Origin of the sequence: Pajaroellobacter abortibovis, from assembly GCF_001931505.1 — a bacterium.
Lineage (GTDB): Bacteria > Myxococcota_A > Polyangia > Polyangiales > Polyangiaceae > Pajaroellobacter > Pajaroellobacter abortibovis.
Genome location: NZ_CP016908.1, coordinates 856,738 through 914,408 on the forward strand (window position 1 = coordinate 856,738; position 57,671 = coordinate 914,408).

Annotated in this window: 51 protein-coding genes and 2 tRNA genes (2 of these 53 only partly in view); 33 read left to right on the top strand and 20 right to left on the bottom strand. The window is 44.2% G+C overall.

What is annotated here, in order from left to right; genetic code table 11:
* The 3 genes from nth to bamA all read right to left on the bottom strand — a co-directional run.
* Nucleotides 1-467, bottom strand: partial view of an endonuclease III gene (gene nth, locus BCY86_RS04345; protein ID WP_075276644.1) — the 5' portion only. It extends 223 nt beyond the left edge of the window; only the first 467 of its 690 coding nucleotides appear in the window; its start codon is at nt 465-467; the stop codon falls past the left edge of the window.
* Nucleotides 468-501: 34 nt separating this feature from the next.
* The gene (gyrA, locus tag BCY86_RS04350; RefSeq protein WP_245776267.1) at nt 502-3,063 is read right to left on the bottom strand and encodes a DNA gyrase subunit A; all 2,562 of its coding nucleotides are present in this window, start codon (nt 3,061-3,063) and stop codon (nt 502-504) included.
* Between the two features lie 102 nt (nt 3,064-3,165).
* Entirely contained in the window at nt 3,166-5,742 is a 2,577-nt protein-coding gene (bamA, locus tag BCY86_RS04355; protein ID WP_245776268.1) for an outer membrane protein assembly factor BamA, read from the bottom strand.
* A gap of 471 nt (nt 5,743-6,213) precedes the next feature.
* On the opposite strand from bamA, the gene BCY86_RS04360 reads away from it, so the two are divergent.
* The gene (locus BCY86_RS04360; protein ID WP_172824796.1) at nt 6,214-7,851 is read left to right on the top strand and encodes a DNA topoisomerase VI subunit B; all 1,638 of its coding nucleotides are present in this window, start codon (nt 6,214-6,216) and stop codon (nt 7,849-7,851) included.
* Entirely contained in the window at nt 7,838-8,977 is a 1,140-nt protein-coding gene (locus tag BCY86_RS04365; protein WP_075276647.1) for a DNA topoisomerase IV subunit A, read from the top strand. Before BCY86_RS04360 ends, BCY86_RS04365 begins: the two co-directional genes overlap by 14 nt.
* Nucleotides 8,978-9,058: 81 nt before the next feature.
* Here the strand turns inward: BCY86_RS04365 and BCY86_RS04370 are convergent, their stop codons facing one another.
* The 4 genes from BCY86_RS04370 to BCY86_RS04390 form a co-directional block, all read right to left on the bottom strand.
* A complete protein-coding gene (locus BCY86_RS04370; RefSeq protein ID WP_075276648.1) occupies nt 9,059-10,366 on the bottom strand; it encodes a M16 family metallopeptidase in 1,308 nt (435 codons plus the stop codon).
* The gene (locus BCY86_RS04375; RefSeq protein ID WP_075276649.1) at nt 10,366-11,730 is read right to left on the bottom strand and encodes a M16 family metallopeptidase; all 1,365 of its coding nucleotides are present in this window, start codon (nt 11,728-11,730) and stop codon (nt 10,366-10,368) included. The genes BCY86_RS04370 and BCY86_RS04375 overlap by 1 nt, the downstream gene beginning before the upstream one ends.
* A gap of 56 nt (nt 11,731-11,786) precedes the next feature.
* Nucleotides 11,787-12,809 carry a hypothetical protein gene (locus BCY86_RS04380; protein ID WP_156865073.1) on the bottom strand — a complete coding sequence of 341 codons (1,023 nt, stop codon included), beginning with the start codon at nt 12,807-12,809 and terminating at the stop codon, nt 11,787-11,789.
* 74 nt (nt 12,810-12,883) lie between these two features.
* Nucleotides 12,884-13,897 carry a hypothetical protein gene (locus tag BCY86_RS04390; protein WP_156865074.1) on the bottom strand — a complete coding sequence of 338 codons (1,014 nt, stop codon included), beginning with the start codon at nt 13,895-13,897 and terminating at the stop codon, nt 12,884-12,886.
* A gap of 59 nt (nt 13,898-13,956) precedes the next feature.
* Between BCY86_RS04390 and msrB the strand changes: the two genes are divergently transcribed.
* Nucleotides 13,957-14,349, top strand: a complete 393-nt coding sequence (gene msrB, locus BCY86_RS04400) for a peptide-methionine (R)-S-oxide reductase MsrB (protein WP_075276654.1) — start codon at nt 13,957-13,959, stop codon at nt 14,347-14,349.
* Nucleotides 14,350-14,392: 43 nt separating this feature from the next.
* Here the strand turns inward: msrB and pgi are convergent, their stop codons facing one another.
* Complete coding sequence (gene pgi / locus BCY86_RS04405) at nt 14,393-16,051, bottom strand: glucose-6-phosphate isomerase (protein ID WP_075276655.1); 1,659 nt, start codon at nt 16,049-16,051, stop codon at nt 14,393-14,395.
* A gap of 1,872 nt (nt 16,052-17,923) precedes the next feature.
* On the opposite strand from pgi, the gene BCY86_RS04415 reads away from it, so the two are divergent.
* The 5 genes from BCY86_RS04415 (at nt 17,924) to BCY86_RS04435 (ending at nt 21,250) form a co-directional block, all read left to right on the top strand.
* Complete coding sequence (locus BCY86_RS04415; protein WP_075276657.1) at nt 17,924-18,337, top strand: HAD family hydrolase; 414 nt, start codon at nt 17,924-17,926, stop codon at nt 18,335-18,337.
* A gap of 328 nt (nt 18,338-18,665) precedes the next feature.
* Nucleotides 18,666-19,067, top strand: coding sequence for a hypothetical protein (locus BCY86_RS04420; protein WP_075276658.1), 402 nt, complete (start codon nt 18,666-18,668; stop codon nt 19,065-19,067).
* 295 nt (nt 19,068-19,362) lie between these two features.
* Nucleotides 19,363-19,650: an SDR family oxidoreductase gene (locus tag BCY86_RS10740; protein ID WP_075276659.1), complete on the top strand. Its 288-nt coding sequence runs from the start codon at nt 19,363-19,365 to the stop codon at nt 19,648-19,650.
* Nucleotides 19,651-20,014: 364 nt separating this feature from the next.
* Complete coding sequence (locus tag BCY86_RS04430; protein ID WP_156865076.1) at nt 20,015-20,428, top strand: hypothetical protein; 414 nt, start codon at nt 20,015-20,017, stop codon at nt 20,426-20,428.
* A gap of 579 nt (nt 20,429-21,007) precedes the next feature.
* On the top strand, nt 21,008-21,250 hold the full coding sequence (locus BCY86_RS04435) for a hypothetical protein (RefSeq protein ID WP_075276661.1): 243 nt from the start codon (nt 21,008-21,010) through the stop codon (nt 21,248-21,250).
* A gap of 213 nt (nt 21,251-21,463) precedes the next feature.
* Here BCY86_RS04435 and BCY86_RS04440 read toward each other — a convergent pair whose 3' ends face one another.
* A complete protein-coding gene (locus BCY86_RS04440; RefSeq protein ID WP_075276662.1) occupies nt 21,464-23,302 on the bottom strand; it encodes a carbamoyltransferase family protein in 1,839 nt (612 codons plus the stop codon).
* A gap of 4 nt (nt 23,303-23,306) precedes the next feature.
* Complete coding sequence (locus BCY86_RS10745) at nt 23,307-23,588, bottom strand: DUF5989 family protein (protein ID WP_420814549.1); 282 nt, start codon at nt 23,586-23,588, stop codon at nt 23,307-23,309.
* Between the two features lie 110 nt (nt 23,589-23,698).
* Here BCY86_RS10745 and BCY86_RS04450 point away from each other — a divergent pair, with 110 nt between their 5' ends.
* The 6 genes from BCY86_RS04450 (at nt 23,699) to BCY86_RS04480 (ending at nt 27,343) form a co-directional block, all read left to right on the top strand.
* Complete coding sequence (locus BCY86_RS04450) at nt 23,699-23,899, top strand: hypothetical protein (protein ID WP_075276664.1); 201 nt, start codon at nt 23,699-23,701, stop codon at nt 23,897-23,899.
* Between the two features lie 98 nt (nt 23,900-23,997).
* Nucleotides 23,998-25,074: a lipoyl synthase gene (lipA, locus tag BCY86_RS04455; protein WP_083604333.1), complete on the top strand. Its 1,077-nt coding sequence runs from the start codon at nt 23,998-24,000 to the stop codon at nt 25,072-25,074.
* Nucleotides 25,075-25,153: 79 nt separating this feature from the next.
* Nucleotides 25,154-25,600 (top strand): hypothetical protein, encoded by a 447-nt coding sequence (locus BCY86_RS04460; RefSeq protein WP_075276666.1) that lies wholly within the window; start codon nt 25,154-25,156, stop codon nt 25,598-25,600.
* A gap of 542 nt (nt 25,601-26,142) precedes the next feature.
* On the top strand, nt 26,143-26,655 hold the full coding sequence (locus tag BCY86_RS04475) for a tetratricopeptide repeat protein (protein ID WP_075276669.1): 513 nt from the start codon (nt 26,143-26,145) through the stop codon (nt 26,653-26,655).
* A 160-nt stretch (nt 26,656-26,815) separates the two neighbouring features.
* Nucleotides 26,816-26,944 carry a hypothetical protein gene (locus BCY86_RS10915; RefSeq protein WP_275935845.1) on the top strand — a complete coding sequence of 43 codons (129 nt, stop codon included), beginning with the start codon at nt 26,816-26,818 and terminating at the stop codon, nt 26,942-26,944.
* Nucleotides 26,945-27,136: 192 nt separating this feature from the next.
* Nucleotides 27,137-27,343, top strand: a complete 207-nt coding sequence (locus tag BCY86_RS04480; RefSeq protein WP_075276670.1) for a cold-shock protein — start codon at nt 27,137-27,139, stop codon at nt 27,341-27,343.
* 111 nt (nt 27,344-27,454) lie between these two features.
* Here the strand turns inward: BCY86_RS04480 and BCY86_RS04485 are convergent, their stop codons facing one another.
* The 7 genes from BCY86_RS04485 to BCY86_RS04515 form a co-directional block, all read right to left on the bottom strand.
* Nucleotides 27,455-28,375: a metallophosphoesterase family protein gene (locus BCY86_RS04485; RefSeq protein ID WP_075276671.1), complete on the bottom strand. Its 921-nt coding sequence runs from the start codon at nt 28,373-28,375 to the stop codon at nt 27,455-27,457.
* Between the two features lie 45 nt (nt 28,376-28,420).
* Nucleotides 28,421-29,812, bottom strand: coding sequence for a pyruvate dehydrogenase complex dihydrolipoamide acetyltransferase (locus BCY86_RS04490; protein ID WP_075276672.1), 1,392 nt, complete (start codon nt 29,810-29,812; stop codon nt 28,421-28,423).
* 22 nt (nt 29,813-29,834) lie between these two features.
* A complete protein-coding gene (locus BCY86_RS04495) occupies nt 29,835-30,809 on the bottom strand; it encodes a pyruvate dehydrogenase complex E1 component subunit beta (RefSeq protein ID WP_075276673.1) in 975 nt (324 codons plus the stop codon).
* Between the two features lie 56 nt (nt 30,810-30,865).
* Complete coding sequence (gene pdhA, locus BCY86_RS04500; protein WP_075276674.1) at nt 30,866-31,846, bottom strand: pyruvate dehydrogenase (acetyl-transferring) E1 component subunit alpha; 981 nt, start codon at nt 31,844-31,846, stop codon at nt 30,866-30,868.
* Between the two features lie 86 nt (nt 31,847-31,932).
* Nucleotides 31,933-33,252 carry a serine/threonine-protein kinase gene (locus tag BCY86_RS04505; RefSeq protein WP_075276675.1) on the bottom strand — a complete coding sequence of 440 codons (1,320 nt, stop codon included), beginning with the start codon at nt 33,250-33,252 and terminating at the stop codon, nt 31,933-31,935.
* Nucleotides 33,252-34,343: an ABC transporter ATP-binding protein gene (locus tag BCY86_RS04510; RefSeq protein ID WP_172824797.1), complete on the bottom strand. Its 1,092-nt coding sequence runs from the start codon at nt 34,341-34,343 to the stop codon at nt 33,252-33,254. The genes BCY86_RS04505 and BCY86_RS04510 overlap by 1 nt, the downstream gene beginning before the upstream one ends.
* A complete protein-coding gene (locus BCY86_RS04515; RefSeq protein ID WP_075276676.1) occupies nt 34,340-35,335 on the bottom strand; it encodes an ABC transporter ATP-binding protein in 996 nt (331 codons plus the stop codon). The genes BCY86_RS04510 and BCY86_RS04515 overlap by 4 nt, the downstream gene beginning before the upstream one ends.
* Here BCY86_RS04515 and BCY86_RS04520 point away from each other — a divergent pair.
* The 3 genes from BCY86_RS04520 to BCY86_RS04530 all read left to right on the top strand — a co-directional run bounded on the left by BCY86_RS04520 (nt 35,330) and on the right by BCY86_RS04530 (nt 36,741).
* Complete coding sequence (locus BCY86_RS04520; protein ID WP_075276677.1) at nt 35,330-35,839, top strand: hypothetical protein; 510 nt, start codon at nt 35,330-35,332, stop codon at nt 35,837-35,839. The two genes, BCY86_RS04515 and BCY86_RS04520, sit on opposite strands and share 6 nt — an antisense overlap.
* Nucleotides 35,840-35,875: 36 nt before the next feature.
* Nucleotides 35,876-36,664 (top strand): TatD family hydrolase, encoded by a 789-nt coding sequence (locus BCY86_RS04525; protein WP_075276678.1) that lies wholly within the window; start codon nt 35,876-35,878, stop codon nt 36,662-36,664.
* A gap of 4 nt (nt 36,665-36,668) precedes the next feature.
* Nucleotides 36,669-36,741, top strand: a tRNA-Met gene (locus tag BCY86_RS04530).
* 140 nt (nt 36,742-36,881) lie between these two features.
* Here the strand turns inward: BCY86_RS04530 and BCY86_RS04535 are convergent.
* Nucleotides 36,882-37,124: a hypothetical protein gene (locus BCY86_RS04535; RefSeq protein WP_075276679.1), complete on the bottom strand. Its 243-nt coding sequence runs from the start codon at nt 37,122-37,124 to the stop codon at nt 36,882-36,884.
* Between the two features lie 447 nt (nt 37,125-37,571).
* Between BCY86_RS04535 and BCY86_RS04540 the strand changes: the two genes are divergently transcribed.
* Nucleotides 37,572-37,645, top strand: a tRNA-Pro gene (locus BCY86_RS04540).
* 68 nt (nt 37,646-37,713) lie between these two features.
* Here BCY86_RS04540 and BCY86_RS04545 read toward each other — a convergent pair.
* Nucleotides 37,714-39,204, bottom strand: coding sequence for a two-component system sensor histidine kinase NtrB (locus tag BCY86_RS04545; RefSeq protein ID WP_075276680.1), 1,491 nt, complete (start codon nt 39,202-39,204; stop codon nt 37,714-37,716).
* Between the two features lie 91 nt (nt 39,205-39,295).
* Nucleotides 39,296-40,195, bottom strand: a complete 900-nt coding sequence (locus BCY86_RS04550; RefSeq protein WP_075276681.1) for a hypothetical protein — start codon at nt 40,193-40,195, stop codon at nt 39,296-39,298.
* A 561-nt stretch (nt 40,196-40,756) separates the two neighbouring features.
* On the opposite strand from BCY86_RS04550, the gene gspC reads away from it, so the two are divergent.
* The 15 genes from gspC to lon form a co-directional block, all read left to right on the top strand.
* Complete coding sequence (gene gspC / locus BCY86_RS04555) at nt 40,757-41,728, top strand: type II secretion system protein GspC (protein ID WP_075276682.1); 972 nt, start codon at nt 40,757-40,759, stop codon at nt 41,726-41,728.
* Nucleotides 41,729-41,797: 69 nt separating this feature from the next.
* A complete protein-coding gene (gene gspD / locus BCY86_RS04560) occupies nt 41,798-44,251 on the top strand; it encodes a type II secretion system secretin GspD (RefSeq protein ID WP_075276683.1) in 2,454 nt (817 codons plus the stop codon).
* A gap of 11 nt (nt 44,252-44,262) precedes the next feature.
* The gene (locus BCY86_RS04565; protein WP_245776270.1) at nt 44,263-46,074 is read left to right on the top strand and encodes a GspE/PulE family protein; all 1,812 of its coding nucleotides are present in this window, start codon (nt 44,263-44,265) and stop codon (nt 46,072-46,074) included.
* Between the two features lie 3 nt (nt 46,075-46,077).
* Nucleotides 46,078-47,472, top strand: a complete 1,395-nt coding sequence (locus BCY86_RS04570; RefSeq protein ID WP_075276685.1) for a type II secretion system F family protein — start codon at nt 46,078-46,080, stop codon at nt 47,470-47,472.
* 17 nt (nt 47,473-47,489) lie between these two features.
* Nucleotides 47,490-47,876: a hypothetical protein gene (locus BCY86_RS04575; protein WP_075276686.1), complete on the top strand. Its 387-nt coding sequence runs from the start codon at nt 47,490-47,492 to the stop codon at nt 47,874-47,876.
* 41 nt (nt 47,877-47,917) lie between these two features.
* The gene (locus BCY86_RS04580; RefSeq protein WP_075276687.1) at nt 47,918-48,322 is read left to right on the top strand and encodes a type II secretion system protein; all 405 of its coding nucleotides are present in this window, start codon (nt 47,918-47,920) and stop codon (nt 48,320-48,322) included.
* A gap of 82 nt (nt 48,323-48,404) precedes the next feature.
* Nucleotides 48,405-49,079, top strand: coding sequence for a pilus assembly FimT family protein (locus BCY86_RS04585; protein WP_075277578.1), 675 nt, complete (start codon nt 48,405-48,407; stop codon nt 49,077-49,079).
* Between the two features lie 9 nt (nt 49,080-49,088).
* The gene (locus BCY86_RS04590) at nt 49,089-49,793 is read left to right on the top strand and encodes a type IV pilus modification PilV family protein (RefSeq protein ID WP_275935846.1); all 705 of its coding nucleotides are present in this window, start codon (nt 49,089-49,091) and stop codon (nt 49,791-49,793) included.
* Between the two features lie 9 nt (nt 49,794-49,802).
* Nucleotides 49,803-50,507, top strand: a complete 705-nt coding sequence (locus tag BCY86_RS04595; RefSeq protein ID WP_083604334.1) for a type II secretion system protein GspJ — start codon at nt 49,803-49,805, stop codon at nt 50,505-50,507.
* A gap of 35 nt (nt 50,508-50,542) precedes the next feature.
* Nucleotides 50,543-51,865 (top strand): type II secretion system minor pseudopilin, encoded by a 1,323-nt coding sequence (locus tag BCY86_RS04600; RefSeq protein WP_156865079.1) that lies wholly within the window; start codon nt 50,543-50,545, stop codon nt 51,863-51,865.
* A gap of 85 nt (nt 51,866-51,950) precedes the next feature.
* Nucleotides 51,951-53,555, top strand: coding sequence for a pilus assembly protein PilM (gene pilM / locus BCY86_RS04605; protein ID WP_075276691.1), 1,605 nt, complete (start codon nt 51,951-51,953; stop codon nt 53,553-53,555).
* Between the two features lies 1 nt (nt 53,556).
* Nucleotides 53,557-54,132, top strand: a complete 576-nt coding sequence (locus BCY86_RS04610; RefSeq protein ID WP_075277579.1) for a hypothetical protein — start codon at nt 53,557-53,559, stop codon at nt 54,130-54,132.
* Nucleotides 54,129-55,130: a type II secretion system protein GspN gene (gene gspN / locus BCY86_RS04615; protein WP_075276692.1), complete on the top strand. Its 1,002-nt coding sequence runs from the start codon at nt 54,129-54,131 to the stop codon at nt 55,128-55,130. The genes BCY86_RS04610 and gspN overlap by 4 nt, the downstream gene beginning before the upstream one ends.
* A complete protein-coding gene (purD, locus tag BCY86_RS04620) occupies nt 55,127-56,446 on the top strand; it encodes a phosphoribosylamine--glycine ligase (protein WP_245776196.1) in 1,320 nt (439 codons plus the stop codon). Before gspN ends, purD begins: the two co-directional genes overlap by 4 nt.
* Before the next feature lie 184 nt (nt 56,447-56,630).
* Nucleotides 56,631-57,671 carry the beginning of an endopeptidase La gene (gene lon, locus BCY86_RS04625; protein WP_083604192.1) on the top strand. It continues 1,395 nt past the right edge of the window, so only the first 1,041 of its 2,436 coding nucleotides appear in the window; its start codon is at nt 56,631-56,633; the stop codon falls past the right edge of the window.

Sequence of the window (57,671 nt, forward strand, 5' to 3'; positions counted from 1 at the left end):
CGTTGAGAGAGCCGTTGGACGTGGGTATCTACTGCAATCCCTTCTACTTTGCCGAATGCAACTCCTAGCACGACATTCGCTGTTTTCCGTCCAACTCCTGGTAATTGAATGAGATCATCCAACTGGTTAGGGACTTGTCCATGGTGGTGTTCCACTAATTTTGTTGCGAGCCCTAGGAGATGTTTGGCTTTTTGTCTGTACATCCCTATGGTTGCTATTAAGGTTTGGACGTGTTGCGGATCCGCTTTTGCTAATGTTTCAGCTGTAGGATAAGCTGCAAAAAGAGCTGAAGTAATCCGATTGACTGCCACGTCAGTTGTCTGGGCACTCAGGACTACTGCGCATAACAGCTCGAAGGAATTGCGGTAGTGAAGTGCACATTGGGCATTTGGATAGCTCTTTTTCAGCTCTTTAAAAACAGCTTGTGCTTGTCGAGCATGGGTAGAGGGGGGGAGAGATGTTTTCATGAGAGAAGCAAAACGAGAAATGGTAAATGAAAGTTTAGTCCTCCTCTATGCTTTCTTCATTGGTTTCCGCTTCGGGGAGTCGCTCAATTGCTACGATTCGTTCTCCGCTTTCCACACTCATCATTTTGATCCCCTGTGCATTGCGTCCAGTCTCTCTGATTTCATCAACACATGTGCGTAAGGTCTGGCCTCGATCCGTGATCATCATCACTTCGTCACCTGGCTTGACCAGCTGGAGCCCTACCACTGGACCGTTGCGCGTACTTGCATCGATCAGAATAATCCCCTTGCCTCCTCGATTTTGGGTGCGGAATTCCGCAAGCGCAGTCCGTTTACCGTATCCATTTTCGCATACGGCGAGCACCATGGACCGTTCTGGTTCGGTTGCAACAAAGCATACAACGAAGTCATCTGGGGCGAGATCAATCGCTTTTACTCCGATGGTTGCCCGTCCTGTGGGGCGCACCTGTTCCTCTGGGAAGCGAATGGACTGACCGAAGCGAGTTGCAATGAGCAGCTCTCTTGTCCCATCTGTTAAAATAGTGGAAAGGAGTTGATCTTCAGGCTCAATTTTAACTCCGATGATCCCTTTTTCTCGGAAGTTAATATATTCCTCGAGATCGGTTTTCTTGATTTGACCTTTCTTTGTGATGGTAAGCAGGTATTTCCCTTTTTCAATCTTAGGAACTTCGACGATCGCTGCGACCTTCTCATCTCCTTCTATGGATAAAAGATTGACAATCGCGCGTCCTTTTGAATTTCGTCCTGCTTGAGGGATTTCATATACTTTTTTGACAAAGGCCTTTCCGTGATCGGAAAAGAAAAAAACATAGGCGTGCGTAGAAGCCACAAATAGTTTATTGATCCAATCTTCTTCTCGGGCCTCCATTCCGATTTTCCCTTTTCCTCCTCGCTTTTGAGGGCGATAGATACTGGAGCTACTCCTTTTGATGTAGCCCGCATGGGAAATCGTTACCACCATATCTTCTTCTTGGATGAGATCCTCTTTATCAATTTGTGCAGTCGTACCTACGATTTCAGTGCGTCTGGGATCAGCATACTGATCGCGAATTTCTTCTAATTCGTGCACAATCAGATCGCGAAGAAGCTGCTCACTGTTTAGAATACTGCGGAAATACGATATCGCGTCCGATAGCTTAGCGTACTCCTGTGCGAGTTTTTCCTGTTCTAGCCCAGTGAGTCTGGATAAGCGCATTTCGAGGATCGCTTTTGCCTGCCGTTCAGAGAGAAGATATTGATCTCTCCTCCTCGCTTCTTTGATTTCTTCCTCTCCTCTTCCTGCTCTTTTTACGAAAACTTCGAGCCCTGAAAGGGGAAGGGCGAGCAGGCGCTGTAGCGCCGTTTCTGCATTCGATGATTGTCGAATCGTTTTGATGACGATATCGACTTCTGTGACAGCAACTCCTAAACCTTCTATAATTTCTCGCTGAGCTTCTGCCTGCCGCAATTCATATTGAGTGCGGCGTGTCACTACCTCTCGACGGTGAACGATGAAGCAATCCAGCGTTTCTTTGAGGTTGAGTACAGCGGGTCGTCCTTGGACGATGGCGAGGTTGATCACACCGAAGGTAGCTTGTAAATCAGTCATTTGATAAAGCTGATTGATCACCACTTGAGCGATCACGTCCTTTTTAAGCTCAATGACGATTCGAATCCCTTCTCGATTGGATTCATCTCGAGGTCTTTCGGAGATTCCTTCGATTAACTTTTCTCGCCATAGTTCACCAATCCGAGCGACCAAACGGGCTTTATTGACCTGATAAGGGATCTCAGTCACAACGATCTGTTCTCGATCTCCACTTCCTGGAGCTTTTTCCACATGCATACGTGCACGCATAATGATGCTTCCACGACCGGTCCGTTGTGCCATTTCGATCCCTGCACGGCCATAGATCAATCCAGAGGTGGGGAAGTCTGGCCCTGGGATGAGTTTCATTAAATCTTCAATGGGACAGTTTGGATTTCGTATCAGGTGGATTGTTGCATGGATCACTTCACCCAAGTTATGGGGGGGAATATTGGTGGCCATCCCTACTGCAATTCCTCCTGATCCATTGATCAAAAGGTTAGGGACACGAGCAGGGAGAACCTCCGGTTCAACCGATGAATCATCAAAATTAGGATGAAAATCGACGCACTCTTTATCGATGTCGTTTAGTAATTCGATAGCAATGCGAGCAAGACGCGCTTCTGTATATCGGTATGCAGCAGGGGGATCTCCGTCGATAGATCCAAAGTTTCCCTGTCCTTCGATGGGGGGATAGCGCATCGAAAAGTCTTGAGCTAACCGGACCATTGCGTCGTAGACGCTGCTATCCCCATGAGGATGAAACTTGGCTAGAACATCACCGACCACCTTGGCGCTTTTTCGGTGGGGTGATCCAGGCATCATCTTTTGTTCATACATAGAATATAAAATTCTCCGATGGACTGGCTTAAGGCCATCGCGGATGTCTGGTATCGCGCGTCCGATAATGACACTCATTGCGTAATCTAAATAGCTTGTTCTCAATTCGTCTTGAAGAGAAACAGCTATCGTATCTTGGTGGTGTGAGGTGTGCATATCAGAAGACATCTTTTCTAATTTTAACCTTGTGGAATTTTAAAGGAACGACCTAACGAAAAAGCAATCTGGTCTTGCCTTTCTTCGGGAGGGGCATCTCGATTTACAAAACAACTAGAAAAAGTTTCCTACCATAAACTCGAAGATAAAGGGATCTTCATAAGGCAAACGATTGATGGGGGCAGCCCATTCAAAGCGTAGGGGTCCCATCGGAGAGAACCAACGGAAGCCTACTCCTGGGCTCATTCCGAGATGCAATAGGCTCTCACTGTTAAAACATGGGCTTACCCTTTTATTAAATTGGGGGGCAGGGGTGGTAGAGCAGAAATGGCTTTCTGTATTCCATGCATTTCCCAGATCGAAAAATGCAACACCTCGGATCCCAACTTTATCTACGATCGGAAACTCAAATTCAATATTGGAGTAGGCCTCGAGATTCCCTCCTATGGTGAGTCCATTGGGGACAGGAGGCGAGTTGACATCCAGCGATTGATTGACTGGCAAGCGAGGACCAAGCGTGCGGAGACGATAGCCTCGTACATCCAGAATTCCACCCAAGAAGAAGCGAGCGTATACTGGAGCTCCTTCTGGATCGGGGCTTGTAATCAGGCCCAACTCATTGTTCATTTTAAACACGAATCCTGAGCCTGGTATGCCAGATGAACCCCCAAGGGGGTAATAAAATCTGGCAGTTAACCGGTGCTTAAGGAACTTGAGCTGGCTCCCTAGGATGGGACTAGCAAATTCTGTGGAAGCCTGTAGGAAAAGGCCTGAGGTGGGGAAAAGACGATTGTCTCGCGTGTCATAGGTAATCGCTGGCGTAATGGAAATCGTTCTTCCCGCACTGAATAAATTTGCGAGGGCTACCTGAGAGGAAATATAGTACAATTGATCGCTTCTTGCAGACCACCACGAATGTCCTAATCCTATTTCAGTACTATCGTGTCTAGCGGATGCTGTTAGGCTGAATTTAAGGGTGGGTTGAATGAGAGCGTACCCAAGTGTCAGTGAGGTCCCTAACGTATGACGTACGAAATCGGGGAAGACATACAGTTGTTTGAATAAATCTGTACTAAATTGCCAATCTGAATTAAAAAAATAAGGCTCATAAAATCGAATATTGAGCTGTTGCCTTAAGCTGCTGATTTGGAAGAAAGCGGAGAGAGATTGACCACTGCCTAAAAGATTGGCTTGCTGCACTTGGGCAGTAGCCATGATGTTTTCCATAGAGCTGAATCCCGCTCCAATATTGAATGTACCTGTGGGGTGTTCCCCTACTTCGATGTGAACGAGCAATTGATCAGGGCTTGAACCTTGCTCTGTACTGATATCTACCTTTTCAAAATAGCCTAACGCCCCAATACGGCGTTTCGATTCTTCGAGTTTAGTTTCAGAGAAGAGCTCCCCTTCCTGCACTTCCAGTTCACGGCGGATGACTTTATCTCTTGTTTTAATATTCCCTTTGATTTCAATGCGCTCAATGGTCACCAAAGGCCCTCGCTGGATGGGAATTGTTACATCTACCTCATGGTTTGCCATATCCGTTTTTGTTTCCGGCTCTGTGCTAACATGCGCATATCCTTGATCTTTATAAAAGGTTCGGATCGCTTGTAGCTCTTTGACAAGTTCAGTTCTATTAAAGTAATCACCGGGTTGCGTGCGCAACATGCTGCGGAGCTTTTGGCGACCTCCAATGGGTTCAATCTCTTTTCCTTCGTTATCGCGCTCCATTAGATACAGCTTGCGAATTTTAAATCGAGGGCCCTCACGGACCGTCAGAAAAATTTCCATCCCTTCTTGTTCTGGGGTCAGCATGATGCGGGGAGGATCGAATTGTGCCATGATATACCCTTTATCGTAATATAGAGCAGTCATCATCAGAATGTCTCGCTCTAATACCTCCTGCCTGTAAGGGCCTCCTGAGAAAGACAGGAATCCACTTTTTCCTGTCTGTATGACGTCCTTTAGTTCAGCGTCTGGAATGTGTTCATTCCCCATGATAATCACTCTGCGAACGGTCACCGGAGAATGCTCTTCGATGTGAAAACGGACGATAACTTCGTTATTGCGTTGAGGTTCTAAATTGTAATTAACGGTGGCTAAAAAATAGCCTTTCTCTGTGTAAGCTTCTTTGATTTTTTGAATGCTTCGCTGCATAGCGGGAATGCTGAGAATCATCTCAGCCTTAATTTCCACAATTTCATTCAGTTTATCGGTGTCCAGCTCATCATTCCCTTCAAACTCGATCGCTTTAATAGAAGGTCTCTCCCGTACAATAATGCGGAGTTGGACCCCTTCATCGTTCGAATTTAAATCCACTTCGATGTCTTCAAAGAAACCGGTATTCCAGAGGGTACGAGTATCTACTTTGAGGGACTCCATGTGGAAAGAGGTCCCTACTTTTTGCTGCATATAAGATTGAATCTCTTTTTCGGAAACACGTCGATTTCCACGGATTTCAACGCGCAGAATGGTGCGTCCTTCAGCCTGTGTCGTCTCGGATTGAAGGAAGGAAGGTGAAAAAGCGTAGGGCATGCCTCTATTTCCCTTGGGATCAGAGAAAGGAGAGGGCCTTACGTAGGGAAGAGAAAGGACTTGAGCATTTGCCTGGAGAGAAAAAAAATAGATCAGGGCCGCCTGGATACCAAATAAATTGATAGCTCCTTTAACTTTTTTTTTCTTTGCCGTCATTTGATAATTCATTCCTTATCTAGTAAATGAGGCGAAGTAAGGCATGGGATGGGAATGTGTATCTGACGTCAAATGCTTAGAGTCCAAAAGCGTGTGGAATATATTGTTATCTGTGATGCACTCAATGCACGACGCATCCTTGGTGTCTAGTAGAAAAAAAAGAGCATGGAGGGGAATCCATGAAAAACAATACTCTTTAGTGTAATTTGTATGGGTGTTATTCAATTCTCAACAAAGCGTTGCTTATATTCTTGCCAATTTAAATTTAAAATTAAGCGTAGAAGCTTTACATCAATTGGCATAAGTCATTTCTTCTGCATCGTGATCCCGGATCTGTCTGATCAGATTCTCTCCGATGAAAGAAAAAGATCGTACAAATAATGGAACTCTTGACATTTGTAAACGATCTGGGTAACGGCTCCTTGGGCTTTGCGGAACATGCGATTCTCTTATTCTCTTATGAATGATCTTATGAATGATAATGCATTGCGATCTTCTCTAGAAAAAGAGGAAGCTTTTTCTTCCTTTTCCCCGAGAAGAGCTACGGCCAAGTCGATGGCGACTCGTCAGCAAGAGATTTCGGTCAGCGAATTTTTTGCTAAAAACAGGCATCTTTTAGGGTTTGATAATCCTGCAAAAGCATTGCTTACTGCTGTTAAAGAAGCGGTAGATAACTCATTGGATGCATGTGAGGAGGCGGGGCTTCTGCCTGATGTAGAAGTAAGCATCCGTGAGGTAGGAGGGGGACGTTTTGAAGTCATTGTCGAAGACAATGGCCCCGGAGTTGTGAAAGACCAAATTCCGAAGATATTTGGAAAATTGTTGTATGGATCCAAATTTCATCGATTAAAGCAATCTCGCGGCCAGCAGGGGATTGGAATTAGCGCTGTTGGTCTCTATTCTCAATTGACCACAGGAAAACCGATTGTTATCATTTCTAAAGTTGGACGAGGCCGCCCTGCTTATCAGACGACTCTGCGGATAGACACCAAAAGGAATCAACCGCAGGTGATCAAAGAAGAAGTAGTGCCATGGGATAAAGCCAATGGCACACGGATTAAATTTGAATTGGTTGCTGTCTATCGAGGTGGGCGTACAGGCGTTGAAGCTTACCTTGAACAGACTGTAGTTGCTAATCCCCATCTCGCTCTCGTATTTCATTCTTCTAAAGGGGAAACGCGTTCATTCCCTCGTGTCTCTAATCAGCTCCCTCCGGAAGCGCAGGAGGTTAAACAGCATCCCCACGGGATTGAAGTGGGAACGCTTCTGCATTTACTGCAGGATGCAGAGAAGAGGACGCTCAAGCAGGTTATGATGGAAGATTTTTCCAGAGTATCTGCAAAAGTGGCAGAAGATGTGTGCCGGGCTGCACAAGTCTCTCCTCGTGTGCTTGCCACTTCATTGGAAGGGGATGAAGTTCAACGAATTCATCAAGCTCTGAGTCAGGCTAAAGTGATGGCCCCTTCGGCTTTATGTGTTGTCCCGATTGGAGAGGAGCTATTGATAGATGGATTAAAAAGACAATTTAATGCGGAATTTTATACATCTTCTACGCGTCCGCCTTCTGTATACCGGGGGAATCCTTTCGTCATTGAGGTGGGGCTTGCTTATGGAGGCGATTTGCCACTCGACGAACCTGCTGAAATGATGCGATTTGCAAATCGTGTTCCTCTACAGTACCAACCCAAAGCTTGTGTGATTACAGAGGCTGTCTGTCAAACCAACTGGAAATCTTATCAGATTAGTCAACCAAAGGGTTCGCTTCCTGTTGGTCCTCTTGCGATTGCAGTCCACTTGGCGAGTGTGTGGGTCCCTTTTACGAATGAGGCTAAAGAGGCTATCGCTCATTACGATGAACTGATGCGAGAAATTAAGCTTGCGGTACAAGAATGTGGTCGCAAATTGGGTGTGTATCTACGGGCGCAGGCTCGATCGCAGAATGAGCATAAGCGACTCGGCATTTTTCAGCGTTATATCCCTGAAGTAGCAGTCGCTTTAGGGCATTTGCTTGGGATAGATGATGCAGATGTGAAAAACGTTTTCCAAAATGCCTTGCCCCGTTTTGTTCACTTGGGAGGGAGAGAAGATCACAATCATGGCTTCGCGTAAATCTTCTCAATTTCTCTCTTCATCTGCAGTCAAGCAGACAAGGGACCAACTTACTTTAAACAAGCTTGAGCAGTTGGCTACATCAGCTTATCGGACTGTTTTAAAGGGGGCGAATCCATCGATTATGATACGCCAGCGCACTCTGTCGAATGTCTCTTTTAATGAAAAGCGAAAGATCATCGAGCTTGGAAAGAAGAGCCAGTCGCGCGACTTTTTTAATACGAGTATGGCTCGCAAGTTTATGCAGACCTTTCTGATCGCAAGTGGATGCAAAACGTTAATTGAAGAAGGAAAGACGATCAGCATCCGTCAGATGTTTTACATGATGAAGCATACGCTTCACAATTCAAATGAAAATACATTTGAGGATCAGGCGGAAAGCGATCCGATTATTGAAGACTTGGAAGTCTGTGCCGATGCGCTTCGAGAGGAATTGCATCTATTTGCGAATCGCCGAGGGCTTGTTGTAGGGAAACTTGTGGTTCGTGATGCGGGGGATGAGATCGATCTCGCCTGCATGGGGCGAGGTGGATGGGGGATTCCTAGTATTTGCGAAGATGAAAATCTGCAGTTTGTTAAGTCAGACGCCCAATTCATCTTGCTTGTGGAGAAGCAGGCGATTTTTCACCGTCTCAACGAAGATCGGTTTTGGCAGAGACATCGTTGTATTTTGATGACCAGCGAAGGTCAGGCGGCGCGGGGTGCTCGCCGACTCCTGCAACGAATGGATCAGGAGCTGAAGCTCCCTATCTATGTGCTTGTCGATAACGACCCGTGGGGGCTTTACATCTATTCTGTTCTTAAGCAGGGATCGATCAACTTGGCTTATGAATCGATGCGCATGGCGGTCCCCTCGATACGATTTTTAGGGATGAGTGCATTCGATTATGAAAAGTTCAATCTTACGCCTGCAGCCACCATCAAACTGACTAAAGAGGATATCGCTAGGGCCCAGCAGATAAAGGCCTATCCATGGTTTAGGGATAAAAAATGGCAGGAAGAAATCGATGCGCTTCTCCGTCACCAATTCAAAATGGAAGTGGATGCTCTTCTGACCAAAAGCATTTCTTTTGTGACAGAGGAATATATTCCCAAGAAACTTCGGGATAAAGATTATCTGACATAAAAAGCAAAAGAAGGGGAACCAAAAAACTCTTTATTACTTCACTCGTGTTGTGGTAAAAAGAATACTCTGCGAAAGTGGAACTCAGACACTGGTGAAAGGGAGTATTGTGCATTGACTGAGGGGAGCAGTTGCTTCTTGGATAGGTTGAAGGATTTCTTGAGCGGTTCCCACCACTGTAATGAGAAGATCAGAAGCGCTTAAACGGAGCCGGATTGCTTCATTCGTTTGTTCTGCTGTGATTGCTTTAACACGCTTTGGATAATCTGAATAGTACGTTGGGGGAAGCTTGAGGAGCTCAACAGAGAGCGCTTGGGAAAGTCGTTTGGAAGGTGTATCAATATCGAATACGCGTGAGCGGAGCAGATAGCGTTTTATAAACTCCACTTCACGACGGGAAACACCATTCTCAAGGAAAGAGGCATACATTTGGAGTTGCAGTGCAATACAGGCAGCAGCATCTGTGGAAGCAGGGAAAGTACCCATCCAAAAAGCGTGGCGACATTGATCGATTTCTAAATAAGAAGAGGCTCCGTAGGACCAGCCGCGCTTTGAACGAATCTCTCGCATCAGTCTTGATGTAAACGTTCCTCCAAAGATGCCGTTGGCTACGAGAAGCGCAGTATGATCCGAGTCATGCGGGGAAGTTCCGAAGGTACCGATAAGGATCTGCGTTTGAGTCCGTTCAGGTTTATCGACTAGGATTAATTTCCTCCCATGAAAAGGGAGCTCTGGATCCGAATGGGAAAAAGGAGCTTGTTCGATCGACATCTTGGGTAATCCAGAGAGTAATTTAGCGCTATAGGTGTGTGCTTGTTTTTCAGAGAGATCCCCTGCGAACCCGAGAATTATATTCTCTGGAATAAAGTGCTGTTTGAAAAAAGCCCTAATCGTTTCGATATGGAATGATTCTACACTTCCATGAGATCCCAAGCTGCTTTTCCCATAAGGATGATCACCGAAGAGTCCTTGATAAAATGCAAGTTGGGCGAGATGCCGATCGTGATCTCGTCCTTCTATGATCTCGGCCAATGTCTCTTTTTTAAGTTTCTCAAATTCTTCTTTTAAAAAAAGAGGCGTGCGGATGATTTCTCCTAGAAGATCGATAAAAGCTTCCACATTGCGGCTGATCACTTGTACATGGATATGCAAAAAAGTGGGTGAGGCATGAATGGATAGCTCCCCACCCAATTGATCGATCGCTTCTTCTGTTCGAATAGAGGATAATCTAGCACAGCCCCGTCGAAGCATTCGTGCAGTCATGAGAGCCAACCCTTCCTGCATTCCTATCCAGGGAATCCGAATAGCAATCACGATCGAGACGAGTGGAAGCAGATGCGATTCTTCAAGAAAGGCGACTGTTTTTTCTGAAGTCAGAAATCTTTGTGTCATCAGGATAATTCCTTCGGAGTCCCTTCTGGATACACGTGAATCACTGTACGTTGCGATTCGTTTAAATAACGTCGTGCTGCATTTCGCAGTTCAGCTGCGGTAAGTCTCTTGTACATCTCTAGCCTTCGAAAGATGCCTGCTGGCTCACTTAGTGTAGTTTCATAGAAACCGATCTGCTCTGCTTTCCCACTCGCGGTTTCAAGAGATTGCAGAATGGCTAATTCGAGGTGTGTTTTTGCTCGAATGAGCTCATCCTCACTTACTAATTCATTGCGTATGCGATCGAGCTCTGCGTCGAGGATTGGTTGTACTTCTGCGATCGTGTGTCCTGGATGGACGTGGACCCCTATTTCGTAGAGACCTGGATGTACAAAAGGGGAAACCCACCCGCGCACCTCGGAGGCAAGCGCTTGTTGGGTGACGAGCAGACGGTGGATTCGTGAAGCTCGACCTCCAAAGAGAAGTTCATTGAACATTACAAGCGCAGCATGATCAGCATCTCCTAAGGCGGGTCCACGGTACCCCATGAGAATTTTTTCTGTTGCAGTCGGTTTTTTTAGGGAAAATAATTGCGCAGTAAGCTGAGGTGGTTCTGGAAAAATATTTTCAGCTGGGATGTAGGAAGGGGGGATCGGACCATAAGCCTCTTGGATTTTTTTTAGGACGTTCGATTCACGAATGTCCCCTACAATCACAATGGTAGCGTTATTCGGAGCATAATAAGTACGATAAAAAGATTCGCAGTCCGCAGGGGAGTAGGTTGCGATATCCTCCATCCATCCGATGGTAGGCCATCCGTATGCGTGTTTGGTAAACGCATGTTTGTAAAGAAATTCGCTTATGGATCCTTCGATATCATCCTCTACGCGAAAGCGCCGCTCGTTGGATACCACTTCTTTTTCACTCGATATCTGTGCTTCTTTCAGCACTAGATTTTGCATCCGATCGCTCTCCAATCGGATCGCAAGGGAGAGACGATTTGCTGGAAGAGATTCGTAATAATAGGTGTAGTCGACCCATGTTGCTGCATTTGATTCGGCTCCGTTTTCTTCTAATTTACGATCCAACTCCCCTGGTTTGAGTGACGTGGTCTCATTAAACATAAGATGTTCGAAGAAATGAGCTAGTCCTGTTTTTCCAGGTTGTTCGTGTCTTGATCCCACACGAAACCACGTCGAATAACTGACCGTAGGAGCAGATCGATCGGTCAACAGGAGTAGGGCGAGCCCGTTTCCTAGACGGTAACGTTGGATCTCTTCGGAGCCGAAAGCACAACTCCCTTCATAAAAGAGGCACGCATGCTCATGCTTGACATTCCGATTGAGTTGCTCTACCCGCTGGTGCTGGATCGAAGAATTATTCATTGAAAGGATTTTAGAATACACAAAACGGTTTTGGCCAGGATTTAATCAATGAACCGTTATTGATAGATGTTGAGAGCAACCGTAGGGATCAATGAGAAAGTAGAGTTTTCTCCAAATCCACTGATTCCACAACCTCCAATAATCCCAACATCTTCCGTAAAATTGTATTCGATGGCGGGAGCGATAGCAAACGTATGGATCGTTGGATTGACAAGCTGATTGGTTATCAGTCCAACGCTCTCTGTCATTCCGAGGGATCCTCGAAATCTATCCGGAGCCTGATAAATGTGAAAGAGATCGACTGCAGCGACCCAGCGTTTGTCCAGATGGTATTCTGCAGCAAAGAGAGAGAGTAGGTTTTCTCCTGGATAGGCATACCCTGTCGCTCGTTCTTCTTCTGTTCCGTATATGCTGGCTCTTCGTACTTTGGCGCGAGTGGAGGCTTGAAGCCCTATATTAAAACGGAGTCGAAGGGGATGTTGATTGGGCATCAAGATGATTTTTTGGACGTTGAACCCGACTGTTGTGGCGTAGACTCCACCCCCTCGGGCATCTATCCCTTTAAGGACTGGATCAAGAGAATCATAATTTCCCATCGGAAACGTCTCTCTGACAAAAAATTGAATGTCTGGATGCCAATTGGTGTTTTCTGCTTCAAGGAGTTGAAATGCCAGTCGTATTGAGGAGTCTCCCAGTTGGGTAGACGATTGTCTTCCTTTGTATACCGCACTCCCCTGGACGGCGATCTGGACATCAAGACCATCCGTGAGCCCGGCTACAGCTATCCATAAAGACTGAATTTCATGAGTATGCTCCTCAGTGGAGTATTTCTTGGTGAATAAAAAGTACGGCTGCATCACGACATGCATGGAGGCAGTGGTCCGTCCATTTGCAGAGAACAGCGTTCCTGTCCACCAAGCTGAATACGGATCTGGATTTGACGTTTCGTCAGTCAGTCCTCGAGCAGAAGACACCATTAAACAGAAAGCTAATAGAATAGAAAAGATACGGAGGTGGAAGAAAATGAAAGGAGGGATTGGATGCTGTGTAACACCTGATAGTGAAATGGATGAAGACATGGTTATACTTTCAGGTATGAGCGCAGTTCAGTAACGGTCCTTCTAGACCAGGAAGGGTGGGGGAATGCTAGGGTCTATCGGTAGATGGTGAGCGCGATGGTTGGCATAAGAGAGGCCAGGGAATATTGATCTCGACCAAAGATGCTAATATCACAGCCTCCTATAATACCCAGGTGAACATTGAAATTATACTCGAGGGCAGGAGCGAAACCAAACGTGTGACTGTATGGAGTTACAAGTTCACTCGTCCTCGCTCTGGAATCATCTCTGACTCCAGGATTCCCTCGAAACCGGCTAGAGGCCTGATAAGAGTGGTAGAGGTCAAGAGCGACGACCCACCGCTTCGTTAAATGATATTCTACACCGAAAATGGACAAAACATTTTCTCCTGGATAGGCATACCCTTTGGCATTTTCTGCGATCGTCCCGTATACACTAGCCCCTCGCGCTTTGGCTTTACTGGAAGCTTGAAGGTTCATATTAAGACGGAGACGTAGAGGATGCTGGTTAGGCATGAGAACGATTTTCTGGAAATTGAAACTAACCGTTGTGGCATAAGCTCCTGTCCCGCTAGCATCTGTCCATTTTAAATTGGGGTCGAGGGAATCGTAGTTTCCTGTCGGAAATGTCTCTTTGACAAAGAACATGATGTCTGGATGCCAATTCGTGTTATTGGCCTCGAGGAGCTGAAATGCAAGCCGTAAGGCAGAATCGCCAAGCTGCGTGGAAGAGCGATTGCCTGCAAAGGTGGTACTTCCATGGACAATGACTTGCAAATCAAGACCGTTTGTAATGCCGGCCATGGCCGCAAAGAGAGGATGAATGCTAAATATTCGATTAGGTTGGGCAAACTTTTTGCTAGCCATCAGATAGGGTTGCACGACCACATGTCCTGCCGGTATCGTGTGGCCATTGACTGAAAAGAGCGTTCCTGTCCACCAAGCTGAGTAGGGGTCTGAAGTGGATGAACTTCCCATGTTGGCTGATCCTGCTGAAACAGAAGTTGGAATTATGGTGATCATGGTGAAGATGAAACCAGCTGAGAAGAAAGGAGAAAGGGCTTGGGACCGGAGGATTTTTTTTTTCATACTGCTTCTTTATTATTCTTTTTTGATTAGAATAGAAAAGTTAACAGAAAAAAGAGAGCATGAAAAGAGTGGATCAAATTGAAAAAAAATGGGAGATGGAACTGACCCCAATCCAGTTTAAAGTCTGCCATCAAAAAGGTACGGAAGCACCTTTTACAGGGGAGTATTGGAATCTAAAAGCGTGTGGGATTTATCAATGCGTATGTTGCCGGACGAATCTATTTCACTCAGACGCTAAGTTCGATTCCGGGACAGGATGGCCTAGTTTTTTTGAGCCCATCAACGAGGCTTCAGTTGCGTTTGTGGAGGATATTTCTCATGGAATGATACGGCTCGAAGTTCAATGTGCACAATGTGGCGCTCACTTAGGCCATAGATTTGAAGACGGACCAACCCCTACGGGAGAGAGATATTGTATTATTTCTACCTCTCTCCACTTTCTGGCACTCTAATTTTTTGTCTTTTCGCTTAATAGCTAGTCTACTTCGTCGAAATTTAAGAAGATGCAGTTGAGAGCATTTTTTTATAATGGTTGATAAGACCATTGGTCGAGCTGTCATGCGAAGTGACGGGATCGTTTGTATTCAGCTCATAATAGATCTGAGAAGCAAGCTGTTTTCCAAGCTCCACACCCCATTGATCGAAGCTATTGATATTCCATATGATTCCTTGCACGAATATTTTATGCTCATAGAGGGCGATCAATTGTCCTAACGTTTTAGGATCAATTTTTTTCACTAAAAAAGAATTGCTAGGCCGATTTCCTGTAAACAATTTGTGAGGGAGAAGCGCTTCGATTTTTTCTTCTTCGATCCCTGCTTTTTGTAGTTCAATCCGCACTTCTTCTTTTGTTTTTCCCTTCATGAGCGCTTCTGTCTGAGCAAAGAAATTGGAGAGCAGCATGCGATGATGATTGCCAAGAGGGCGATGCGTGATGATAGGAGCGATAAAATCGGTTGGGATTAATCGCGTCCCTTGATGAATAAGTTGGAAAAACGCATGTTGTCCATTGGTGCCAGGTTCTCCCCAGAGAACAGGACCTGTTTCATAGTCTGAGATGAGCTGATTATTACGATCGGTGCTTTTCCCGTTGCTTTCCATATCTCCTTGTTGAAAATACGCCGGGAAGCGGTGCATAAATTGATCGTAAGGAATTATAGCGTGCGTATGGGCTCCCCAAAAATTGATGTACCAAACCCCTAACAACCCCATAATAATTGGAATATTTCGATCGAAGGGGGTAGTTTGGAAGTGTTCGTCCGTTTCATGAGCACCTAGGAGAAACTGCTCAAAGTGATCTATTCCGATCATACAAGCGATGGGCAGACCGATCGAGGACCACATGGAATAGCGCCCACCGACCCAATCCCAGAACGGAAACATCTGATCGAGAGAGATTCCAAATTCAGCAACAGCTTGCTCGTTGGTAGAGAGTGCAGCAAAATGCTTCTGAATCGCCTGAGGATTTTTAAGGTGGTGGAGGAGCCAATCTCTTGCTGAGGCTGCATTGAGCATGGTCTCTTGTGTTGTAAATGTTTTGGAAGCAATAAGAAACAGCGTTGTCTCCGGATTCACGCGATTGAGCACTTCTGCTAAATGAGAACCATCGACATTCGAGACAAAATGAGGCTGCAGCCCTGGTTTCCAGTAAGGTTTAAGAGCCTCTGTGACCATGAGAGGGCCTAAGTCAGAGCCTCCAATCCCAATATTCACGATGTCTGTGATCGCTTTGCCTGTCTGTCCCTTCCAAACTCCTGAGTGCACTTGCTCTGTAAAGGTTCGTAGATGATCAAGTGTTTGGTTAACCTTTAACATCACATTTTCTTGATCGACCAAGATAGGACGATTGGAACGGTTGCGAAGAGCAATATGGAGAACAGCTCTGTTCTCTGTTGAATTGATCTTGTCCCCATTGAACATACGAGAGATCCAATCAGTCAACTTGCTCTCATAGGCGAGATCCAATAGGAGCTGCATCGTTTTCTCAGTTATTCGATTCTTCGAATAATCAAAAAGAATATCTTCGAATTGGATAGAAAATCTCTCAAATCGCTTAGGATCTTTGGCAAAGAGAGAGCGCATGTGCACTTCTTTCATTTCTTCTTGATGGACTTTTAAAACCTGCCAGGCAGGAGATTGAACACGTGTTGACATGCGTCACCTCATAAATCAAACAAACTGAAAATTATTTTTGTGAGAATAAGACTTTTATTCTTACCATTTACATTGATTCTAGTTCTAGCAAGAGTCGACTGCCTGTTTTTTGTAGAAAGAAATTTCTTCTTCTTATTTTAATTGATAAGAGCCAATCTGGGAGCTTAAAAAACCTAATTTTGATTGATTTCGCTAAAAGATATATCTGCATCGCAAGGCAAAGAATTCAAGAACTCGTGAACACGTTTTTTTGAGGGAAATAACAGATCTTTCAAGGGACGGTGCAAGTGTGAGGACAGGAATATGATTATTGTGAGTTTGATTCTATGATCTAGATAAAAAACATCTTAAATGATTCTAATTGAAAAAAAATACCTAGTTGTATCAATATCAGGATAAACTTGTTGAGGTTGCATGGGACTACTTTGGATCTACAGGTGAACAGCAAATATTTCTTCGTTTTGGTTTTTATATGATATGATTGTACATTGATTTTAGTAATATGGTACTAAGGAAGAAGGATTTTTTTGCTCTTTGTTGCTTATTTTTGGAGATACTTTATTTCGTATTAAGGAGGTAAAAAGCTTAAAGTTTTTAGGTATTTTTTGCGAATAAATAAGCAAGCCTCGCCTTTCCGATGGTATTTTTTTTAATTTTGAAGTTATGATGCGATTATCTGTTTTCTCATAATGATAATGAGGACCTCCACTTAAGAAATTAAGACTATTTTCTTTAATATCGTTCCCTGTATATACAGTTGCAACAATTGATCTCGTGAATATTGCCAAACGTATTTTTGTAGAACAAAATATTCTTGTACCGTATTGTAGCCTGACACTCCGAGATTCATGACCTCTATTTTTTTGCTTTGAAGGGTCGGACAACGTTTGAAATGTCGTTCAGCTTGTTTACAGAATGCTTTTTCGAGAGGCATTTGAAGCGCCTCTGTGTAGGAGCCTTTAAGAACAGAAATTCTTATTGTATTGGCTGGTTTTTCGATGAGGATACTCAATGTCTCTCAATCCATGATATTGGTTTCACATAGAGTCCTTCATAACGAAAATATCCTTTTTGATAGAGGAGCATGCGCTGCTCTAAGTAATGGATCTGGTTTGTAGAAGATAAATTGGGAGAAGAATCTTGACATTTTTTAGTCAATGTAAAAAATAGTAAAAAGTGAAGGGGTCAATAATTCTATTTGATTAGAGAACGGCGTAGATGAAAGGCAAGAAGCGCCAAGCCTTGTGTATAGGTGAGGAGTAGGTCGGTCGATAATCACGAGGAAGAAAAGGATGGAACAGAAGAGAGCCAATATGCCTTTTTGAACTATGAGAGCTATTGGAGGACACATAATAGATTCCTTTGATTGTAGAAGAGCACAGAAATTAAATTAAAGAAGAGAAGAAGAGAAAAGAGAATAGCAGAAATTTAAGCAATAGCCAATGACTCTTTTTTTCTGCCTTAAATTGAAAATTGAAAAAGGAGAATACTTTTCTAGCAAGAAGGGAAAGAAGGAGAGGAGATGCGAAGGGCGATTGAAATTGGGGAGAGCATAGTGACTTAATTTTAATGTCAAACTACGATCCCTTCTTAACATCATCCGCATCTCGTTCTATTTATAAGAAGAAATAGTCGACTGAAGTGAGATATGTGCCGTGACAATATTACTTTGATGTGGATGGAATGATTCTCTGTACGAGCTTCATCCATCCCGCTTTTTTTATTTGCTTTATCAGCAGAATCCGTTGTTTTGAATAAACTCGCTTCAGCTGTGTGTCGCGTCCTTTTATTGCGATGGCGAGCTTTTTGATCGCTCTCTGTTCAACCAAGCATTGTCCTCAGTGTATCGAGGCATGTCTTATGATCGGTTGATTGCGTTTGTGGATCAAATTCGAGAGAGTGATTCGGAAAGCGATTTATCCTGAAGCAGCAAATCTGGTAAGGCAATGTATTCGCCGAGGGCATCAGGTTGTTTTTGCATGGGGAGCGTTTGACTTTGTTGTTAAGCGGCTTGCCGCTTATTTAAAAACTGCAATGATTACCAATCGACTTGAGGTTCGTGAGAAGTATGCCACCGGAAAATTAGTTCGTCCTATTGTGGCTGGTCTGGAAAAAGCTCGGCTCATTCGTGCGTATGCCCAAGCTTGTGAGCACTCTCTTGAAGACTGCATTGCTACTTCCATTCACCGTCGAATGGGGCTGCAGAAGTCCGTCATATGGAGGGAGACAAGTTTTTTTTGCTTATTGGCCTCGTCGCCTTTTCAATCACGATGCGGAAGACCCTGAAGGCATGAAGGTGATGGGCATGACTTCTCAGGGAGAGTTGATAGAACTTAAATGAAAAGCAGTTGAGTCTGATTTCGATTATTTATATCAATGTGAATCTTGTTCCTATGGACGGAGGTCATAAATCTGTCACTGTAAGTTTGTATGGATACAAGAGTCTTCGTGCTCATCACAACCCTTCCACGATGCGTCGCTGCCATAGCTATATGGATCCTTCCCGATTAAAGTAGCGCTAGATGCATTACCCCAGCCTGTAAGGCAGGCGATCTTTGATCGAATTCTTGCTCCTTATGAGGTAACAGGTGTTTTTGCCGGGGCGACGGAAGCAGTGCATCCTCATACGCTGGCACGTTGCTTTGATCAGTACCTTGTCCCGATTCAAGGACAAGCGGATATTATGATTATCGGGATCCATTACATTAGCCCGTATAACGTTCACGCCTTTCTCAATTTTTTGCTATCGAGGGGTACCTATGGTAAAAAGGGGGGAGCGCTCATTTTTACTTATCCGTGCACTGACTTTTCTGATCCGGAACAACACGCACCCCATGTTGAATTTGTTCATCGCATTTTGCCTGAAGCACGCGACGCTATAGAACTCCGTCAGCGGTACGAAGCCACTTTTGCTTCTGATCCAGCCTACTTCAGATGTATCGGACCGGTCATGCCTACCATCCTGCACATCCCTTCTTTATGTGGGACTGGGGAGAAGCGGGAAGGCAACACTTAGGGCGCCTAATCGCAGTAGGGGCAGACAACACATATATTCTATATTCCCAAATTACTTGGCTATGAAACAGCGAAAACAGTGGAAGAAGCAATTGAAATGGAGAAGGATGCCGCTCCTTCTTCTCCTGATATTGTGATGTTTCATATGCCACCTATTGTTATGTCGGACTTGACCCAGTGAACTTAACTTTTCGTCTTCATTCAACTGATTCATTACCTCCATTAGAAGTTACTCGTCTCTTGAGGGGTGCTCGGCTGTTGGTGTTGGGAGGGACAGGATTTTTGGGAAAACTGTTTTGGGTCTTGTTGCTCGACCGATACCCTGCAAGATCTATTTGCTGATGCGTTCTAAAAAGAACGAATCTAAGGAAAATCGGTTTTGGAATAAAATAGTGCCTTCGGAAGAGTTTTCCCCACTCAGAAAAAAATATCCGGGATCTTTATATGATTTATTTTTGAAAGAAAAAGTAGAGGTTGTAGAGGGGGATGTAACACAACCGCTGTGTAGAGTGGAAACTTCTCTGATCGATTCCTGGAAGGGCCTTAAATGCGATTGTGAACATTTCAGAATTAGTCGATTTTAATCCTCCGCTCGATAAAGTGCTCTTTTTCGACGCATTGGGAACTAAACACGCGGCTGATTTGTCACTTGCCCTTGGAGGATGTCCCTGACATGAAATCGATCGATACCTAGAAATTTTAAAGGCGATTCGACAAGATGCTGAGGAATAGCGAGCGAATTACTTTGCTGCTGCAATAATTGTAAGTCTTGCAGAGCTATTAGAAGGGACGGCTAAGCCTGTTTATCAATGCGGAGCTTCCGACGTAAATCCGTGCACCGCATCAAGATTTGCCAGACTTATCAGCGTGTACAAACAGAAGCGCGACCAACGCAATCCCCCCGATTCCTTTCTATCTCAATTTATTGCATCCTTTGAACCTGTCCCCGTGGGCTTTAAAACATTCACCCGCTTTGGCCCACCTCAACTGGCTCGAGGCACTCATTCCTTAGCTGGTGTTTTACGATGGTTGGCTGATCGAAAATTAACAGCCAAGAGTTTTTTACCCATCGTACCAAAGCTTGAAAAGATAGCATCTCAAAAGAAAAAGATAATTCCCATCATGAATGTATTTGCCCCTTTTACGATTGAACCCAATGGACCTTTTGATTGCACTAATACCTGTTCTGCATTTGCTCGCCTCGAAGAGCAAAACAGGCAAAAGCCAAAATGGTTTCCCGAAGCAATAGAATACGCAGAGTGGATGCATCGCGTGCATCTACCCGCGATCGAACTTTGGGTGACTCCAGCAATAAATAAAAAGGAAAACATTCTCGTCAAAAAGAAAAGAATATCAATTTGATTCACAAATAAGTTAATTTGAAAGAAAAATTAATTATTTTTGTAGAAATCTTTCTATACTTAATAAAATATAGCAGATTTCATAGAGATAGAGGATGAGCTTTATTGGATTTATCAATAAAAGCGCTTTATTTTTGTTTCATTTGTGGAAGCAAATGTATTCTTAGAATTCCATTTGTTGACAAAAGATATACATGCTTTTTGTCTGAATTTTTATTTAATGAATATAGAGGCAATAAATTTTGAGGAATATAAATTCCTAATAAAAAGGATTTTTTTGCTATGTAAGGAGAAACTTACATTGAGTCAATAGTCATGGATTTATAGATGTTGACATATCCTAATTAAATAGCTGATGTAATAAGAATTTCTATCACAGTGGACTCTTATGTAGAAACATTCCAAGTCCATTTAGAAAAAATATTGTACAAGCGAGCTAAAATATATTTAAGAAATTACCAATCCTTAAAATAAAAAATAGAAATATAAATTTTTGAGTAGAAAACTCAACTATAATGCCAAAAAAACTATTTTTTTCTTTTTTTTCTATGATGCGAACTTCTTCACTTAAGAAGTTATTATGAAAAACCGAAAAAATGCTTTTGATATCTTTTTATCCAAAATTGGTATACAAAAAAATAATGAACCAAATGAGGATTTTTTTAGTATTTACCGTTCATCCGATACAGCACACAATCATGCGTGGAAACTGACTGAAGATCGGCTCAAAAAATGCATCCGTGTATCCTCTAGCTTCTTGCTATGTGATGAGCATTGGAATGAATTAGGATATGAGCTTGTAGGCAAGGCTCTTGCCAAATAAATATACACCGCTGCTGCTTCTTCTTTCGGGTCTCATTAAGATGGGGAAATTGAGGTTCTCGGTATCATAGCGAGGAGAAAATCTTTAGGTGCTTTCCATTTATAATCCCGCATCTGCAATTTTCTTTTTAATGTGGCGATATAAAAATATTCTGTTGATTGTTTGATTGATATTTTTAATAGTTTTAGATGATTTATGTATGTATTTCTTATCTTAGTCCAAAGTGAAGGAATTTTTATAATTCTGCCTTAGGAGAGGATTCTGATTCTCTTTGAGAAGGATAGAATTACCGATGACGAGCGCATCGAGTTCAGTTCCCATAAAACAGTGGAAGGCATCTTGAGGAGTACAAACGATCGGCTCTCCGCGAACATTGAAGCTTGTGTTGACCAGGATAGGGCATTCTGTGATCTTGTAGAAAGCTTGAAGGAGAGCGTAATAACGAGGATTGGTGTTTTCTGAGACTGTTTGGATACGAGCGGAATAATCGATATGAGTTACTGCTGGGATCTGAGAGCGGACGACATGGAGTTTATCGGTACCCCAAAGGCTTTGCTGTTGTTCTGTCATGGGGAAACACCGAGAAGGGGATACATTGGCTACGAGGAGCATATAGGGGCTATCAGAATCGAGTTCGAACCAATGCGAAACATGTTCTCGGAGCACAGAAGGAGCGAAAGGGCGAAAAGATTCTCTGAATTTGATTTTAAGGTTGAGCAGGGACTGCATGGTAGGTGAGCGAGGGTCTGCGAGGATAGAGCGTGCGCCGAGGGCGCGGGGTCCGAATTCCATACGCCCTTGGAACCATCCAATAGCTTTTCCTTCAGCTAAGAGCTGTGCAGTTATTTGAAATAAATCGCTATCTGTTAGGGTTTCATAGTGGGCACCCAGCTGGTTAAGTGTTGTTTCGATGGTTGTCTGGTCGAAGGAGGGGCCTAGGAAAGAGCCTTTCATAGAGTCGATAGTATGAATGAGGCTAGGTCGAGGTTTTTGATGAAAGAGATGGTAAGCGGAAAGGGCAGCACCGAGGGCTCCTCCTGCATCACCAGAGGCTGGCTGGATCCAGAGATTGTTGAAGTTTCCGTCACGTAGAATTTTACCATTAGCTACGCAATTGAGGGCCACCCCGCCTGCGAGGCAGAGATTGGAGATTTTGTTCTCTTGTGCGAGTGAGCGAGTGAGCCTTAGAATGATCTCTTCTGTAACATGTTGGACAGAAGCGGCAAGGTCCATGTGGCGTTGGGTAAGAGGCTCCTCTGGTTTTCTTGGAGGTCCTCCGAAGAGCTGATGGAATTTGTCATTAGTCATATGTAGACCGATGCAGTACTGGAAAAAATTTTGATTGAGGCGGAAGGTACCATCCTCTTTGAGGTCAATGAGGTGCTCGAAGATAAGAGGTGCGAATCGAGGTTGTCCATAGGGAGCGAGCCCCATGACCTTGTATTCTCCTGAATTGACTTTGAATCCTGTATAATAGGTAAAAGCAGAATAGAGGAGGCCGAGGGAGTGTGGGAAATGGAGCTCTTTGATGATTTTGAGATCTGAACCGAAGCCGAGAGCGACGGAAGTGGTAGCCCACTCACCGACTCCATCCATGGTGAGGACGATCGCTTCATGGAAAGGGGAAGGGAAGAAGGCGCTTGCAGCATGGCTGAGATGGTGTTCGGAGAAGAGGAGCTTTTGTTTCCAATTGAAATCAGGCTCTAAGGAAACGAGACATTTGCAGAGGATATCTTTTTGAAATAGTTTTTCTCGTATCCATAGAGGGATAGCGGTTCGAAATGAAGAGAAGCCTCGTGGAGCGAAAGCGAGATAGGTTTCGAGGAGCCGCTCAAATCGGAGGAATGGCTTTTCATAATAGGCTATGTGGTCAATTTGGTGGAGTGTTGAACCTGATGCTTGGAGGATATACTTGAGCGCATGAAAAGGGAAGGAAGCATCATGTTTTTTTCGTGTGAACCTTTCTTCTTGAGCAGCGGCAACGATGGTTCCATCTTCGATAAGAGCTGCTGCGCTGTCGTGGAAAAAGGCAGAGATGCCGATAATTTTCATTGGGTTAGAAGATAGCGTAGATGAATGGAGAGAGCACTGAACCTTGTGCATAGATAAGGAGTATCCCGACGGCCACAAGGGAAAAGAGAATGGGATAAAGCCAGTATTTTTTTCTAATCCATAAGAAATAAAGGAGCTCTTGGAGGACAGGCCACATAACAGATTCCCTTTGATTTTTGAAAAGTACTAAAATTGATTGCGGAAGCTTTGAGAAAAGATAATAGATTTGCGAGATATCCAATAACTCTTTTGTTCTGGCTCCAATTGAAGACAGATATGAAGGCATTTAATTTTAGAATGAACTGTGGAAAGGAAGTCTAGAAAATACATTGATAACTTATATTATAGGTTTAAAGGAATCTAGTGTAAATATATCTATCAAAAGAAGTAAATTCTATGGCGCGCTATCTTGTTACGGGGGCTTCTGGATTTTTGGGTGCTCATGTAGTTTCCTTGCTTGTGCAAAGGACTGTTTCTTTTGCTTTAACTAGATTTAGGCATTTTTTTAAAACTTTTCCTCTCGATCCAGGCTCGTTCGAGCTGGTGCATTACTATTGGTATGCTGACTCTACCCGTGCTCGAAGAGTCCTTCATTGACATTCTCGTTTTTTTATGGAGACATTGGTGGATACGGTTGTGGATCTTCATATCAATCCCTCTTTGACGGAAGCTCCATTCGACACTACACTTTAAGCATGAGTGCTTTAAATCCCTCTTCTGCTCGATTTTCTCCAAAACCTCCCTGGCTTAAGGTGCGTGCCCCCAGCGGTCAGCCCATTGAACAACTTAAGGAAACCTTGCGGGCACTCGACCTTCACACAGTTTGCGAGGAGGCATGCTGTCCGAATATGGGGGAGTGTTGGGGAGAGGGGACTGCTACTATCATGGTGCTCGGCGATGTATGTACCCGTAACTGTCGCTTTTGTGCCGTGCATACGGGTAATCCTGGGGGTGTGGTTGATGTTCGAGAGCCTGAACATGTAGCGAGGGCATTGGCCCAACTAGGTCTCCAATATGTTGTAATCACGATGGTGGATCGGGACGATATATTGGATGGAGGGGCTAGTCATCTCGCTCAGACCATCCGGCTTCTCAAACAATTGAGGCCTGATATGCTCGTTGAGGCTCTGGTCGGAGATTTCGGAGGACATGAAGATTATGTAAGAGTCGTAACCGATAGTCTTCCTGATGTATTCGCCCATAATATTGAAGTGGTACGTCGATTGCAGAGAACCATTCGAGATGTCCGATGTGGATATGAACGCTCGCTCGACATACTCAGATGGGTGAAACAACATCAACCTACTATGCTCACCAAATCTTCGATCATGGTTGGAATTGGAGAGACCGATGAAGAAGTGGTAGAGACAATGCAAGACCTACGTCATGCAGGGGTCGACCTGGTCACAATAGGGCAATATTTAAGACCTACCCCAAAACATGCGCTGGTCACTCGGTTTGTTGAACCAGCAATATTTGAACAATACACTACAGCTGGGCTTGATATGGGATTTTCTTACGTGGCCAGTGGACCTCTCGTGCGAAGCTCCTATAAGGCAGCGGAGGTGTTTGTGCGAAGTCAATTGCGTGGAGATAACCCTGAGGGGGCGGATAAAGTTGTAAAGAATCGCTTACATCAAGCTCAGATAATTGATTCAGAGTGGTCTCTTAAGAGGGGAGCCGCTCAAAACTTGCCAAATAGATGTATTCCAGCAGGAGAAGGAAGGCAGGCTAGCTTAATTTCAAAGGAGCAATTATTGCATAAACTCTGAACTGCATGAAATGTATCTTTTTGCTTGAGCTGGCTTTTGATCTTTTTATTCGAGTTAATACAATGCATTTAAAAAATAAATGTCTTATAAAAATCTGTCATTTTCATTAAAATGGATTATAGGTAAATTTATGAAATTTATTTTTCAATCTCAATTGTTGCTTCCATTGGTGGTAGGTATTATTTTTGCTGCTGGTTGTGGAGATGATTCTTTTTCGAGTCGTTTAAATAAAAGAAATGTTGATAATCGTATTGAAGATCTAACAAAAAAGCAATCTTCTTCATCGAATGACTACAATGTTCCAAACAAAAAAAGAGGTGGTTCAAATGCATCTAGTGGTAACAATGGAAAGCAGGCTCAAGATCCTCAATTGGATCCACATCAGGAGATGATTAATCTAAAAGATTTTTTTCATTTTTTTGCTCAGTTAGCTTGTGAAAAGGCAGACGAATGTCTTTCTAGTGAGGAAAAAAAAGGGTGGGGTTTAGAGCAAACCAAGGGTGTGTTGAAGCATTTAAAAATATGATGGCAGAGGCGAACGGCTTAGGCTTAAAAGAAGAGGATATTTTTGTGCGTCTTGATAAAGCACTTATAAAGAAGTGTGGTTATGCTATAGTGAATCTCTCATGTGAAGATTTTAGGTCTGAGAAAATGCCACAATCTTGTCATAATCTTATCAAATCATTGAAACATGTTGCTGCTGATAGTTAAAACTATTGTTACTTTGTTTGGTGCAAGATAAAATTTTCACTTTTTAATGTGAATAGTAAAAGTAAGGTGCTTCAAACAATTAGAGAGAAAAAATCTATCCAATTATTTTTTGATACTAATCAAAAAGAAATGGATTTTTTTCTTTCTTTTCTTTTTATCTTCTGACGAAAATAAGGAGCGTAGGGGAAGAGCAGACGAATGCAAACCGACCAGCGCGCTTTTCAGGAATGGATCAAAGGGGACCAGGCGTTTGAGGCGTCGAAGTGGAGGAGGACTATCCAACATTAACATCTTGCCGCAAGTTTCATTCCCGAGCTTCTTATAAGAGAATGGGTTTTAAAGCTTGCAAAAGCGTGGATGGAAATAGCTAAAGCTCGAATTGCTCGCACCAAAATTGGTTTTGAATATGCTGTGGGTCAGGGGAACCTGGAAATTAAAAAAGCAGTTCGAAAGTTTCAAAAATCGATTGAGCTGGATCTTCAGAATGGTATGGTTTTTCTTAGGCTCGGTTGGGCTTTATTGCTTCTTGGTCAGGAGCAAGATCAGCTCAAATCTGTTCAACATGCTGAGGGATTGCTCCCTTCGGAAGTGGAGGTCGATTCCGCGCTAGGTGTGGCGTGGATGGTAGTAGGAAATATTGATCAATCGATTGGATCCTTTAGGCAGTCAGCGGAACGAGATCTGAATAATCCAGATAAGAATGGGAGTTTAAGAACTGCTCTCTTGATAGGACAGGGACAACGCTTTGATGAAGCAGAAAAGGAATTTCGTGAACAGATTGTCCTTTCTCCTGATCACACCTGCTCATCTCAATTTAGGGGCTATGTTGATTGCAAAAGGGAATATGCAACAGGCGCGGATCGAAATTGAGAAGGCGCTCGCGCTGGAACCAAAGAGAGTAACTGCTCACTCAAACCATGGGTGTGTACTTCGGCGGTAAAAACAGATTCCGAAGGCGATTCAAGAGTATCGCAAAGCGATAAGCCTCGATCCAATACTTATTAGCGCTTGGATTAATTCAGCTACAGCGTTGGCTAAAGATCCTAAGGAGCACTCTGAAGCGTATAAAGCATTGGAAAAAGCAAGCCGTCTTGACCCTACAGATCCTCGGGTGCAGTCTGTTCGAAAAGAATTGGATGAGTTCAATCGATCTCCCTAGAAAATTCCGCATTTTATAAAAGCGAAAATTACTCTATGAGCATTTTTTTAAAATAAATCTTTCTTTAGGACAAGAATTCTGCTCTACGAGCAATCACTAGGTTTTCTCAGTCTTTATCTTGACCTATGCATGTGGGCAAGGGTACTGTTCCCTTATGGAATATCAAGCCTAGATCAAAGTGGAGGCATTTCAATGACAGTGGGTAAAGTCAAGTGGTTCAACGATGAGAAAGGGTGGGGCTTCATCAAACAGGATGAAGGGCCTGATGTATTTGTCCACTATTCGCAGATTGTAGGGGAAGGGCGTCGGCGATTGATTGAAGACGAACTGGTTGAGTTCGAGATCAAAGAGGGGCCAAAAGGGCTTCAAGCTGTTAACGTCAGCAAGCAATTAGCCTAATCATGCGGGGAAGCGATAACCAAAGTAGAACTTTCGAGTTCAGGCAAAGGGTTGCATCTCTTTTCTTATCCCCTCCCACAGATGTTCCTTACCAGGTACAGTTTCAAGAACCTAAGAAAAAGCTCCTGGCAAGAGTGGTTTAACGTGAAACAGAGTGGGATTTTGTTGAAGAATATAGGTTTCTATCTTCTTAATTGTCCCCTCCTCGGATAATTCGTACATGTTGAATCCCGCTCTCTTTTTATCATCTGGATGATCGAGAGAGGCACTGGTAGTTCCTAGAACGTGGAGCAATCCTGTTTGGGTGGGGTGAATCTGATGCTGTCGTGAATGTAGGTGTCCGTGAAGGATAATACCGTGAGCTACACGATCCAGTCGAGACATGAGCTTGTTGGCGTCTTCTAATCCTGCCAGCCATGCTTTAGTGGGTTGGGGAGGTGGATAAGGAGGATGGTGCAAAAGTAGTACGGGTATGCGTTTCTGCACCTCTTTTTGTTGTAGTAAGAGGCTCATGGCTTCCAGCTGTCTATTTCCGATCCGTCCCTTGGCGATCAAGGGGGGACAAGCAACTGCAGATGAAAGTCCGATGAAGGCAATCCCTTGCCGTAGATGAAGGAAAGGGAAAGGATGAGAAATGGGATGCAATTGAAGAGGACTATCGCTATGCAAATATTCCTTAAAATAGTGAAAAAATCGTTTCTCCTGAAAGGAACGGCGTGTGTAGCTATCGTGATTTCCAGGGACGATGCTGATTTGATCGGGGTTAAGCGCTAGGTGAGATTGTAAAAATTGATAGGCGTGTTCAAACTCTGACTCAAGCGCTAGATTAGTGAGATCTCCTGTGATCACCAGGTGATCTGGAGAGGCTGTTTTTAATGCCTGTAAAGTCGCTTCCAGAAGTACAAGGCGATGCGCTCTTTTTCTTCGAAAACGAAGATTGATGTATCCCGTTATCCGTTTGTTTAGAAGACGGTGGAAAGGAATCTTCTGCTGAGGGAGAAGATGTAGATCGGATACATGGGCAATGCGCAAGTCAAGATCTCCAAGAGATATAGCAAATCGACGATTAGATGTTTGTCAACCTACCAGGATCTGTAGAGGAGCTTCCAACAAACCCTTCAGTTCTCGGAGGAAGGAAGCTCCGCTCGCGCCATCGATAACGCGATGGTCACAAGACAGGGTGAGAGACATTTTTTTTCCGCACACGATCTCACCATTCTTCACGATAGGTTCATCGCGTGCTTGACCCACAGCGAGGATTGCTCCCTCGGGAGGATTGATAACAGCTGTAAACTGGTCAATTCCAAACATGCCTAAATTCGAGATTGAGAAAGTACCTCCTTGCATTTCTTCAGGCTTTAGTTTTTTTATGCGCGCGCGGGTAGCAAGCGAGCGCACTTCTTGAGCGATGATCGGTAAACTTTTCTGATCTGCATTGCGGATGACAGGTGTCACGAGCCCATCGGGGATCGCAACTGCCACTGAAATATCCACGCGCTTATGAGTCATTATAGCATCTGAAGTCATCTGGGTGTTGCACTCTGGAACTCGAACAAGAGCAAGTGCACAAGCTCTGATGAGAAAATCGTTGATAGAAATCTTAAGGGGAGCTTCTGAAGAGGTAGATGCTTTTGAAACAGGAGCTAGCTGTCGATTGACTCGTTCGCGCAATTGAACAAGTTCTCCTACGTTGATATCAATCGAGAGATAGAAATGAGGGATATTTTGCTTAGATTCTGTGAGTCGTCGCGCGATCGTTTTGCGCATAGGTGAAAGCGGACGTATTTCTGGAGCAGGAGAGGAAAGGGAAGGCTCTGCTTGTTGATTGGCGTGCTGTTTAGCCAATCGAGCAAACTCCAAATCCGAAGCGATCACTCTTCCACCCGGCCCTGATCCTTGCAGCGTATCTAGACTGATCCCTAGCTCTCGCGCGCTCTTCCGGATATAAGGAGAAGCGACAACCCGCTCTTGACCTTCTTTTTTCTCTTGGATCGATACTAATTCAGATACACTTCTTTCTGTGCGTTCTAAGTACCCTGTTAATGATATTTCCATCTTCTCGGAAGATGAACCAATCGCTGGAGATTCAATTTTTTCTTCCTTTGTGTAAGAAGAACAGGGATCTGTTGAGGGCTGCTCTTTGGGTTGAGTATGTTCTTTCTCTGGAACGGAATGAGTAGCAGGAAGGAATTGATTTTGTATTTGAGACAGCAGTGAAGAAATCTCTTCTCCTGGATTGCCCATGATAGCAACTGCTTGTCCTAATTTGATCTGAGTCCCTTGAGTAACAAGAAGTTTGAGGAGGGTTCCTGCATCAAAAGCGCGAAACTCCATAGTCGCTTTGTCGGTCTCCACATCAGCGAGCAGATCGTCAACTTGGATAAGATCGCCTTCTTTTTTGTGCCAGGCAGATAGGACCCCTTCTTCCATCGTGGGGGATAATTTTGGCAAATTGATAATTTTAGCCATATTCGTTCTCTTTAATCAGGTTCTAATGAAGGACACGTTTAATCGTTGCAATGACACGTTCTGGATGGGGAATACAGAGCTGCTCAAGCCGCGCATTGTAAGGCATAGGGACATCCCACGTGGTAACACGCAAGATGGGGCTCTCAAGGCTATGGAAGGCCAATCGTTGAATGCGATCTGCAATTTCAGCCCCCACACCTCCGTAAGGCCACCCCTCATGAACGATAACGCATCGGTGTGTCTTTTGAACGGAATGAATAAGGGTTGCTTCATCTAAAGGCCGTAGGGATCGCAGATCAATAACCTCGACAGAAATACCTTCCTGCTTGAGAGAGGCAGCAGCTTCGAGAGCAATGTGAGTCATTCTGGAATAGGCCACAACCGTTATGTGTTTTCCTTCTTGGACAACTTTTGCTTTTCCTAATTCCATAGGGGGGAGATGTTCAGGCACATCTCCTTTAAAAGAGTAGAGTGTTTCGGATTCCATGACAAGAACTGGGTTGTCGTCTCGTATAGCTGCTTTGAGCAGCCCCTTTGCATCTTCAGGGAAAGCAGGTGCAACCACTTTTAAACCTGGAATGGTCGCGTAAAAATGTTCCATAGCGTGAGAATGCTGACTGCCTACCTGTCTTGCACTTGCGTTGGGTGCCCGAAATACGATTGGACAGTTGAACTGTCCCCCCGACATTTGACGAATCTTTGCAGCGTTGTGGAGAATCTGATCGAAAGCGACCGAAGAAAAATTCCACGTCATAAATTCGATGATAGGGCGTAATCCCACCATGGCTGCTCCAATTCCTACACCTGCAAATCCTCCTTCTGCTATCGGCGTGTCGATTACTCTCCGCTCGCCAAACCTTTCCAGGAGTCCTTCTGTGATTTTATAAGCACCCTGATAGTGCCCTACTTCTTCTCCCATCAGGAAAATACGATCATCTTGCTCCATTTCTTCGCGTATTGCTTCTCGAAGAGCTTCTCGAAATCTTAAGACACGCATGTGATTTTCTCTATAATGTTATTTTTTTAGAAGGAATGATGAGTGATCATTTTTAATCAAAAGGCAAAAGGACCATCGTAAGTCGTAGGGCCTAGAATCGATACATCGGGTTCATGACTCTCTTCTGCAAAACGGAGTCCTTCGGCAATTTCTTCTTCAATCTCGCGCTCCATTTGTTTTAAAGCTTGTTCAGTAACACCTTGCTTGAGAAGAGAAGTACGCGCGTGAGCGATCGGATCTCTCTTTTTCCGTTCTTCTACTTCCTCTGGAGTTCGATATTTGCCAGGGTCGCTCATCGAGTGGCCTCGGTATCGATAAGTGCGAATCTCAATAAGGGTTGGCATCGATTCGTTGCGTGCACGCTCAACCGCTGGGGAAATCCGTTTTTGGACTTCAAGCACGTCGTCGGAGAAAAAGCGATCGTGGGGGATACCATAACCGCTTGCTTTGAGAGTGATATCTTCCACAGACAATGTGCGAGAGAGCGGTGTTCCCATTGAATATTCATTGTTCTCGCAGATAAATACGATTGGGAGTCTCCAAAGAGCAGCTAAGGATATCCCTTCATGAAATCCTGCGATGGAAACAGCTCCATCTCCAAAGAAACAAAGGGTTACTCGCTTATCGTTTTGATATTTAGACGCGAAAGCGATCCCTGTTGCTAACGGGATATGGCCTCCTACAATCCCATAGCCACCTAGCATATTGTGCTCTCTATCAAAAAGATGCATAGACCCGCCTAACCCTTTTGAACACCCTGTTACCTTTCCCAAGAGCTCTGCAAAGAAAGTGCGCAAAGGCATCCCTTTCGCCAGTGCAAGACCGTGGTCGCGGTAAGTTGTTACAACGTAATCTTCTGGTTGAAGTGCTGCTGTGGCTCCTACGGCTATCGCTTCTTGACCGATGTATAAGTGTAGAAATCCACCTATTTTTCCATGGGCATAGGCACGTGCGCACTCTTCTTCCGCTCGGCGAATAACAACCATACTGCGATAAAGGGCCTGAAGCTGTTCTTGCTTGACTGTTGGAGTGGACATGGAAGGATGATTTAACGTTTGCTTCGAAGGTTTTAATTTCGACATGGAGAACTCATAAGCCCAGGAGAGGTAAAAAATAGTTTCCCTTAAAAATCCCTTTCCTTAGAGAGAGAAGGTTGATCCTGTGTTTTGACCTCGTTGGAGGGGAGTTTGTCAAGAGGTACTTCGTTAGGGATAGTCTTAGAAGGAATGTTATCTGTTGAGTTGTTTGCTGGCATTGGATTTTTAACTTGGTTTTCTTGGGGAGGGAGGTCACTTCCAGCATCTATAATCAGTTTTGAAGGAGATTCATTGCTTGTATGAGTGGGTATATGAGGTGGATTTGACTTGGGAGATGAAGATTGGACTGGTTTTGATCGAGGAGCAGGAGGAGGGATTGCAGCAATGGCAGCGGTATATTGAAGTACCGTTTCCTGTAGAGACACCCCTCGACGAGACGTCCAATAGCTTCTAGCTACAAGTAAAGCAAGGAGAATGATTGCTCCTGTAACAACAAGGTTATGTATTCTTCGAGCGCGTGAAGAGAGAAGAGGTTTTGAAGTGGAAGACTGAATATAAACATGCTTTGTATTGTGTTGACCTACTTCAAGAGAAGATGAAAACTCTTGAACGAATTCCAGACAAGAATCGTATCGTTTCTGTGGGTCTTTGGCTGCTCCCCGAGCGAGAATGGGGTCAACATGACTCAAATGAACTTTGCTCGAATCGAGCTCGAAAAGGGGTGGGATCGTATCATTAGGAGTGCGTCCTATACCCAACGCTCCATGTTCCCCAGGGAAAGCTTGTCGCTGCGTAAGTGCTTCGTAGAGGGTCACCGCGAGTGAGAATTGATCGGACTTGGCAGAGAACTCGTTTCTCGCTAGCGCTTCGGGGGCTGTGTAAGAAGGAGTGCTCATGATAGTGCTGATACGAGTCAGGGTAGAGCCAGGCAATCGAGCGATTCCAAAATCGGTTAATTTGGCACCGAAGGGAGAGAGCAAGATGTTTTCAGGTTTGACATCACGATGAATCACTCCTGCATTATGGATGTAAGTGAGGGCTCCTCCAAGCTCTCTAGCGATTTTTGCAGCCTCTTTTGCACTGAGTGCGGATTGGTGAATGCGATGTCGTAAAGTCGGGCCTTCGATGTATTCGAAGACCAAATAAAAACCAACTTCTTGATCTTCTCCCATATCGTGAAGTGTGATCATGTGAGGATGAGATAGTCCAGCAACAGCGCGTGCTTCTTGACGCATACGATCAAAGAGCGCTCCGCGCAGTTCAGGAGGAAGCCCGAGATCATCTCGCACGAGCTTGATGGCAACTTGCCTTGCGAGCACTGTATCGCGTGCAAGCATAATGCGACCCATCCCCCCTTGTCCGAGGAGGCGAATCATTTGGTATCGCCCAATTCGAGTCATCTCCATCAAGATAATATCTCTTGTAGAGAAGTTGGACGAAAGCAGGCAAGGTGATGTTTTGGGTCGATTTGAGTTAAAGGTGGGGGAGTGACATCACAAGTTCCTCGAAGGAAATGAGGACATCGCGATCGAAAGACACAGCCTGAGGAAGCAGCAGATGGAAAGGTCTCTATAGCGCATGATGACATTTTTCTTAAGGAAACGCTCTGTTGTTTTTTATGGATCCCATGGCTGAGGGGGACCGATTTTAATAGAAGATGTGTGTAAGGATGAAGAGCCCTTCCTTCAAATAAAAAAGATGTAGGCATTATTTCCATAACCTTCCCCCGATACATGACCACGACATGATGACTAATATGAGCCACTACAGCGAGATCATGTGAAATAAACAAGTAGGCAATGTTGGACTGCTCTTGTTGTTCAAGCAGTACATTAATAATCTGAGATTGGATAGATGTATCAAGAGCACTTAAAGGTTCATCACATACTAAAAAGCTTGGTTGTACAGCTAATGCGCGAGCAATCGCTACGCGTTGTAGCTGACCTCCTGAGAGCTCGTGAGGATAACGGTGCAACATATCAACAGGAAGACCTACTTTCTGTAAAAGGGTGAGAATGATCTCTTGCTCCTCTTCGACATTCTTTGTGAGGTGATAGGTTTGAATAGGTTCTTTTAAAGTAGAGGTAATTGAGCGCGATGGATTGAGAGAAGAATAGGGATCCTGGAAAATCATTTGCATCTCTTTTCTCAGCGGCCGTAAAGCGCGTGAAGAGAGGTGAGTGATATCCACTCCATTTAAAAAGATGGTTCCATCTGTTGCTTTGATAAGGCGCATCAGAAGACGTCCTAATGTGCTTTTCCCGCATCCGCTCTCACCAATGACTCCTATTGTTTCTCCACGGTAAATATTGAAAGAAATATCATCTACAGCCTTTTTTTTAATAGGTTGTAAGTAAAGTGCAGGTGAGGGAATGGGATAATCTTTCGATAAGTGGCGAACCGCAATCAAAGGAAAGAGCTGTTCTTTCTTGGACTGGTTAGTTCCATTAATAAATGAGTTGGAAGGAGCAGCCGTGGAGATGGATTTTAAGGTCATACGTGAGCCTCTTCCCATCGAAAGCATCTGGTCTTTCTTCCATTTCCTATGGCGATCAAAGGGGGTTCCCGTTGGGTGCAGGTGTCTACTTTGAGGGGACATCGACTAGCAAACCAGCATCCAGGAGGTGGCGAGGATAGTGAAGGGACTCCCCCTTGAATAGAAAGGAGTGGCTTTCGGCACTCATCAGGAGACTGATGCCATTGGGGGATGCTCTCGATTAATATTCGCGTATAAGGATGATGCGGTTGAGAAAACAGAGCCGAGGTGCTTCCTTGCTCTACAATGCGGCCTGCATACATTACGATCATTTCGTCTGTGTAATCAGCGACAATCCTCAAATCGTGGGTGATCAAGAGCAAGCTCATTTGATTTGATTGTCGTATGGATTCTAGGAGATCGAGAACTTGGGATTGGGTAATCACATCGAGAGCGGTGGTAGGCTCATCTTCGATTAATATCTTGGGCTTGCATGCAAGTGCCATGGCGATCATGATACGTTGTAGCTGACCTCCTGAGAGCTGATGTGGGTAGGTTCTCATCAATTGTTCTGGTGCATCAAATTTGACAAGCTTCAACATCTCTACAGCTTGGTGATAGGCTTCTAATTTAGTCTTGGGCTGGTGAAGACGGATCACCTCGATTATTTGACTTCCGACAGTATAAATGGGATTAAGGCTCATCAAAGGATCTTGAAAGATCATGGAAATGACACTGCCCCGGATCTGACGCATTGTTTTTTCTGAACAATCCATTAGATTTTTACCTTGGAACCAAATTGCATCCGCAGAAACTTGCCCTGAGGGTGTTTCAATGAGCCGCAAAATTGATCGGGCAAGGGCACTTTTTCCACATCCACTCTCACCTACAAGACCTACTCTGCAAGATTCTTCAATTTCAAACGATACACCATCAACTGCTCGAACAGTTCCATTTTCTGTTGGAAAGGTGACGACGAGGTTACATACTTGAAGAAGAGGTGGTTTATGCATCAGAAATTGTATTGGAAGGTAGTCAGCTTAAGCTTTGGAATCCTTGGATTATTAGGATTAGCTCAATACTTACAAAATTCTACGAGGACAGCAACCTCTTCTCCTCCTCGTTCCTCTCTTCCAGAATCACCGAATCCGTTTCTCGTGAAAGTGATTGCTCCCAAGGACTGCAAGGTTGCATCTACTCCTTGTACGGTAATTGTCCGTCTGGATGCCCAAGATCCCTATCATATCAATGCGAATTATCCTCATAAGCTTAAATTTAAACCAAGCTCTCAGGTGCAATTTCTCGGTCTAGAAGAAGAAGGAGGAGAGGCAGTTTTTTCGAAAGAGGGGGAACATTTCTTGAACAGTGATAGCACTGCTGAAGTTAAGGTAACCGTTCAACCTATTGTATCAGGCCATGTTTTGCTTGAAGGTACTTATTTTTTAAGCGTCTGTTCAACGAACCGTTGTATTTCTGATAAACAGCAAGTACAAATCGAGCTTGAGGTGAACTCGTAAAAAGGGTTTTTGGACTCTCTACTCTTCATACCTTGAATGCATTATTCTCTCATTGATTCCCATTGTCATCTTGACTCGCAATATTTTCCTGATGGCTCTGAAGCCGTTCTCAATCGGGCTTTTGCGGCTGGAGTATGCGGTTGCGTCACGGTGGGGGTCGGTTCTGATCTACAAGCAAGCCAGTTCGTGATTGAGCTCGCTGCTCGGTATCCAGGGAAAGTAGCTGCCGCGGTGGGAGTTCATCCACAGGATGCACACTGCTTTTCCGATGGTCAGATAGAAGAGACTAAAAAGCTGGTACGGTCGCCTTCTTGTGTAGCAGTAGGTGAAGTGGGATTAGATTATTATGAAGAGGCGAACAAGCAGATCCAGAAGAAGGTGTTCAGTGATTTCATTGGGCTTGCACGTGAGGTTAAAAAGCCGCTTGTGATCCATACCCGCCGTGCTGCACAAGATACCCTGGACTTGCTTGTTTCCGAAGGAGCACGTGAAGTGGGAGGGGTCATTCACTGTTTCACTGAGGATCAGGAATTTGCATCAAGAGTACTTGATTTAGGCTTTTATCTTTCATTTTCTGGAATTGTAACCTTTAAAAATGCAATCTCTCTGCAACAAGTGGCTTCGTGGGCCCCTCTGGATAGGATTCTGCTTGAAACAGACAGCCCTTATCTCGCTCCTGTCCCTTTGAGGGGGAAGCCTTGCGAGCCATCTTACCTCATCCATACAGCAAAACGTGTTGCAGAATTAAAAAAAGTAGATATAGAAACGATTGCGCAGGCAACCTTTTTAAACACTCAGCAATGTTTTCGTAGCATTTTTTCTTAGAGAGGCCGGAGTAGCTCAGTGGTTAGAGCAGACGTTTCATACGCGTTAGGTCGGGGGTTCGATTCCCTCCTCCGGCACATCCTTCAATCTTTTCAGGTCTCCGCACCCCATTCGACAAGTTGTTGCATATGAACGCCTAAAGCTAAAGCTATCTTATGCAAAGAGGTGAGCCATGCGGAGGATTCTGCTCGTTTAATTTGAGATAACAGAAAGATGCTCAATCTTGTTTTTTGGCTACTTCTTTCAGCGTGAGCGCTTTTTTTTGCTGAGATTGCGAGTAGTATACCACAATATGATAGTGGAGTTGTTCTTCAGAAACAGGTGCACATTTCTTTTCTAATAGGGAGCCTTTGATTAACTTTTCTATTTCATAAATAGGAAAAGAATGCTGAACAGTTCCTACGAGCCCACCTTCAGGAGGAGAAGAGAGGTTTTGGAGTGGCTGAGTCCCTGTGAGCATAAATAGGAAAGTCCCTTTAAGAAAATGAGATAATGGGGGATAGGACTAGAGACGCTCCGTTGCTTCTTTAAAAAGATCGGAATCCAAAATAAGAATATGATATCCTTCTTCTTTGAACTGTTTGAATATTATCTAGTCCTTGAAATAATTTGATTTGAAAGCAATCGCCATACAGAATAGATTTAATTTCTTAGGGAAAATTTTCTTTGGTGAATATGCAGTTTTTGACTAGTTCAGAGTGAAAAGCTATGTTCCCCACATTAAAAAGTCTTTTTTTTAATAAATTTATTTTATAATCTTATTTTTTTATTATCATATTTCCTATGGACAGCATTTGAAGATTGGCCCATAAATGAATGTCTTTTTCCTCATTCAATCATGCTCTTTGGGGGAGAAGATGAAAAATGTTGACGTTTATCCATTTGGTCTTCATAAATCATGCTGAAGCGGGGCGTAGCGCAGCCTGGTAGCGCACTCGGTTCGGGACTGAGTGGTCAGAGGTTCAAATCCTCTCGCCCCGACTTGTTGGTTTAAATCCTGTCTCAAATGAAAGCTTTTCAAAGAAAAGCCATCAATGCAGTGCTCGTGTTCAATCGATCAAGGGCTGACTGTTAGGGGGGCTATTCTCGGATCCAAAAGGTAAAAATACAGTGACCTTGGTTCCTGCTCCTGTATAGCTATCGATTAACAACTGTCCGCCATGAGCTTCAATAATGCGATTTACGATAGTTAAACCGAGTCCTGTCCCACTCGGTCGGGTTGTAAAAAATGGATCGAGCGCCCTTGACCTAATCTGGGTATCCATTCCTTCTCCCGTATCCACGATATCGATCGCAATCCCTGACGCTTTTTCTTGTGAGGCAGTGCGTATATAAATGGTGAGAGTTCCTCCATATTGCATCGCTTGCACAGCATTTTTAATAAGGTTATCAAACACTTGACGCAGATGATTTGGATCGCCCCAAAGATAAGAATAAGAGGTTTCTACTAGGAATTTTACCTTAATGGTGTCGATTGGATGGGCTAGTCGTAGTCCGGATTCGATAAGATCTTTTAAGGAGAAAAACGTCCTCTGAATATTGATAGGACGCGCATAACACAAAAGATCTTTTACGAGATGATTGAGCCGGTTAGTTTCCTCATCAAGAATGGAAAGAAGCGTGGAATAGTCTGTCTTAGAAAGATTTTCTTTTCTTAAATTGGCAACCGCATTGCTGATGATGGCCAGTGGATTTCGAACTTCATGAGCAATAACTGCGGCCAATTCACCGACAACAGCGAGTTGTTCCCGATGAGATAGCTTTTGCTCGAGTATAGCGAGATGATCGTATGCTTTTTTTAGCTCTCTATTCTTTATTTTTAACGCTTCATGGGATAATTCAAGCTCTCGAACGACAAGAAGGGAACGCTGTCCAAACATCATCATCGCTCCGAGTATAAAAACTGACCATCCTACTGCTAAAGTGGATAATTGAGAAAGGATTCCAAATGCTCTCCCAATTTCCTGAATCAAAGAAACGGTTAATAGCATTGAACCGATAACTGTGGGTAAGACCTCTTGTTGCCCTAATAAATAGGACTGGGACAGGTAGATGAGCGAAAATGCGCTTGAAGCGAGGCCAAAAATATAGAAACAAAGATCGAGTGCATCGACAGGTGATTGCTCATGGATCCATTGTAGATCTTGAAAAAAAAGCTGACTGTTCGAATGTTGATAAAAAAAAATGGAACAACAACTAATAAAAATTAAAAAAAGATTAACAGAATAAGGAATCCATTTTGGATATTTTTGATAAGGTAAAAAATTTTCTTTATAGGCAAGAGTAAAATGAAATATGAAAGTGAATGCGAAAGCAAGCCCAATATGGCTAATCCATCGTGCTTTTAGTATCTCTTGGGGCGAGATGGCTGATTCGGCAATAGCTTGTGTGGTTAAGTATTCTACGAGTGAAAAACATAAGAAAGAAAAAATTAGATAATGAGATTTTTTGCGAGACTTGGCCCATAGAAAGGCAAAATAAAGACCTACAAGAAAATAAAAGACAGTGCTTTCTCTCCAAGCACTTTGTAGTGAAATCACGTTAGTGAATATACATGAGAGAGGGATGCAAAAGGAACAATGCTATTTATTTCTTAGGAGCGGTTTCCCGCCCCTAAGAATATGCCTTAAATTACATCGATTGTTTTAGTGGACTGGAAGCATCATGTTGAATCATGATCTCACGCTTGGTGGAATTCCAGTTTCCTTCGATTGTTTTCCCATCAGAACCTATTAGATTCATTTCGATAGAATAGGTTCCGTCACGTAGGTTATCGAGATAAAAAGGCGGACCAAATTTTTTGACTTGGGCGGAGAGCATACCGTCAATACCTGGTCCAGTGACCTGAATCTTGACTTGATTCCCATTCTCGCTCAGTGTGGTTTCAGGAGTTCCAGGATGCAGTTGGAAATCCACTAAGACATGATTGGCCATTGTCCCTTCGTATGTCCCTTTTGGACGACTAAAGATCAACGATGGCTTTTTAATATCAAAAGTGGATGCACCTTTTTTACCGATGTAAAACTCCCTAATCGCCAATGCGCCTTTTTGTTTAACAGACTCATGATTGGCTCTACCTGGGAAAGCGATCAATACGTGATGCCCCTCTGTAAGCATATCTTTTCCTATAACATCAGACAATTTAATCTCGTTGTTGAGATTATACACTGCTAAATAAGGATTATTGTCTAAAATGAGGTGAATATGCTGGCTGCCTTCAGCAACCTGCCAATTCTTTACATCGAGTTTGACAACAAAATCGCTCGCTTTTTGGAGAGGAATAACCTCGAAATTCTTAGGAGCTGTAATGTTGACCGTAGGAGTAGGGGATACGTCTGGGCTAGCAGCTCCTTCTGATAGTGAAACAGGAGGCAACGGTGCCGGAGCTGGAGGAAGGGGAGGAGGAGGAGTTTCTTTTACGAGCGGAGCCGGAGGGGGAGGAGGGGGAAGATTGTCATGAGCTCCTCCACATTGGAAAAGAGAAATGGAAGAGGAAATCACAAATAGAAAGGATAATGAACGACTCTTCATTGTATCTAACTCCTTACTGTAAATATATTTAAATCATTGAATAAAAGAGCAAATTATGCTCTAACCTTACACATACTTCTGCAAGCAATCGGATAACTTTATCTCATTCAGTCGTTGTAAAGTTAACATTAATGATTGCTATTTCTGTTTTTCTTTCATCACACTTCCTTCCAGCATCTAATACATTATTTAATGTTGCTCCGCAAACCCTATCTATTTGTATGTGCAAATCGACGCCTTTCTGGTCATCCGAAAGGTTCTTGTATGGATGCTGGATCGGAGCTTGTTTTAAATCATAAAGGGCTCTCTTCAAGCTGTGGGGTTATCTTCTTCGATTCGCGCGTGCATGCTCTTCAGGTTGTTTAGGTCTCTGTGAGACCAGTGGTTTCTATATCTTCAAGAGCCTGATCATCTGGTCTGATGGACACGTTAAGCAGACAGATGTAGAATAGATCGTGCAAGCATTAGCACAGACTTTTGATCCACTGAGGGGCTGCTCAAGAGCAATATTATTTATGATGTATGTTGGGTAGATCTCTAAGGAAATAGATTGACAGATAGATGACTCTCAATCGATTGCTTAAGCAATATTTTAGTGGGGTAATTCTGATATTGATTGCCTCTGCAGCATTTTTTGGGGCTCAAGGGATCACTCAGTTGATAAAAATATATATCAATGAAGACCAGATCCTTCTGAATTCGCCTGTATCTGCTGTGCGAAAACATCCCCTCAATATGCCTATTTTTCATTCTACAAGCGCTGATGCGATTCTGGAGAGAAATCCATTCGATTCGGTTACGGGCTCTCTTAAGAAAAATGCTTGGGAAGATACACAACAAGCCTCTCTTACATCTTCTGAATCTATTGATCCACTAGAGGCTCCTTTTTGTGATGGTGTTAAAGTCTTAATCATCGCAGCTTCTACAGAACCGGATTGGTCTTTTGTAGCTCTCTCAGCTGGAGGGGATTCAAAGATTATTTTACAAAGAAAAGGAGATGAAATAGGAGGAAAAAAAATCGTTTTTATTGGGTGGGATCGCGTTTTCCTGGAAGGGCATGCAGGGCTTTGTCAAGCGGTTATGTTTCAAGACGCCTCTGCCTCTTCGCCGATTGCTTACTCATCTTCACGGTTCTCTCCATCTTCTGCAGGGGTGGGTGTGGAGAGAGATTCTCTGGCCAGTGAAATTGCTCAAGGGATTGTTCGTCTTACCCCGACGGAATTCAATATTGATCGAAGTGTAATCGATAAAATACTCGAAAATCAGGCTGAATTTATGAAACAAGCGCGTATTATGCCGGAGCAGGAAGATGGTAAAACGGTTGGTATCCGTCTTTTGGGCATCAAACCTGACACCTTGCTCGGAATCCTGGGGATGCAAAATGGGGATCGCCTGGAGGCGATCAATGGATTGGATATAGCGAGCCCTGAAAAAGCATTAGAGGCCTATGCGAGATTGAGAACAGCAGATCACCTTACTATTCAGATGAATCGGCGTGGACAACCTGTTACAATCGACTACAATATCAAGTGACCTCATTGAACTCGTGCTCGGGTATAAGAACATCTGTTTGTCTATGTTAGGTGATATGGAAAGCAATTAATGAACCTCTTTAAGTCTATTCTTATCTGGAGATTCCTCCCTTTCCTTCCCTTGTTGAGCGCAGCAGCCGAGCCATCTCTTTCTCCTAATCTTAGCATGCCCGATCCTGGATTTACAGCGCGCAAGCCTGGTAGGCAACTTCCTAAAAAGAAACTCGTGGAGAAGGAAGATACAAGCACCTCTTCTCTCCCACAGTTTAAAAAGACCATTCAATTTATTCCCAAAGGTCCTAATTACCGCGTCTCTTTTTCGCTAGAGGAGGCTGATCTGCCTGAATTAGTACGCGTAATCAGTAATCTAACAGGCAAGAAATTTATTTTTGGGGGAAAGCTAAGAAATATTAAAGCGACTGTCTATGCCCCTCAAAAGATAACAGTAGCAGAGGCTTATAAGACCTTTTTGTCTATCTTGGAGACCAATGGATTGACAGTTATTCCTGATGTTAATGATCCCAATTTGCTGAAGATTGTAGAGAGTTCCAATGCTGCTTCACAGCCAATGCCTATCTCTTTACCTTCGGATGTAATGATCGGAGGGGATCAATATATCACCCGTCTCCATCGACTAAGCCGGACGTCCGCTGAAGAAGTTGCTCATTTATTGGGTCATTTTAAATCAAAGGATGCTGATATTACGGTCTATGCTCCTGGTAATCTGCTGATTATTACCGATCTCGCATCGAATATTCAAAGGATGATGAAAATCATCGAGGAAATTGATGTGGGGAGTGCCGGCGATCAGGTGTGGATTGAGCCGATTCACTATGGCTTGGCTTCTGATGTAGCAACTCGCATCAACGAAGTGTTCGATCTCAAGGCTGCAGGAGGGGCTGTCAGCAAGTCCATCTCTAATGGAACGGTTAGTTCGGTGGGAGCTGCGGATATTCATATTGCAAAGGTCGTGGCTGATGTACGAACCAACTCACTTCTTATTGTAGCAACAGAGCGGGCTTATCTTCAGATTTTAGAATTCTTAAAACGCCTTGATATCCCTGAAACAGAAGGGGGAGAAATCCATGTCGTTCCGTTACAGCATGCGGATGCGACGGACCTTGTCAAAACGATCCAAGAGATTATGTCAGGCACTGGAGAATCCAGCGGAAGCAGTAGCTCGAGCAGCAGCAGTAGGGGAGGAAATCCCATCACGAATGTCTTTGAGCGAGCGGTCAAAGTTAGTGCGGATAAGGCGACGAATTCCTTGATTGTTACTTCTTCAAATCATGATTACGCATCTCTTCGCTTGGTCATCGATCGTCTGGATCAAAGGAGAAAGCAGGTCTTCATAGAAGCTGTGATCATGGATCTTGCGATTGAGCGGTTCGATAAGCTCGGATTTAATTACCATTTCGGTGATGCAGTAGGGAAATCGAATAATGCCAATGATAATACATTGATTGCTGGTGGTCTTAATCCCGTTAAAACACTTGGCCCTTTGGTAAGTATGCTTGGAGGTGATCTGCAAGGGGCGGCTTTGGGTGTTAGAGGTCCTCAAATCCCGAATACGAATGGATTAATTGCCCCTGGTATTTCGATTCCTGCTTTTGGAGCAATCATCACTGCGTTGGCTACGGCGGGAGACTCAGATACCTTATCGACTCCCCATATTCTGGCCACTGACAATGTGCCCGCTGAAATCAGTGTAGGAGAGAACGTCCCCCTCCAGCAAGCAAGTGGGATGAGCTTACCCCTTCCGACCGCAGGTGGATTAAACCCAGCTACAGCAGGAGGATTAGCAGCGGCTGGACTTGCTGGCTTGAGTTCTTTTGGCGGGTTTGGCTTTACACCCCCTAGACAAGATGTAGGTGTTAAGATTAAAATTACTCCTCATCTCAATGAATCCAATGAAGTAAGGCTTGAATTAAGTGAAGAGATCAGCGACGCGAAGGCTCCAGAAGGGACGCTTCAAGTTGTGCCTCTGACCAAGCGGACAGCAACTACTCAACTTGTTGTGCGGGATCAAGAAACGGTTGTGATCGCTGGTTTGATGCGGAACCGAATCCTAAAAAGTCGGTCTAAGATTCCCATTCTGGGGGACATTCCTCTGCTAGGGGCACTGTTCCGAAATTCGGAGAACAGAACCTCAAAAAGTAACTTGGTACTCGTTCTTACCCCTTATATCATTCGCGATCAAAACGATTTAAGGACAGTATTTGAACGGAAAATGCAAGAACGTCAAGAGTTGCTCGACCACTATTTCGTTTTCCGCGGTTCGGATTATCAGCCTCCTAAAGACTATTCACGTACCAATGGAGTCGTAGAAGAAATTCGGCAGTCCTATATGGAAATAGAAGAGAAGAGAAAATTGGATGAACTCGGGAAGAAACCAGGAAAACCCAAAACGCATTCTCCTGGTCAGCCGTTGGGGGTGGCTCCTCTTTCTTCCCCTTCAGAGGGGAGCGCTCCTCATCTTCAAAAGAAAAACGTTGGACTCTCTTCTGAAGATAAAGAGAATTAGAGGAATTGAAGATGGAACCGCAAAGGTTTTTAGGTGAGATTTTTGTCCGACGGGGTTTGATCCCAGAAGATCGGCTGAAGCCTCTACTGGATATTCAACAAGAAAAGAACACGGATCTGACGGATCTGATCGTCCATATGAATCTAGCAGGAGAAGAGAAGATCGCTTGGGCGATTGCTACAGAATTAGGGCTGCCTTATCTTGAACAGCTCGATCCAGAGCAGGTAGTTACTTCACTTACTACCTGCGTCCCCATTACCTTTTCTAAGAATCACAAGTTGCTCGTCGTAGGAGAAACAGGCTCTTCCATTCAAGTTGTGTGTGCGGATCCTTTGGATGTCATGGCGATCGACAGCTTACGTTTGCTGTTCCACAAATCGATTGAGATTCTTGTAGCGAGCTCTCAAAATATTATCAATGCGATTAACCGAGTCTATGAACGCAGAGTAGGGGAGAGCCAGCTCGAAACCGATGAGTCCATGCAAGATGAAGAGGGGATAGATGATATCCTTGATTCAGATGATGAAGCTCCTGTGATCCGATGGGTTAACTCGCTTTTTCTTCAGGCGATGAAAGAAAGAGCAAGCGATATTCACATCGAGCCCGAGGAAAAAGAGGTGATTGTTCGATATCGGATCGATGGGGAGCTATATATCGCACGTAGGGCACCCCGCGCTTTTCTTCATAGTATTATTTCGCGTATTAAGATTGAAAGCGCTCTCAATATTGCTGAAAAAAGACTTCCTCAGGATGGACGTGTCACCAAAAAAATTGCTGGAAAGAGCTTTGATATAAGAGTGAGTACCATCCCTACAAGCCGTGGGTATGAACGCATCACCATGCGTTTATTGAATAAATCCAGTGTCTTGTTGGACCTCACTGATTTGGGATTCAGCCCGCGTGATTACGCTTTGATCGATCAATTAATTCGAAGGCCTGATGGCATTATTTTGGTGACAGGGCCTACTGGTTCTGGAAAAACAACTACCCTCTACGCGTGCATCAACCGTATCAATCAGCCGAATGTGAATATCCTCACAGCAGAGGATCCAGTGGAGTATGAAATCCCAGGAATTCACCAGGTGCATGTCCAACCTAAAATTGGTCTTACATTTGCCAGTGCGCTCCGTTCCTTTCTTCGACAAGATCCTGACGTTGTTATGGTTGGAGAAATTCGAGACAAAGAAACTGTAGAGATCGCTATTAACGCATCGCTCACAGGGCATTTGGTTTTGTCTACAATTCACACCAACGATGCAGCAGGAGCAATTACTCGCATGATCGACATGGGGGTGGAGTCGTTTCTTCTCCGATCCAGTGTGATAGGAATTCTCGCTCAGCGATTAATCCGAGTGCTTTGCGAGCATTGTAAGCAGTCGAGGCCGATTGAAGCCTTTGAGCTGGAGGAGCTTGGTTTGTCTCCTGACCGTGTTGCTTTGAGACAATTGAGAAATAAGAAAGGGGGCTCTCGTTATTACCCCAAGGAAATGACTGAACCCGATATTCTTGATCTCGATTCCCAAGCACGTCCTCTTATCTACGAGCCAAAAGGATGCTCTCGATGTGGTAATACAGGGTTTTTGGGCCGACGTGGAATCTACGAGATCTTGATGATGGATGATGTAGTCGGTCCCCTTGTTCTCTCGAAGGCAGATTCTTCCGCAATTAAGCGCACTGCTTGGGAGCAGGGGATGGATACATTGAGAGAAGATGGTGCGCGTAAGGTTCTTGCTGGTCTCACTTCTGTAGAGGAAGTTTTAGCAGCGACTCAAGAGGATGTGGAAGCGGAGCATATTCCCACTTCAGTTTCTCAGGTGAGCTAGCCGATGGCTGTTTTTGAGTATCGTGGCATTTTAAGCGCAACCGGAAAACAGGTGCGGGGGGTTCGTGATTCTGATCACATCAGGAGTTTGCGGGCCATTTTAAAGCGGGAGGGGGTTCTTCTTACCAGCGCATATGAAACGGCTTCTGGTCAAAAAACGCTTAAGCAGAGGGCTGAAATCCGTTCTTTTTTTGGCCGTGTGGGGAGTAAGGACATCACCATCCTGACCCAACAATTGGCTACCCTGACCAATGCTTCTATTCCTTTGGTTGAATGCATTACCGCTTTGACAGAACAGACAGAAAAGATTGAATTAAAAGGAATATTATCGCAGATACGCGATCAACTTAACGAGGGGAGTTCATTCGCTAAATCCCTCGAGCCTCACAAAAAGCTATTCTCTCCCCTGTACATTAACATGGTAGCAGCAGGGGAAGCCTCTGGGAGCCTTGAACAGGTCCTGGAAAGACTAGCAGACTATATGGAATCTCAAGGTCGGTTGCGGAGCAAAGTGAAGGCAGCCTTGGCTTACCCTATTCTTATGCTTGTGATTGGAGTCCTTCTCATCACCACGATGATGATTGTGGTGATCCCTAAAGTGACCAGTATCTTTGCAAGCATGGATCGCGATCTTCCTTGGTATACTTCGTTATTGATTGCCGTTTCCAAAACATTAGCTTCAAGTGAGGCAGTCGGATTTGTTCTTGCTTTGATTGCGGTTGTTTTAATAGGCAGCAGTAAGAGTTCTCATGTATTCTCCCTAACCAAGCCCAAAAGCTTATGGATAAGCGCGAGTTTATCAATTGGTGTGCTTTTGGTGATTGGTTTCTGCGTGGATTCTATCGTTTCTTATGGCAGCGGTATTGTGGTGGGTCTGCTCATCGGTTTAGGGGTGGTCCGCCTATTGGCCTATGTCAAAACAGCTTCCGGACGCCTGTGGAAAGACAGCTTCATTTTGCGCTTACCTATTTTTGGGAATCTGGTGCGAATGATCGCAATTGCTCGATTTTCTCGAACCTTAGCTACTCTCCTTAAGAGCGGTATCCCCCTCCTTAAATCGATGGATATTGTGAAAAATATTCTCGACAACGCAAAACTTGAAAAAGTGGTTCAGGAGACCACCAATGCAATTCGAGAAGGGGAGTCGATTGCAGCCCCTCTGAAAAGAAGTGAGGATTTTCCTCCTGTTTTAGTCCATATGATTGCTGTTGGTGAGAAAAGCGGTCAACTGGAGCAAATGTTAGAAAATGCAGCGCGATCCTACAATCATCAAGTGGAAATTCAGATCCAAACGCTCACCTCTCTTCTAGAACCTTTTATGATTGTGGTTATGGGAGGAGCTGTAGGATTTCTCGCATTTTCTATCTTGATGCCGCTCATTCAGATGAACGAATTTTAATAAAATCCTTTTAAGAGATGCCAATTTTTTTTGAATGGGAGCAGAAAGGCAGTCTTATTCGATCTTTAAAGCGAGTCCAACTTCGATTTCTGTTGCTCATCCTTCTCATTAGCTATGGTACATGGGTTTATCAACGGGAGAGAAAAATTGCACAAACTCGCCTGACCCACACCCGTATGGTGACCATTGCTCGTGCTCTTTCAGCGTATCGTGCAGATCACCGAGGTCAGTGTCCACCTACTCTTGAAGAACTTACGATTACGGGCTATTTGGGCTATCTGCCTCAGGACGCTCGGAATCATCCTTTCCATTTTATTTGCTTAGACCCGGAAGATCCTTTTGGATATCAAGTGTGGAGTGATCATTTTACTGTATTGAAGGAAAACAAAGAACTCGTTCCGTAATCCATACAATTTAGAACATTGAATGGAAGAGAGGGATTGTAATGAAAACAAATGTATTCAAACGACTCTACCTCGAGCGAGGGGTAACTCTTATCGAGGTTCTCATTGTGGTTACAATTTTAGCTTTGATCTCGGGAATTGCAATGGTAACGCTATTCCCTCGTTTAAAGGAAGGTCAAATTAAGACCACAAAGACAAGTGCCTTTGCAATAAGGCAAGCCGCACTTCAGTGGCGAGCTGAGCATCCAGAAGAGTGTCCAACCCCTCAACGTCTCGTTCAGGATAAAGTTCTTGATTCGGCTTCGAAGATTACAGATGCTTGGGATATGCCTTATAAAATTATTTGTGAAGATGAAGAGATCATTGTTGTCAGCTTCGGAACCGATAAAAAAGAAGGAACTGCAGACGATATCCGTATTCCTACCGCTGTTCCTGCTAAGCAGTAAGAAGAGGGAGGGGAACAATCGGTTCTTTCCTTCACCCATCGGAGAAAGAAAACCATTGTTTTTTAAGCAGAATGCTGCAGGGATGACTCTTGTTGAAATCCTCATCGCAATACTTCTGGTTGTTTTTATTTCAGCTAGTGCGATGATTGGGTTGGGTCAGCTGAACACAACCCGTCTCCATAAGAGTGCCACCATGTTAAGAGGAGGCATTCGAGTTGCGTTCACCAGAGCAATGACAGACGCGAAAAGCGTTCGTATGGTCTTTGACCTCGATACGCATACTGCATGGCTGGAGGAGGGGGGGGGACGCATGCTGGTTCAAATGCACGATAAGACAGGCACAGGAGGTGCCGATCCGGTTACAGAGATTGAAAAAGAAGCGGTCAAAGAAGGTGAAAAGATATTAAAAGGAGCTCACAACACGATTTCTTTTCATCCAATCAAAGATCTTGGATTTGAAGATCCAGAAACAGGTGAAGGGGTTAAACATTTAGAAAAAGGGATTAAATTTCGCTCTGTTCATATACAACATGAAGTTACACCTAAGACGCAAGGGAGAGCCTATCTCTATTTTTGGCCTGAAGGGATGACGGAGGAAGCTAGCATTCAACTCATGAGTTTGGATGCAAAAGATTCATCGAGTACACTCACGCTCTTAGTGTCCGCTCTTACAGGCAGAGTCGTTCTTGAAAAGGGTGCGATCGACCTCAAGCTGCTCGTTGAGGAAGACTCTACGGGTTTCTCTTTTTCCGACTGATCGATGCACATGCAGGGAAAAGGTGGTTTTTCGCTTCTTGAGGTGATGGTTGCAATCTCCATTCTAGCTCTCGTTTTGACAGTGATCACAACTGCACAGATAGGGGTCAGCGGAAGCAATCGCAACGCTACCAATCTTGGTGTTGCGATTACTTTAGGGCGCTGCAAGATGACTGAAGTGGAAGAGAAGCTCCTTAAATTCGGTTACCCTGAGCTTGATCAAAATGAAAAAGATGAAAAATGCTGCAAAGAATCAGAACAGGTGGGCTTCGTCTGCGATACCAAGATAGAAAGGGTGGAGCTCCCTTCACTCCCTTCCTCTTCTTCCAATGAAGATGGAGGGCTTTCTCTTTCTTCTCTCACTGGACTCATAGAAGGGGGGACCTCGTTACCTCCAAAAAGAGGAGATGGGCTTACTTCCCTTGCAGAACCTATTAAACAGCAGTTTGGAGGAGCTGCTGGCATTGAGGAGATTTTAAGTATGATGATGAAAATGGTCTATCCATCCTATAAGCCCATGTTTGAAGCCTCTATTCGGCGTGTTTCAGTCACGGTGCGATGGAAAGAAGGGGTTATGCAGAGGGATTTTCAGATTGCCCAATATGTGACCAATCCAGCCCAAGGAGGATTTTTCTCGAACCCGTTACCTATTCAGGATAGCCCTTTTACTCCTTCCACCCAACAAAGCAGTACTTCTTCTACGTTTTCCCAATAAATACTAGAAATGAGCAAGCGAACCAACCCTAGGCAGAGGGAATACGGAATGACTTTGCTTGAGATTATGATTTCACTCGCTATCTTTACGATGATAGCGCTTTTAACGTACGGCTCTTTTAATGCTCTGAGTCGGAGCTACCAAATCGAAATAACGCGGGGAGATCGATCCAGAGAAGCTCGCCGGGCCATCCTACGCATTGTACGGGAACTTTCAAGCGCATTTCTGTCCACTCACCAGCCTATGAATGCGGCTCTTGTCACTCGAGTGACAGCGTTCATTGGAGAAAATGGAGGAAATTTTGATAGGGTTGACTTTACGGCGTTCGTTCATCGTCATATAGAACGCGATGCAAAAGAGTCAGATCAAGCTGAAGTGGGATATTTCGTAAGACCAAACCCTAATCATCCTGGACAATTTGATTTGGTGCGAAGGGAGCAAACCCCTATCGACACAGAGCCAAAGCATGGTGGTATTCTCGATATTATGGTAGAAAATGTTGAGCTTTTTAATATCCGTTACTTTGATCCTTCCACGGGGAACTGGCTGGATTCATGGGATTCTCGTCAAGCTACAGGTCAATTGAATCGGCTCCCGTTTGAAGTTCAAGTGACACTAGTCTTGAAAGGAGTTCACCAAGGTTCTCCTTCTACATATATGACTAAGACGTTGATCCCTATTCAACAACCGCTGAGGCTAAGTTCAAGTCCGTGAAAGCCAGGCTTCCTAACCGTGGAGTGGCCCTTGTGATGGTATTGGCCATGATTTCTGTTTTGACAGTGATGCTGACAGAAATTCAAGATGAAGTCAGTACAGAAATGGCTGGTGCGATGGGTGATCGAGATAGCGTGCAAGCTGAATACCTAGCGCGAAGTGCCATTAATTTAGCTCGACTTTTGGTTGCAAGTGAGCCCACAGTGAGACAGTCTGTTGCCCCTCTCTTTTTGTTTTTACGGCAAACCCCCCCTCAAATTCCAGTTTGGGAATTCGCAGACTACTTGCTGGGAATGTTCAGCGATAGTCAAGGGGGCTCTTCTTTCACTCGAGTCACAGGGGCAGATCTTTCTAGTGGAAAGAATCTTAAGTTAGGGAACGGCTACTTTGAAATTTCTGTAGTCGATGAAGATCGGATGATCAATGTGAACTCCGGAGCTTCCAATGACATCGCTCATCTACGTCTTGCACGTCAACTGATGGGCCTTATGGCCCCTCCTCAGTATAATTCTCTTTTCGAGCAAGTAGACGAGCAGGGTGAAGTGCATGATCGCTTGCGCATTTGCCAAGCGATTATCGATTGGGCAGATGAAGACGAGCGTGCTTTTTCTTGCGACTTTCTTAACAACAATCGATCAAGCGGTGTGGAAGATAATCATTATTATGAGCTTCTTCCTAAGCCCTATCGGGCTAAAAACTCCTCTTATGATTCTCTAGAAGAGCTTCGTATGGTACGCGGTATTGGAGATGAGTTTTGGTCTACTTTTATTGATCCCGATCCTGCACAGCCCAGTAAGCGCAACATAACCGTATGGGGTCAAGGAACCATCAATGTGAATACGGCAAGCCCTCAGACACTCCTTGCGCTTTTATGTTCAGGCTCACCCCAAGCAGATATATGTTTAGATGCCAATCAATCACAACTTTTCATCATGGCTATGACCATGGCACGAGGGCTCAGCATGGGAGCCCCTCTTTTTGGAAAAGCTGAAGACTTTATGGAGTCAATGAAAGGGAGGGGAGCGATGGGCCCAATCATGGAGCGTCTGGGATTAAAGCCAATTAGGTTCCTAGCGGAAAACGATTTTAAATTATCGATAGGTACAGAGAGCAAAGTATTCTCCATTTATGCTATAGGGATTGTAAAGAGGCACAAACGAGAAGTTCGTACTTCTATCCATGCGGTAGTCGATTTTCGTTCTGCCCTCTCTTTATTGAAACCCACAAATCACACAACTAACTCTGCAAGGGAGAGCGAAGATAATTCTAATCAACGAGCAAATGAAACAAAAACGGATTCTTACTCTCCATTACTCCCGACTACAGCAGGGAATTTTATTTACTACCGGATTCATTAATTAGGTTTGATTATCGATGCCATCCTCTCGGTGATCCTATTTGATCTTATGAGGGACTGAGCATTCGTTTCATAGGACTCGATAGATGGCAACCTGGTTAGGTATTGATATTCAAAAGAGAACTGTTAAAGCAACTGTTGTGCGCTCCAGGTACCGAAAGCTATCTCTTGAAGCGTTGGCTATCGAACAGATAGAGCCACCCTCTTCATCGATCAGCTCAAACAATTCTCAACGAATGAGCACAAGACATTTTCTTCCTCTGACCAATTCTTCATTTTCGAAGACGTTAGGGGAGACGATTAAAAGAGCGATCGCTTCTCTTCTATTGAGTTCGGATGTTTTACAGCAGGATGGAATTGCGATTGCTCTTCACGGTAGCCAGACTGCTATCCGCAACATTGTCTTTCCACTCCAGACTAAACGCCGACTCAAAGAAATATTGCCTTTTGAATTAGAAGGAGAACTCCCTTTTGATTTATCAGAAGCGGTCTTTGATTACCGCATCCTTGATCAACGGAAGGACCCTTCTTCACTTTCTCTTATCGTTGGAATCGCTCGCATTGAAATCGTCAAGCGATGGATTGAAATGGTGCAGCAGGCCATTGCTGTTGAACCTCATGTGGTTGGTGTTGGAGCGTTTCCTCTAGTACACTTATCTCCTTTTATTTCAAAACAATCTCAAGAAGAGCCAATTGCCTTTTTAGACCTGCGCCAAGAAGATTCGGATTTACTGATTCTCGTTAATAATAAACCTGTATTTGCGCGAACACTCTCCTCCGGAACCAACCATCTTTTGGATGGAAGCACTCTTCTCACTCACGATTTTTCTCTATCCATGGCTGGTTATCAAGCTGCTGGAGGGGTGCTGCCGGCCCAATTAATCCTCTGCGGGGATGCTATCCATTCGCTCGATCAGCTGTCCGAACAATTTAAAATACCTACTGAAATTTTCAGTTTATCCAATTCAGAAAAAGGGGAACGGCTTCTCTTGAATGAGACAATCAACCCAGGAGATTTGCCAAAATTTGCTAAAGCGATTGGACTAGCGCTTAGTCTAAGAACAAATTCTCAAGCATTAAATTTAAGGCAAGGAAGCTTGGCTTACGAGCGAAAATTTGAATGGCTCAAAACGCAAATTCCTGTATTGGTAACGATGGGATTGATCGTATGGCTTCACCTCCTGTTCTCTCTAGGAGCACACATGTATGTCGCTTCTAAGGAAGAAAAAAGGTTAGTTGATAGCCTATCTGCAGTAACGCGGGAGGTACTAGGGGAGGAGACGCAAGATGCTGTCCAGGCGAATGAGCTCCTTTCCTCCTTGATGAATATTCAGGATCAAGATCCGATGCCTCATGCAGATGCGTTTGATGTAATGGTACGACTTGCTGAGGTAGTCCCTCCTTCCATGGTTCATAATATTGAAGAGTTGGATGTGCAGAAAGGTCGAGTCGTTGTTCATGGAATTGTCAGTTCTATTCCTGAAGCGCAAGCGATTGCTAGTTCTTTAAGCAAGTTGGCCTGCTTTTCAGACGTAAAGATCGCTAGCACCCATCAGGCAATAGGGAGTGAGCGTCAAAAATACACACTGGAATTTGAAATTAAGTGTCCTATCGATGTAAAAAGTAAAAAGAAAGAAGGGATTATGACTGCATCATTAACACATGTTTCCTCTAAAAAAGGAGAAAAGTGAAGTGAAATCATTAACTTCTCTTTTCTTTTGGTCTAATCCCCAAATAAGGCGATGGGTTTTAATCATAGGATGGAGCTTGGCTAGCCTTTTGATAGTAGGCTTACCCTTGGGTTTAGTTCTATCCATTCACCGTACAGAAACTTATAACAAAGAAATGAGGACGACTCTTCAGTCCATTGTGAACGCGCGCCCTAAGATCTATGAGCAGAATCTCAAAAATGAGCTCGTTCAAAAACGATATCAAACTCCGGCTCCACCTTTGGCTGGCTTTTTAGAACAAGTTGCAAGCACTCAAAAAATACAACTGAGTGATTCTTTCGATCATTCTCCCGTTCCCATTGGAAAGTATTATACTGAGCGTTATACACTAGTGCACCTTAAGCGTGTAAGGATGGGCTCGCTCGCTCGCTTCTTTGAAACAATTGAGAACAGCGGAAGTCCAATTGTTCTTTCGAAATTGAATATTAAGAAACGAACGGGAGAGCATGATTCTTATGATGTAGAAGTAGGTGTCTCTGCATTTGATCGCGTCGAACAAAAAAAAGAAAGTTCTCTGAAAGCCAGTAAGAGCCCATGAAATTCAAAAAAGCGGTTGTGGGGTACGCGTATGTCTTCTTTTATTTGTTCTGTCTACTTATTTTTTCAGTATTGATATTCCCTTATGCTCGATTGAAACAAAAGCTTGAACTTCTCCTTCAAAATAAAATTGTAGATGCGAGTTCTTCACCTTCCCCTCCAGACGTTCACGTAGAAATAGGGAATATGAGGTCTTATTGGCTATCGGGATGGCGGTGGGAAGATATTAATATTCGTTCGACTCCTCTCGACTCAAAAGAAGAACCCTGGGAGATCACCATTGCAAAAGCGACTCTTCGCCTTTCACTTTTCCCGCTTCTATGGGGGCAAAGAAAAATTGATGCAGTTGTTCATATCGCTGTAGGCTCGATTGAAACAGAATGGATAACTGCATCGAACTGGCAGCGCGTTGTTGTTGAAGTGAGTGAATTTGAATTGTCTCATGGCGGCTTTCTTAAATCTTTGTTAGGTCTTCCTATTGAAGGGAAAATAGCAGGTCGGGTGGATCTGAAAATTCCACAAAATGATGTTAAAAAGGCGGAAGGAGAGATTGCTTTCGAAGCTTCTGAGATTATCGTCGGAGATGGACGAGCAAAGATCAAGGACACACTCGCGCTTCCCCCTATAAAATTAGGTTCGTTTAAACTAAATGCAGAAACGAAAGAAGGGGTAGTCAAGCTATTAAAGTTGAATACAAGCGGTAATGATGTGGACTTACAAGCAGAAGGTCGTCTTTATTTGCAGGATCCTTTTCTTAAATCCACGTTGGATTTACAAGTTCGTTTCCGAGTCAATGATATTTACAAGAAAAAAAGTGAAATCGCTCAAAGTCTCTTCGGAGCCCCTAATTCTTCCATCCCGGCTCTTTTTGATCTCGTTGATCCTAAGGTTAAGCAAGCAAAAAGAGCAGATGGATTCTATAGCTGGCATGTGAGAGGCCCTTTTAAACAAGTCGATGTACAACCAATTCGTGCCTCCTCCGCTTCAGGATTACGATGAATCAAACGATGATACATACTTCAGCAAAAGCCGCGCTTCACCAAGATAAGAAACGGATACTTATCCTAGGAGGAGGAGCTCGAGAGCACGCACTGGCTCAACGATTGGCGATGGAAACAAATCAAGTGCTTGTGGCTCCTGGCAATGCTGGTACTGCACAAATTGCAGAAAACCACAACGTAAATCTGGAAAAGGTAGATGAGATTGTAGAGTTGGCTTCTCGTCAACGAGTTGATTTTGTTGTAGTTGGGCCAGAGCGACCTCTCACTCTTGGAGTCGTCGATGCTCTCCATGCCCGTGGGATCTGTGCTTTCGGGCCTTCATCAGAAGCGGCCCGCCTTGAAGGTTCCAAAGCGTTTATGAAACAGTTTGCTTTGCGACACAAGATCCCCACAGCTCCTTTTCGAATTTTTTATAATTCTCACGCTGCTCGAGCCTACGTCACAAGCGCAAATCACACTATGGTTATTAAAGCAGATGGGCTCGCAGCCGGAAAGGGGGTGTTTCTTGCCTCCAATCGTGAAGAAGCGCTTGCAGCGATTCAATCCATTATGGAGGATCGTATTTTTGGTGAATCCGGCAATGTAGTTGTGATTGAAGAGATGCTTGAAGGGCAAGAGATCAGCTTTCATGTTGTTTCTGATGGCAAGCGCTATGTGCCACTGATTACTGCTCAAGATCATAAGCGGATAGGAGACGGTAACCTGGGTCCGAATACGGGAGGGATGGGGGCTTATGCTCCTGTTCCTTTTGTGACAGAAAGTCTCTACAAAACAATTCTCACCGCAATTATCGAACCGACTCTCAGAGGAATGGCGAAAGAGGGGATTCCATTTCGGGGAGCTCTTTTTGCAGGTCTTATGATCCAGCAAGGTAAGCCTATGCTGTTGGAGTATAACGTGCGTTTTGGAGATCCTGAGGCGATCGTTATCCTCCCTTTTTTTACAGGGAGCTGGACATCTCTATTGGAACAAGCTGCTCGAGGTGATTTGCGTTCCGTACAAGGCGAGATTTGTCAAGGAGGAGCTCTCTGTATCGTAATGGCCTCTGAGGGATATCCCACGCTTCCGAGATTAGGAGATCGAATTGAAGGGCTTAATCATCCACTTGAGCCTGAAGTTTCTGTCTTTCACGCAGGGACTGCGTATGCTGATGGAGAAATTGTGACCGCTGGGGGGAGGGTATTGACGGTAGGAGCTTTTTCTACTTCCTTACAGGACGCTTCTTCCCTTGCCTATAAGGCTGTTTCACACATTCGATGGAAGGGAGAATACCACCGTTCTGATATAGGAAGAAGCTCTACAGCTGCCTTTTAGTGGAGCTCTAACCACTGGTTTGCAAGCAGGAGGGAAGATAAATAAGAAAGAAAATGAAGACAAGTAGTGGCGAGCAGAGCAATTCATGCTTAATGGTATTCTAATCGTTTTGTAGTTCGTTTGTGTTGTTTTGTACTAGAATAAAAATAAGCATGTGTGCTTGGAGGCCAGATCGAGGTTAATTATGGCGGATAAAAAGGGTTCCACTGGGGGGAGGGTAAGTGATGACGAAGTGCAATTTAGAGAAGAATTACCTATCCTTCCCATTCGCAATGCAGTCTTGTTCCCGGGAGCAGTTGCTCCCTTTGATGTTGGGCGTGAAAAATCGGTTGCTCTTGTAGAAGATGTTGATAGTCTCTCGACCCCTGTGATTGCTATTTTTTCACAGAAAGATCCATCAATGGACGATCCGGGGGAACATGATCTACATCAAGTGGGATGTGCGGCTCGTGTATTGAAGGCTCTCAAACACAGCTCAGGCAACTATTCTCTCATTTTGCAAGGCTTGATGCGTATTCGTCTGGGTGAGGTTTCTCAACACGCTCCTTACCTCAAAGCAAAAACAATCAAGATGGAAGAGACAGGGGTGGATGACGATGAGGCGGAGGCGCTTGCACTGAGTTTGCGTGACATCGCTAAACAAGTTATCCAACTGATGCCTGAGTTACCTCGAGAAGCCGGCTCCTTGATCGATTCCATTCAACTTCCAGGAGCGCTTGCAGATCTCGTTGCAGCAAATCTAGATGCTCCTGTGGAGGAAAAAGCATCGTTATTAGAGACACTCGATGTCAAAGAACGGATGCGTAAGGTTCTCCGTCTTCTCACACGCCAACTTGAAATATTAAAAATGAGAGAACGCATCAACTCTCAAATCAAAGAGGAGATGGGGAAAAATCAGCGAGAGTATGTCCTACGTCAGCAGCTCAAGGCAATTAAAGAGGAGCTGGGTGAGGATGAAGGAGATCAAGGTGATTTAGACGGATTAGAAGAACGGATCGCCAAAGGACACCTGCCTGGAGAAGCGGAACAAGTCGCTAAAAAACAGCTTAAAAGACTTCGAAACATGCAGGTTGGTTCAGCGGAGTATACGGTTATAAGGACCTATTTAGATTGGATCTTAGATCTCCCTTGGCATATTCAAACAACTGATAACTTGGAGATCGAAGCAGTTCGAAAGGTGCTCGATGAGGATCACTACGGACTTGAAAAAGTCAAAAAGAGGATT

Bases quoted from the DNA above. Each gene is read 5' to 3' on its own strand.
- BCY86_RS04390 (WP_156865074.1), bottom strand. From the start codon at position 13,897: ATGAAAAAAAAAATCCTCCGGTCCCAAGCCCTTTCTCCTTTCTTCTCA.
- BCY86_RS04375 (WP_075276649.1), bottom strand. From the start codon at position 11,730: ATGAATAATTCTTCGATCCAGCACCAGCGGGTAGAGCAACTCAATCGG.
- BCY86_RS04585 (WP_075277578.1), top strand. From the start codon at position 48,405: ATGACTCTTGTTGAAATCCTCATCGCAATACTTCTGGTTGTTTTTATT.
- lipA (WP_083604333.1), top strand. From the start codon at position 23,998: ATGAGTGCTTTAAATCCCTCTTCTGCTCGATTTTCTCCAAAACCTCCC.
- purD (WP_245776196.1), top strand. From the start codon at position 55,127: ATGAATCAAACGATGATACATACTTCAGCAAAAGCCGCGCTTCACCAA.
- BCY86_RS04480 (WP_075276670.1), top strand. From the start codon at position 27,137: ATGACAGTGGGTAAAGTCAAGTGGTTCAACGATGAGAAAGGGTGGGGC.
- pgi (WP_075276655.1), bottom strand. From the start codon at position 16,051: ATGTCAACACGTGTTCAATCTCCTGCCTGGCAGGTTTTAAAAGTCCAT.
- BCY86_RS04450 (WP_075276664.1), top strand. From the start codon at position 23,699: ATGGCGCGCTATCTTGTTACGGGGGCTTCTGGATTTTTGGGTGCTCAT.
- BCY86_RS04515 (WP_075276676.1), bottom strand. From the start codon at position 35,335: ATGCATAAACCACCTCTTCTTCAAGTATGTAACCTCGTCGTCACCTTT.
- BCY86_RS04510 (WP_172824797.1), bottom strand. From the start codon at position 34,343: ATGACCTTAAAATCCATCTCCACGGCTGCTCCTTCCAACTCATTTATT.
- BCY86_RS04590 (WP_275935846.1), top strand. From the start codon at position 49,089: ATGCAGGGAAAAGGTGGTTTTTCGCTTCTTGAGGTGATGGTTGCAATC.
- BCY86_RS04380 (WP_156865073.1), bottom strand. From the start codon at position 12,809: ATGTCTTCATCCATTTCACTATCAGGTGTTACACAGCATCCAATCCCT.
- BCY86_RS04370 (WP_075276648.1), bottom strand. From the start codon at position 10,366: ATGACACAAAGATTTCTGACTTCAGAAAAAACAGTCGCCTTTCTTGAA.
- BCY86_RS04595 (WP_083604334.1), top strand. From the start codon at position 49,803: ATGAGCAAGCGAACCAACCCTAGGCAGAGGGAATACGGAATGACTTTG.
- BCY86_RS04495 (WP_075276673.1), bottom strand. From the start codon at position 30,809: ATGCGTGTCTTAAGATTTCGAGAAGCTCTTCGAGAAGCAATACGCGAA.
- pdhA (WP_075276674.1), bottom strand. From the start codon at position 31,846: ATGTCCACTCCAACAGTCAAGCAAGAACAGCTTCAGGCCCTTTATCGC.
- pilM (WP_075276691.1), top strand. From the start codon at position 51,951: ATGGCAACCTGGTTAGGTATTGATATTCAAAAGAGAACTGTTAAAGCA.
- BCY86_RS04460 (WP_075276666.1), top strand. From the start codon at position 25,154: ATGTCTTATAAAAATCTGTCATTTTCATTAAAATGGATTATAGGTAAA.
- BCY86_RS04365 (WP_075276647.1), top strand. From the start codon at position 7,838: ATGGCTTCGCGTAAATCTTCTCAATTTCTCTCTTCATCTGCAGTCAAG.
- BCY86_RS04525 (WP_075276678.1), top strand. From the start codon at position 35,876: ATGCATTATTCTCTCATTGATTCCCATTGTCATCTTGACTCGCAATAT.
- gyrA (WP_245776267.1), bottom strand. From the start codon at position 3,063: ATGTCTTCTGATATGCACACCTCACACCACCAAGATACGATAGCTGTT.
- BCY86_RS04550 (WP_075276681.1), bottom strand. From the start codon at position 40,195: ATGAAGAGTCGTTCATTATCCTTTCTATTTGTGATTTCCTCTTCCATT.
- BCY86_RS04505 (WP_075276675.1), bottom strand. From the start codon at position 33,252: ATGGAGATGACTCGAATTGGGCGATACCAAATGATTCGCCTCCTCGGA.
- BCY86_RS04475 (WP_075276669.1), top strand. From the start codon at position 26,143: ATGGAAATAGCTAAAGCTCGAATTGCTCGCACCAAAATTGGTTTTGAA.
- bamA (WP_245776268.1), bottom strand. From the start codon at position 5,742: ATGACGGCAAAGAAAAAAAAAGTTAAAGGAGCTATCAATTTATTTGGT.
- BCY86_RS04570 (WP_075276685.1), top strand. From the start codon at position 46,078: ATGGCTGTTTTTGAGTATCGTGGCATTTTAAGCGCAACCGGAAAACAG.
- BCY86_RS04580 (WP_075276687.1), top strand. From the start codon at position 47,918: ATGAAAACAAATGTATTCAAACGACTCTACCTCGAGCGAGGGGTAACT.
- msrB (WP_075276654.1), top strand. From the start codon at position 13,957: ATGAAAAGAGTGGATCAAATTGAAAAAAAATGGGAGATGGAACTGACC.
- BCY86_RS10745 (WP_420814549.1), bottom strand. From the start codon at position 23,588: ATGCCTTCATATCTGTCTTCAATTGGAGCCAGAACAAAAGAGTTATTG.
- BCY86_RS04600 (WP_156865079.1), top strand. From the start codon at position 50,543: ATGGTATTGGCCATGATTTCTGTTTTGACAGTGATGCTGACAGAAATT.
- BCY86_RS04490 (WP_075276672.1), bottom strand. From the start codon at position 29,812: ATGGCTAAAATTATCAATTTGCCAAAATTATCCCCCACGATGGAAGAA.
- gspN (WP_075276692.1), top strand. From the start codon at position 54,129: ATGAAATTCAAAAAAGCGGTTGTGGGGTACGCGTATGTCTTCTTTTAT.
- BCY86_RS04575 (WP_075276686.1), top strand. From the start codon at position 47,490: ATGCCAATTTTTTTTGAATGGGAGCAGAAAGGCAGTCTTATTCGATCT.
- gspC (WP_075276682.1), top strand. From the start codon at position 40,757: ATGACTCTCAATCGATTGCTTAAGCAATATTTTAGTGGGGTAATTCTG.
- BCY86_RS04440 (WP_075276662.1), bottom strand. From the start codon at position 23,302: ATGAAAATTATCGGCATCTCTGCCTTTTTCCACGACAGCGCAGCAGCT.
- gspD (WP_075276683.1), top strand. From the start codon at position 41,798: ATGAACCTCTTTAAGTCTATTCTTATCTGGAGATTCCTCCCTTTCCTT.
- BCY86_RS04535 (WP_075276679.1), bottom strand. From the start codon at position 37,124: ATGCTCACAGGGACTCAGCCACTCCAAAACCTCTCTTCTCCTCCTGAA.
- BCY86_RS04520 (WP_075276677.1), top strand. From the start codon at position 35,330: ATGCATCAGAAATTGTATTGGAAGGTAGTCAGCTTAAGCTTTGGAATC.
- BCY86_RS04435 (WP_075276661.1), top strand. From the start codon at position 21,008: ATGAAAAACCGAAAAAATGCTTTTGATATCTTTTTATCCAAAATTGGT.
- BCY86_RS04565 (WP_245776270.1), top strand. From the start codon at position 44,263: ATGGAACCGCAAAGGTTTTTAGGTGAGATTTTTGTCCGACGGGGTTTG.
- BCY86_RS04360 (WP_172824796.1), top strand. From the start codon at position 6,214: ATGAATGATAATGCATTGCGATCTTCTCTAGAAAAAGAGGAAGCTTTT.